62 protein-coding genes and 1 pseudogene (2 of these 63 running past the window's edge) are annotated in these 54,307 nt (G+C 64.3%); 27 read left to right on the top strand and 36 right to left on the bottom strand.

Going from position 1 to position 54,307, the window contains the following annotated elements; all coding sequences use genetic code 11:
- The 5 genes from DFR52_RS20480 to DFR52_RS20500 all read left to right on the top strand — a co-directional run.
- A protein-coding gene (locus tag DFR52_RS20480) for an ABC transporter ATP-binding protein (RefSeq protein ID WP_110034109.1) crosses the window boundary here: on the top strand, positions 1-236 show its 3' end. Its footprint begins 1,633 nt before the window's first position; only the last 236 of its 1,869 coding nucleotides appear in the window; the start codon falls outside the window, past its left edge; its stop codon occupies positions 234-236.
- 182 nt (positions 237-418) lie between these two features.
- Positions 419-997, top strand: coding sequence for a ubiquinol-cytochrome c reductase iron-sulfur subunit (petA, locus tag DFR52_RS20485; protein WP_110033889.1), 579 nt, complete (start codon positions 419-421; stop codon positions 995-997).
- Positions 998-1,011: 14 nt separating this feature from the next.
- Positions 1,012-2,316, top strand: coding sequence for a cytochrome b (locus tag DFR52_RS20490; RefSeq protein ID WP_110033890.1), 1,305 nt, complete (start codon positions 1,012-1,014; stop codon positions 2,314-2,316).
- Positions 2,317-2,344: 28 nt separating this feature from the next.
- The gene (locus DFR52_RS20495) at positions 2,345-3,199 is read left to right on the top strand and encodes a cytochrome c1 (protein ID WP_110033891.1); all 855 of its coding nucleotides are present in this window, start codon (positions 2,345-2,347) and stop codon (positions 3,197-3,199) included.
- A 134-nt stretch (positions 3,200-3,333) separates the two neighbouring features.
- A complete protein-coding gene (locus tag DFR52_RS20500) occupies positions 3,334-3,876 on the top strand; it encodes an adenine phosphoribosyltransferase (protein WP_110033892.1) in 543 nt (180 codons plus the stop codon).
- A gap of 14 nt (positions 3,877-3,890) precedes the next feature.
- Here the strand turns inward: DFR52_RS20500 and DFR52_RS20505 are convergent, their stop codons facing one another.
- Both DFR52_RS20505 and DFR52_RS20510 read right to left on the bottom strand, forming a co-directional pair.
- Complete coding sequence (locus DFR52_RS20505; RefSeq protein ID WP_110033893.1) at positions 3,891-4,376, bottom strand: MaoC family dehydratase; 486 nt, start codon at positions 4,374-4,376, stop codon at positions 3,891-3,893.
- On the bottom strand, positions 4,373-4,846 hold the full coding sequence (locus DFR52_RS20510) for a MaoC family dehydratase (protein WP_110033894.1): 474 nt from the start codon (positions 4,844-4,846) through the stop codon (positions 4,373-4,375). Before DFR52_RS20510 ends, DFR52_RS20505 begins: the two co-directional genes overlap by 4 nt.
- A gap of 217 nt (positions 4,847-5,063) precedes the next feature.
- Between DFR52_RS20510 and DFR52_RS20515 the strand changes: the two genes are divergently transcribed.
- The gene (locus tag DFR52_RS20515) at positions 5,064-5,270 is read left to right on the top strand and encodes a YgaP family membrane protein (RefSeq protein ID WP_110034111.1); all 207 of its coding nucleotides are present in this window, start codon (positions 5,064-5,066) and stop codon (positions 5,268-5,270) included.
- A gap of 84 nt (positions 5,271-5,354) precedes the next feature.
- On the opposite strand, the gene DFR52_RS20520 is transcribed toward DFR52_RS20515, so the two are convergent.
- The 5 genes from DFR52_RS20520 to ychF form a co-directional block, all read right to left on the bottom strand.
- A complete protein-coding gene (locus DFR52_RS20520; RefSeq protein WP_110033895.1) occupies positions 5,355-6,968 on the bottom strand; it encodes a methyl-accepting chemotaxis protein in 1,614 nt (537 codons plus the stop codon).
- Positions 6,965-7,294, bottom strand: coding sequence for a hypothetical protein (locus DFR52_RS20525; RefSeq protein ID WP_110033896.1), 330 nt, complete (start codon positions 7,292-7,294; stop codon positions 6,965-6,967). The genes DFR52_RS20520 and DFR52_RS20525 overlap by 4 nt, the downstream gene beginning before the upstream one ends.
- Before the next feature lie 241 nt (positions 7,295-7,535).
- Positions 7,536-7,913, bottom strand: a complete 378-nt coding sequence (locus DFR52_RS20530) for a hypothetical protein (RefSeq protein WP_146215637.1) — start codon at positions 7,911-7,913, stop codon at positions 7,536-7,538.
- A 157-nt stretch (positions 7,914-8,070) separates the two neighbouring features.
- Positions 8,071-8,403: an SMR family transporter gene (locus DFR52_RS20535; RefSeq protein ID WP_280954202.1), complete on the bottom strand. Its 333-nt coding sequence runs from the start codon at positions 8,401-8,403 to the stop codon at positions 8,071-8,073.
- Between the two features lie 133 nt (positions 8,404-8,536).
- Positions 8,537-9,640 (bottom strand): redox-regulated ATPase YchF, encoded by a 1,104-nt coding sequence (ychF, locus tag DFR52_RS20540; protein ID WP_110033899.1) that lies wholly within the window; start codon positions 9,638-9,640, stop codon positions 8,537-8,539.
- A gap of 287 nt (positions 9,641-9,927) precedes the next feature.
- On the opposite strand from ychF, the gene clpS reads away from it, so the two are divergent.
- A complete protein-coding gene (gene clpS / locus DFR52_RS20545) occupies positions 9,928-10,239 on the top strand; it encodes an ATP-dependent Clp protease adapter ClpS (RefSeq protein WP_110033900.1) in 312 nt (103 codons plus the stop codon).
- A 21-nt stretch (positions 10,240-10,260) separates the two neighbouring features.
- On the opposite strand, the gene DFR52_RS20550 is transcribed toward clpS, so the two are convergent.
- From DFR52_RS20550 to DFR52_RS20565, 4 genes are all read right to left on the bottom strand, one after another.
- Entirely contained in the window at positions 10,261-10,722 is a 462-nt protein-coding gene (locus DFR52_RS20550; RefSeq protein WP_110033901.1) for a GNAT family N-acetyltransferase, read from the bottom strand.
- A gap of 4 nt (positions 10,723-10,726) precedes the next feature.
- Positions 10,727-11,479, bottom strand: a complete 753-nt coding sequence (pth, locus tag DFR52_RS20555) for an aminoacyl-tRNA hydrolase (RefSeq protein WP_110033902.1) — start codon at positions 11,477-11,479, stop codon at positions 10,727-10,729.
- A gap of 36 nt (positions 11,480-11,515) precedes the next feature.
- Positions 11,516-12,133 carry a 50S ribosomal protein L25/general stress protein Ctc gene (locus DFR52_RS20560; RefSeq protein ID WP_110033903.1) on the bottom strand — a complete coding sequence of 206 codons (618 nt, stop codon included), beginning with the start codon at positions 12,131-12,133 and terminating at the stop codon, positions 11,516-11,518.
- A gap of 184 nt (positions 12,134-12,317) precedes the next feature.
- On the bottom strand, positions 12,318-12,575 hold the full coding sequence (locus tag DFR52_RS20565; protein ID WP_110033904.1) for a hypothetical protein: 258 nt from the start codon (positions 12,573-12,575) through the stop codon (positions 12,318-12,320).
- A gap of 70 nt (positions 12,576-12,645) precedes the next feature.
- Between DFR52_RS20565 and DFR52_RS20570 the strand changes: the two genes are divergently transcribed.
- The 3 genes from DFR52_RS20570 (at position 12,646) to DFR52_RS20580 (ending at position 15,621) form a co-directional block, all read left to right on the top strand.
- Positions 12,646-13,539 (top strand): LysR substrate-binding domain-containing protein, encoded by an 894-nt coding sequence (locus tag DFR52_RS20570; RefSeq protein WP_110033905.1) that lies wholly within the window; start codon positions 12,646-12,648, stop codon positions 13,537-13,539.
- Between the two features lie 74 nt (positions 13,540-13,613).
- Positions 13,614-14,921, top strand: a complete 1,308-nt coding sequence (chrA, locus tag DFR52_RS20575) for a chromate efflux transporter (protein WP_245415423.1) — start codon at positions 13,614-13,616, stop codon at positions 14,919-14,921.
- Positions 14,922-15,075: 154 nt separating this feature from the next.
- Positions 15,076-15,621 carry an NADPH-dependent FMN reductase gene (locus DFR52_RS20580; protein WP_110033906.1) on the top strand — a complete coding sequence of 182 codons (546 nt, stop codon included), beginning with the start codon at positions 15,076-15,078 and terminating at the stop codon, positions 15,619-15,621.
- Positions 15,622-15,683: 62 nt separating this feature from the next.
- Here the strand turns inward: DFR52_RS20580 and DFR52_RS20585 are convergent, their stop codons facing one another.
- From DFR52_RS20585 to lgt, 6 genes are all read right to left on the bottom strand, one after another.
- Complete coding sequence (locus DFR52_RS20585; protein WP_110033907.1) at positions 15,684-16,616, bottom strand: ribose-phosphate pyrophosphokinase; 933 nt, start codon at positions 16,614-16,616, stop codon at positions 15,684-15,686.
- Positions 16,617-16,855: 239 nt separating this feature from the next.
- Positions 16,856-17,446 carry a hypothetical protein gene (locus DFR52_RS25130; RefSeq protein WP_110033908.1) on the bottom strand — a complete coding sequence of 197 codons (591 nt, stop codon included), beginning with the start codon at positions 17,444-17,446 and terminating at the stop codon, positions 16,856-16,858.
- A 56-nt stretch (positions 17,447-17,502) separates the two neighbouring features.
- Positions 17,503-18,672, bottom strand: coding sequence for a M24 family metallopeptidase (locus DFR52_RS20595; protein WP_110033909.1), 1,170 nt, complete (start codon positions 18,670-18,672; stop codon positions 17,503-17,505).
- Positions 18,656-19,471, bottom strand: a complete 816-nt coding sequence (gene pgeF, locus DFR52_RS20600; RefSeq protein ID WP_110034113.1) for a peptidoglycan editing factor PgeF — start codon at positions 19,469-19,471, stop codon at positions 18,656-18,658. The genes DFR52_RS20595 and pgeF overlap by 17 nt, the downstream gene beginning before the upstream one ends.
- A 168-nt stretch (positions 19,472-19,639) precedes the next feature.
- Entirely contained in the window at positions 19,640-20,740 is a 1,101-nt protein-coding gene (locus tag DFR52_RS20605) for a class I SAM-dependent methyltransferase (RefSeq protein WP_110033910.1), read from the bottom strand.
- Positions 20,741-20,756: 16 nt separating this feature from the next.
- On the bottom strand, positions 20,757-21,596 hold the full coding sequence (gene lgt, locus DFR52_RS20610; RefSeq protein WP_110033911.1) for a prolipoprotein diacylglyceryl transferase: 840 nt from the start codon (positions 21,594-21,596) through the stop codon (positions 20,757-20,759).
- Positions 21,597-21,936: 340 nt separating this feature from the next.
- Here lgt and DFR52_RS20615 point away from each other — a divergent pair, with 340 nt between their 5' ends.
- From DFR52_RS20615 to DFR52_RS20630, 4 genes and pseudogenes are all read left to right on the top strand, one after another.
- Positions 21,937-22,236: an accessory factor UbiK family protein gene (locus tag DFR52_RS20615; RefSeq protein ID WP_110033912.1), complete on the top strand. Its 300-nt coding sequence runs from the start codon at positions 21,937-21,939 to the stop codon at positions 22,234-22,236.
- A gap of 337 nt (positions 22,237-22,573) precedes the next feature.
- Entirely contained in the window at positions 22,574-23,074 is a 501-nt protein-coding gene (locus DFR52_RS20620) for a type III secretion system chaperone family protein (protein ID WP_110033913.1), read from the top strand.
- A 1-nt stretch (position 23,075) separates the two neighbouring features.
- On the top strand, positions 23,076-23,888 hold the full coding sequence (gene proC / locus DFR52_RS20625; protein WP_110033914.1) for a pyrroline-5-carboxylate reductase: 813 nt from the start codon (positions 23,076-23,078) through the stop codon (positions 23,886-23,888).
- A 172-nt stretch (positions 23,889-24,060) separates the two neighbouring features.
- Positions 24,061-24,401 (top strand): annotated as a pseudogene (locus DFR52_RS20630) (tRNA-binding protein).
- Positions 24,402-24,416: 15 nt separating this feature from the next.
- Here DFR52_RS20630 and DFR52_RS20635 read toward each other — a convergent pair.
- Positions 24,417-25,799, bottom strand: a complete 1,383-nt coding sequence (locus DFR52_RS20635; protein ID WP_110033915.1) for an ATP-binding protein — start codon at positions 25,797-25,799, stop codon at positions 24,417-24,419.
- 313 nt (positions 25,800-26,112) lie between these two features.
- Between DFR52_RS20635 and DFR52_RS20640 the strand changes: the two genes are divergently transcribed.
- The 5 genes from DFR52_RS20640 to DFR52_RS24545 all read left to right on the top strand — a co-directional run bounded on the left by DFR52_RS20640 (position 26,113) and on the right by DFR52_RS24545 (position 30,777).
- Positions 26,113-27,192, top strand: a complete 1,080-nt coding sequence (locus DFR52_RS20640) for a TRAP transporter substrate-binding protein (protein WP_245415424.1) — start codon at positions 26,113-26,115, stop codon at positions 27,190-27,192.
- Between the two features lie 79 nt (positions 27,193-27,271).
- A complete protein-coding gene (locus DFR52_RS20645) occupies positions 27,272-27,856 on the top strand; it encodes a TRAP transporter small permease subunit (RefSeq protein WP_110033917.1) in 585 nt (194 codons plus the stop codon).
- Positions 27,853-29,271 carry a TRAP transporter large permease gene (locus DFR52_RS20650; protein ID WP_110033918.1) on the top strand — a complete coding sequence of 473 codons (1,419 nt, stop codon included), beginning with the start codon at positions 27,853-27,855 and terminating at the stop codon, positions 29,269-29,271. Before DFR52_RS20645 ends, DFR52_RS20650 begins: the two co-directional genes overlap by 4 nt.
- Positions 29,261-30,613, top strand: coding sequence for an amidase (locus tag DFR52_RS20655; protein ID WP_110033919.1), 1,353 nt, complete (start codon positions 29,261-29,263; stop codon positions 30,611-30,613). Before DFR52_RS20650 ends, DFR52_RS20655 begins: the two co-directional genes overlap by 11 nt.
- A gap of 5 nt (positions 30,614-30,618) precedes the next feature.
- On the top strand, positions 30,619-30,777 hold the full coding sequence (locus DFR52_RS24545) for a hypothetical protein (RefSeq protein WP_158285006.1): 159 nt from the start codon (positions 30,619-30,621) through the stop codon (positions 30,775-30,777).
- Between the two features lie 81 nt (positions 30,778-30,858).
- Here the strand turns inward: DFR52_RS24545 and DFR52_RS20660 are convergent, their stop codons facing one another.
- The 3 genes from DFR52_RS20660 to DFR52_RS20670 all read right to left on the bottom strand — a co-directional run bounded on the left by DFR52_RS20660 (position 30,859) and on the right by DFR52_RS20670 (position 34,164).
- A complete protein-coding gene (locus tag DFR52_RS20660; RefSeq protein ID WP_110033920.1) occupies positions 30,859-32,730 on the bottom strand; it encodes a methyl-accepting chemotaxis protein in 1,872 nt (623 codons plus the stop codon).
- Between the two features lie 172 nt (positions 32,731-32,902).
- A complete protein-coding gene (locus DFR52_RS20665) occupies positions 32,903-33,625 on the bottom strand; it encodes a response regulator (protein ID WP_110033921.1) in 723 nt (240 codons plus the stop codon).
- Entirely contained in the window at positions 33,622-34,164 is a 543-nt protein-coding gene (locus tag DFR52_RS20670; protein ID WP_110033922.1) for a MarR family winged helix-turn-helix transcriptional regulator, read from the bottom strand. Before DFR52_RS20670 ends, DFR52_RS20665 begins: the two co-directional genes overlap by 4 nt.
- 187 nt (positions 34,165-34,351) lie before the next feature.
- Here DFR52_RS20670 and DFR52_RS20675 point away from each other — a divergent pair, with 187 nt between their 5' ends.
- Positions 34,352-35,242, top strand: coding sequence for a branched-chain amino acid aminotransferase (locus tag DFR52_RS20675; RefSeq protein ID WP_110033923.1), 891 nt, complete (start codon positions 34,352-34,354; stop codon positions 35,240-35,242).
- A gap of 91 nt (positions 35,243-35,333) precedes the next feature.
- Here the strand turns inward: DFR52_RS20675 and hppD are convergent, their stop codons facing one another.
- Positions 35,334-36,443 carry a 4-hydroxyphenylpyruvate dioxygenase gene (hppD, locus tag DFR52_RS20680; protein WP_110033924.1) on the bottom strand — a complete coding sequence of 370 codons (1,110 nt, stop codon included), beginning with the start codon at positions 36,441-36,443 and terminating at the stop codon, positions 35,334-35,336.
- 97 nt (positions 36,444-36,540) lie between these two features.
- Between hppD and DFR52_RS20685 the strand changes: the two genes are divergently transcribed.
- Together DFR52_RS20685 and DFR52_RS20690 are read left to right on the top strand one after the other, a co-directional pair.
- Positions 36,541-37,041, top strand: coding sequence for an Lrp/AsnC family transcriptional regulator (locus DFR52_RS20685; protein WP_425351234.1), 501 nt, complete (start codon positions 36,541-36,543; stop codon positions 37,039-37,041).
- A gap of 204 nt (positions 37,042-37,245) precedes the next feature.
- The gene (locus DFR52_RS20690) at positions 37,246-37,893 is read left to right on the top strand and encodes an MBL fold metallo-hydrolase (RefSeq protein ID WP_110033925.1); all 648 of its coding nucleotides are present in this window, start codon (positions 37,246-37,248) and stop codon (positions 37,891-37,893) included.
- A 67-nt stretch (positions 37,894-37,960) separates the two neighbouring features.
- Here the strand turns inward: DFR52_RS20690 and DFR52_RS20695 are convergent, their stop codons facing one another.
- Positions 37,961-38,401, bottom strand: a complete 441-nt coding sequence (locus DFR52_RS20695; protein ID WP_245415425.1) for a BA14K family protein — start codon at positions 38,399-38,401, stop codon at positions 37,961-37,963.
- 435 nt (positions 38,402-38,836) lie between these two features.
- On the opposite strand from DFR52_RS20695, the gene DFR52_RS20700 reads away from it, so the two are divergent.
- Both DFR52_RS20700 and DFR52_RS20705 read left to right on the top strand, forming a co-directional pair.
- On the top strand, positions 38,837-39,592 hold the full coding sequence (locus DFR52_RS20700) for a glycosyltransferase family 25 protein (protein WP_110033926.1): 756 nt from the start codon (positions 38,837-38,839) through the stop codon (positions 39,590-39,592).
- 140 nt (positions 39,593-39,732) lie between these two features.
- Positions 39,733-40,956: an O-antigen ligase family protein gene (locus tag DFR52_RS20705; RefSeq protein ID WP_158285007.1), complete on the top strand. Its 1,224-nt coding sequence runs from the start codon at positions 39,733-39,735 to the stop codon at positions 40,954-40,956.
- Positions 40,957-41,047: 91 nt separating this feature from the next.
- Here the strand turns inward: DFR52_RS20705 and DFR52_RS20710 are convergent, their stop codons facing one another.
- From DFR52_RS20710 to DFR52_RS20735, 6 genes are all read right to left on the bottom strand, one after another.
- The gene (locus tag DFR52_RS20710; protein ID WP_110033928.1) at positions 41,048-41,260 is read right to left on the bottom strand and encodes a cold-shock protein; all 213 of its coding nucleotides are present in this window, start codon (positions 41,258-41,260) and stop codon (positions 41,048-41,050) included.
- 343 nt (positions 41,261-41,603) lie between these two features.
- Positions 41,604-41,849 (bottom strand): DUF1344 domain-containing protein, encoded by a 246-nt coding sequence (locus DFR52_RS20715; protein ID WP_110033929.1) that lies wholly within the window; start codon positions 41,847-41,849, stop codon positions 41,604-41,606.
- A gap of 209 nt (positions 41,850-42,058) precedes the next feature.
- Positions 42,059-42,976 (bottom strand): DMT family transporter, encoded by a 918-nt coding sequence (locus DFR52_RS20720; protein ID WP_110033930.1) that lies wholly within the window; start codon positions 42,974-42,976, stop codon positions 42,059-42,061.
- Between the two features lie 226 nt (positions 42,977-43,202).
- Complete coding sequence (locus DFR52_RS20725) at positions 43,203-43,778, bottom strand: hypothetical protein (RefSeq protein WP_110033931.1); 576 nt, start codon at positions 43,776-43,778, stop codon at positions 43,203-43,205.
- A gap of 130 nt (positions 43,779-43,908) precedes the next feature.
- Complete coding sequence (locus DFR52_RS20730; RefSeq protein WP_110033932.1) at positions 43,909-44,397, bottom strand: DUF1499 domain-containing protein; 489 nt, start codon at positions 44,395-44,397, stop codon at positions 43,909-43,911.
- Between the two features lie 46 nt (positions 44,398-44,443).
- The gene (locus tag DFR52_RS20735) at positions 44,444-45,607 is read right to left on the bottom strand and encodes a PQQ-dependent sugar dehydrogenase (RefSeq protein WP_110034117.1); all 1,164 of its coding nucleotides are present in this window, start codon (positions 45,605-45,607) and stop codon (positions 44,444-44,446) included.
- Between the two features lie 137 nt (positions 45,608-45,744).
- On the opposite strand from DFR52_RS20735, the gene DFR52_RS20740 reads away from it, so the two are divergent.
- Positions 45,745-46,275 carry a PH domain-containing protein gene (locus DFR52_RS20740; protein WP_110033933.1) on the top strand — a complete coding sequence of 177 codons (531 nt, stop codon included), beginning with the start codon at positions 45,745-45,747 and terminating at the stop codon, positions 46,273-46,275.
- Here the strand turns inward: DFR52_RS20740 and DFR52_RS20745 are convergent.
- From DFR52_RS20745 to DFR52_RS20755, 3 genes are all read right to left on the bottom strand, one after another.
- Positions 46,188-46,904, bottom strand: a complete 717-nt coding sequence (locus tag DFR52_RS20745) for a class GN sortase (RefSeq protein WP_110033934.1) — start codon at positions 46,902-46,904, stop codon at positions 46,188-46,190. The genes DFR52_RS20740 and DFR52_RS20745 overlap by 88 nt on opposite strands.
- Positions 46,894-49,209, bottom strand: coding sequence for a marine proteobacterial sortase target protein (locus tag DFR52_RS20750; RefSeq protein WP_110033935.1), 2,316 nt, complete (start codon positions 49,207-49,209; stop codon positions 46,894-46,896). The genes DFR52_RS20745 and DFR52_RS20750 overlap by 11 nt, the downstream gene beginning before the upstream one ends.
- Before the next feature lie 143 nt (positions 49,210-49,352).
- Positions 49,353-50,291: an EAL domain-containing protein gene (locus tag DFR52_RS20755; protein ID WP_158285008.1), complete on the bottom strand. Its 939-nt coding sequence runs from the start codon at positions 50,289-50,291 to the stop codon at positions 49,353-49,355.
- Between the two features lie 198 nt (positions 50,292-50,489).
- Between DFR52_RS20755 and DFR52_RS20760 the strand changes: the two genes are divergently transcribed.
- Positions 50,490-51,692: a pyridoxal phosphate-dependent aminotransferase gene (locus DFR52_RS20760; protein ID WP_110033937.1), complete on the top strand. Its 1,203-nt coding sequence runs from the start codon at positions 50,490-50,492 to the stop codon at positions 51,690-51,692.
- An 80-nt stretch (positions 51,693-51,772) separates the two neighbouring features.
- Here the strand turns inward: DFR52_RS20760 and DFR52_RS20765 are convergent, their stop codons facing one another.
- Positions 51,773-52,147, bottom strand: a complete 375-nt coding sequence (locus DFR52_RS20765) for a DUF6768 family protein (RefSeq protein ID WP_110033938.1) — start codon at positions 52,145-52,147, stop codon at positions 51,773-51,775.
- Positions 52,140-52,691 (bottom strand): RNA polymerase sigma factor, encoded by a 552-nt coding sequence (locus DFR52_RS20770; protein WP_110033939.1) that lies wholly within the window; start codon positions 52,689-52,691, stop codon positions 52,140-52,142. Before DFR52_RS20770 ends, DFR52_RS20765 begins: the two co-directional genes overlap by 8 nt.
- Before the next feature lie 133 nt (positions 52,692-52,824).
- On the opposite strand from DFR52_RS20770, the gene DFR52_RS20775 reads away from it, so the two are divergent.
- Entirely contained in the window at positions 52,825-53,157 is a 333-nt protein-coding gene (locus DFR52_RS20775) for a DUF2188 domain-containing protein (RefSeq protein WP_245415441.1), read from the top strand.
- 5 nt (positions 53,158-53,162) lie between these two features.
- Here DFR52_RS20775 and DFR52_RS20780 read toward each other — a convergent pair whose 3' ends face one another.
- Positions 53,163-53,639 (bottom strand): bleomycin resistance protein, encoded by a 477-nt coding sequence (locus DFR52_RS20780; RefSeq protein WP_110033940.1) that lies wholly within the window; start codon positions 53,637-53,639, stop codon positions 53,163-53,165.
- A protein-coding gene (locus tag DFR52_RS20785; protein WP_110033941.1) for a LysR family transcriptional regulator crosses the window boundary here: on the bottom strand, positions 53,632-54,307 show its 3' portion. 239 nt of this gene lie beyond the right edge of the window; the window shows 676 of its 915 coding nt (coding positions 240-915); the start codon falls outside the window, past its right edge — the gene reads right to left on this strand; it ends in the stop codon at positions 53,632-53,634. Before DFR52_RS20785 ends, DFR52_RS20780 begins: the two co-directional genes overlap by 8 nt.

The following is a 54,307-nucleotide window of genomic DNA, read 5'->3' on the forward strand; positions in this document are numbered from 1 at the left end:
AGGTCGAGGCGGCCATCCAGGACAATCTCGACATCCTCATGCAGGGCAAGACCGTGATTGCCATCGCTCACCGGCTGTCGACGATCGCGCGCATGGATCGGCTGGTGGTGATGGATGAGGGCCGCATCATCGAGAGCGGAACCCATGAAGAACTTGTCGCCAATGGCGGCCTTTACGCGGAATTGTGGGCGCGCCAGTCGGGCGGCTTCATCGGCGCCGAACTGGCGGCCGAATAGGCACCTCGCGTTTTCCCGCGACAATGTGACCATCTGCTTCCGTGCGGTCTGGACTTCTCCGCGTAACCCGCTTAGAAACCGCGCGATTGACAGGATTCCGCCACAATGTCGGCATGCGGGTTCTTGCCGGCGGGGCAGGGCGGAATACTGATCCGGACGCAGCTTGAAGAGGATGTTGAGCCGTGAGTGAACACATGACTGCGAATGATGCCTCGGGCGAGCCGACCCGCCGGGATTTTCTCTACATCGCCACCGGCATGGCCGGTGTCGTCGGCGCCGCCACGGCGGTCTGGCCGTTCATCGACCAGATGGCGCCCGATGCGTCGACCCTGGCCGCCTCCTCCATCGAGGTCAATGTCGCCAGCCTTGAGCCGGGCATGTCGCTGACCGTCAAATGGCGTGGCAAGCCGGTGTTCATTCGCAACCGCACGGACAAGGAAATCGAGGAAGCCAAGGCTGTGGCTCTCGACGACCTCAAGGATCCGCTGGCGCGCAATGCAAACCTGCAGGCGGGCGCCGAAGCGACCGACATCGACCGCTCCGCCGGCGAAGGCAACGAGAACTGGCTGGTCATGATCGGCGTCTGCACCCATCTGGGCTGCATTCCGCTTGGCCAGGCCGGCGATTTCGGCGGCTGGTTCTGCCCCTGCCACGGCTCGCACTACGATACGGCGGGCCGCATTCGCAAAGGTCCGGCGCCGGAAAACATGGCTGTGCCGCTGTTTTCCTTCACGTCCGACACTGTCATCAAGATCGGCTAAGGGGGCTATTGACCATGAGTGGCGATCATTCGACTTACAATCCGACGACCGGCTTCGGCAAATGGATGGATTCCCGTCTGCCGTTGATGCGGCTGACCCATGACAGTTTCGTCTCCTACCCGGTCCCGCGCAATCTGAACTATGCCTACACTTTCGGCGCCATCCTCTCCATGATGCTGGTCGTGCAGCTGCTGACCGGCATCGTGCTGGCCATGCACTACGCCGCCTCCACCGGCATTGCGTTCAATTCCGTCGAGCACATCATGCGCGACGTCAATTTCGGCTGGCTGCTGCGCTACATGCACGCCAACGGCGCATCGTTCTTCTTCGTGGCGGTCTACCTCCACATCGCGCGCGGCATGTATTACGGCTCCTACAAGGCTCCGCGCGAAGTGCTGTGGATCCTGGGCGTTGTCATCCTGCTGCTGATGATGGCGACTGCCTTCATGGGCTACGTGCTGCCCTGGGGCCAGATGTCCTTCTGGGGCGCGACCGTGATCACCGGCTTCTTCACCGCCTTCCCCGGCATCGGCGAGACAATCCAGCAGTTCCTGCTCGGCGGCTTCGCGGTGGACAACGCCACGCTCAACCGGTTCTACTCGCTGCACTATCTGCTGCCTTTCATGATCGCCGGCGTCGTGGTGCTCCACGTCTGGGCGCTGCATGTGACCGGCCAGACCAACCCGACCGGCATCGAGATCAAGTCGAAGACCGACACGGTGCAGTTCACGCCCTATGCCACCATCAAGGACGGACTGGCCACCAGCGTGTTCCTGCTGGTGTTCTGCTGGTTCGTCTTCTACATGCCAAATTTCCTTGGTCATGCCGACAACTACATCCAGGCCAACTCGCTCAAGACGCCCGCGCATATCGTGCCGGAATGGTACTTCCTGCCGTTCTACGCCATCCTGCGCGCCATCACCTTCAGCATCGGTCCGATCGACTCCAAGCTCGGCGGCGTTCTGGCCATGTTCGGTTCGATCGCGGTGCTGTTCCTGCTGCCGTGGCTCGATACCTCGAAGGTCCGCTCCGCGGTCTACCGTCCGTGGTACAAGCTGTTCTTCTGGCTCTTCGTCGCCAATGCCATCTTCCTGGGCTGGCTCGGCGCCAAGCCTGCGGAAGGCACCTACACCACGCTGGCGCAGATCTCGACACTGTTCTATTTCGCCTTCTTCCTGGTGATCCTGCCGGTGCTGGGACTGATCGAGACACCGCGGCGTCTGCCCAACTCCATCACCGAGGCCGTGCTGGCAAAGCGCAGCGGTTCGGGTGGCTCGAAGCCCGCTGCGGCTGCGGCCTCACCTGAAACCCGCGGCTAACCGAGAGCGACGGAAAGGAATCGACGACATGAAAACGCTTCTTGCAAGCATCGTTCCGTTCGCGCTGGCTGCCATGATCGGCGCCACGCCTGCCCTGGCAGCGGAGGAGGCAGCCGGCGGTACGCCGCACTACCCGATCCACCATCCCAAGGAAGTCGAGTGGTCCTTTGCCGGACCCTTCGGCACCTTCGAGAAGGCTCAACTGCAGCGCGGGCTGAAAGTCTACAGCGAAGTCTGCGCGGCCTGCCATTCCATGCATCTGGTGCCGTTCCGCACCCTGAGCGCGCTCGGCTACTCGGAAGATCAGGTCAAGTCCTTCGCGGCAACGCACGAGACCGAGGATGGTCCGAACGTCGACGGCGAAATGTTCACTCGCGCCTCGGTGCCGTCGGACTACTTCCCGTCGCCGTTCCCGAACGTGGAAGCCGCCGCGGCCGCTAACAATGGCGCGGCCCCGCCCGACTTCTCGCTGCTGGCCAAGGCCCGCTATGTCGAGCGCGGATTCCCGCAGTTCATCTTCGACATGTTCACCACCTATCAGGAGGCCGGGCCGAACTACATCTACTCGCTGCTGACCGGATATGAAGAAGCTCCCGCCGGCGTCGTCGTGCCGGAAGGCGCGCACTACAATCCCTACTTCATCGCCGGCCCGGCGCTGGCGATGGCGCAGCCGATCAGCGACGGACAGGTCACCTATGACGACGGCGCGCCTGAAACGCTCGACCAGTACGCCAAGGATGTGGCCGCGTTCATGATGTGGGCCGCCGAGCCTCACCTGGAGGCGCGCAAGCACCTCGGCTTCAAGGTGATGATCTTCCTGCTGATCTTCTCGGCGCTGCTGTATCTGACCAAGAAGGCGATCTATTCGCGGATGGACCATTGATGGCCGGCTGCCGCGCCTGACGTCATTCTCAACGCCGCCTTCGGGCGGCGTTTTGATGTGATGGAAGCCGCGGCGGCGAGCTTGTTCGGGGACCCTGAATCCGCCAGAGTGACTCACACACGAGGGACATGCCCATGTCTGACCTTCAATCCGAACTGATGGCGTCGATCCGCACCATCCCGGACTATCCCAAGCCCGGCATCCTGTTCCGCGACATCACCACGCTGCTCGGGGCACCGCGCGCCTTCCGTCGCGCGGTGGACGAACTGGTCCATCCCTATGCGGGTCTGCGCGTGGCCAAGGTCGCCGGCATCGAGGCACGCGGTTTCATACTCGGCGGCGCCATGGCGCACCAACTGTCGGCAGGCTTCGTTCCGATCCGCAAGAAGGGAAAGCTGCCGCACGAGACCGTCAGCGTGGCCTATAGCCTGGAATACGGCGTCGACGAGATGGAGATGCACAAGGACGCCTTCCTGCCCGGCGAGAGCGTGATCCTGGTCGATGACCTGATCGCCACCGGCGGCACAGCGGAGGGCGCGGTCAAGCTGCTCAGGAAGATGGGCGCCGACATCGTCGCCGCCTGCTTCGTCATCGATCTGCCGGATCTCGGCGGCAGGAAGAAGCTCGAGGACCTCGGCGTCAGCGTGCGGACGCTGATCTCCTACGCGGGTCACTGAGCGCCCCGGGACAGCTATTCCGGGTCGTCATCCGCCAACCGCAGCAGAACCGCGCTGCTGAAGCTCATCACCGCTTCGTCGCCTTCGTTCCATGCATCCGCAGTGGTTTCGAGCAGCGACCAGCCCGGCCTTGACGGCAGGGGCCGTATGCCGCTGACCGTGCGTGAGTAGGTGATGGTGGAGCCCGCGAACACCGGTCTGATCCAGCGCAGGTTGCGAATGCCGGGGGAGGGGCCGTATTCGGGCACCGGCTGGTTTTCGCGGGCGGCATTGGCATGGCTGCGCGCGATGGCCGCGACGTTGAGTTTCATCCACACCGCCACCGTGTGCCAGCCGCTGGCGCAGAGGCCGCCGAACATGCTTCGGGCTGCCGCCTCGGCGTCGAGATGGAAGGGCTGCGGATCGAACTTTCGGGCGAAGGCGATGATGTCCTCGGCGGTAAAACGGTGGCTGCCGAGCACGATGCGTTCACCGATGGCGAGAAGCGGATCGTGGTTCAAAGCTCTGCCTCCGGATTGCGCAGCCGCACCATTACCGGATGTTCGACCTCCATCACCACTTCGCCGCGCTGGTTGGTGATCTCGTGGCGGAGGGCGACGATGCCGATGGCGGGCTTGGACTTCGAGCGCCGCCGCTGGACGACGCGGCTGATGCCGGAGAGGACATCGCCCACCAGCACCGGCCGGCGCCATTTGACGAAATCGATCTGCGGCGCGCCCTCGGAAGCGGTGTCGAGCACATAGGAATCGCACATCATCCGCATCATCATGGCGCAGCTGTGCCATCCCGAGGCCGCTAGTCCGCCCAGGATGGACGCCGTTGCGGCCGTCTCGTCGAGATGCATCGGCTGCGGGTCGAATTCCCGGGCGAAGGCAACGACTTCGTCCCGGTCGACCGGCATCGGTCCGAGCGGGAAGGTCACTCCGGGTTCCATGTCTTCGTAGTGGATGATGTCTTGCGGCGCTGCCATCGGTTCATGCTTTTCGGATCGTGGAAAGCCGCGAGCCTACCCTACCCGACCGATTGTGCAACCGTGCTGCACTGCAATGCACCGATCCCCGTGCCGAAGCAAAGGCGGGCGACTGCGGGGGAGGCAGCGGTTGATCGGAATCAATGCCGCCTGGCAGTGCATCGCTAATCTCGACCATGTTGCCGGTCGAGCGCCGGCCGAACAAAGGGAGATTGTGATGTTGAAGACCAATGTCGGAGCCGTAGACCGGGCCGTGCGCATCGTTGCCGGACTGATCCTGCTTGCCCTGTTCTGGCTCTATCCGGCCGCGCCGTGGCGGATGTTCGCCCTCGTCGGCATCATCCCGCTGGTCACGGGACTGATCGGCAGCTGCCCGCTCTATTCGATGCTCGGGCTGTCGACCTGCCCGGCGAAGCGGCGCTGAGGCCACGCTCGGGCGGGATTGAGGGAGACGGGAAGGGCCGGCGGTGCTGGTGGCGAATCCGCCGGCCGGTTCCGGGGACCCGTCTCAGGCCGCGCGGCTGGCGGGCTGTCGCGGGGCCACGGCGGTTGCCCCGTGGCTGCCGCTGAGCGAGAAGACGGACAGGTGGGCGACCAGCGTCTCGGCATCGTCGGCGAGGCTGGCGACCGATCGGGTGGTGTCTCCGGCCATGGCGGCATTCTGCTGCGTCATGCGGTCGATTTCGTTGACCGACGAGTTGATCTCGGACACCGCGCTGGCCTGGTCGCGTGTCGTCTCGACGATGGCGCTGATATGCGCGTTGATGGTGTTGATCTGCTCGCCGATGGTTCGCAGGGCGTCGCCGGTCTGATTGACCAGCGCGACGCCGTTGCTTACCTGGCTCGATGACTTGGCAATGAGGCCATTGATCTCCTTGGCGGCGTTGGCGGAGCGCTGGGCAAGTTCGCGGACCTCCTGGGCGACGACGGCGAAGCCTCGTCCCGCTTCGCCGGCCCGCGCCGCCTCGACACCCGCATTGAGCGCCAGCAGATTGGTCTGGAAGGCAATGCCGTCAATGACCGAGATGATCTGGCTGATCTGGTGCGAGGACCCCTCGATGTCCGTCATGGCGCTGACCGCATTGGACACGATTCCGGCGGATATGCCGGCATCCCTGTTGGCATTGGCCACCAGCCGGCCGGCCTCCCTGGCACGCTCGGCCGAGGACTGAACGGTTTCGGTGATGCGGCCAATGGCGGCAGCGGTTTCCTCCAGCGATGCAGCCTGCTGCTCGGTGCGCTGCGAAAGCCGGTCCGCGCCGAGGCGCAGGCCCTCGGTGCCATTGCGCATGTTGACCGAGGAGGCACCGACGCCGGAAATGACGCCTTCGAGAGTTCCCATCGAGCTGTTGAAATCGGTACGCAGCTTGTCGAGCGATCCGGTAAACGCGGCGTCGAGCCGGTAGCGCAGATCGCCGCGGGCAAGACTCTCGAGCCCCGCACCGAGCGAATCGATGGCAAACTGCAGCTGTTCGTTGTCAAGGCGGCGTTCGGCATCCCGGCGCGCGTCTTCTGCGGCGCTTTCGGCACTGGCGGCTTCGGCACGCTGCGACATCTCAAGGGCGTGAATATTGGCTCTCCTGGCCTCCGCGATGGCCGTATCGTTCTGGCTGAAGGCCCTGGCCAGCAGATGGCCGAGCGCAACCAGAATGCCCGCTTCAAGGATCAGGATGACGGCGTGCAGGACGACGCGGCCGAAATCGGACGTGCCCGGGAACGCTGCGTGCGGCAGAACGACGTAAAGCAGCAGGTGGTGCACCGCGGTGAGAGCAGCGAAGGCCACGATCGGCCGCCAGTCCACCCAGATGGCGCAGATGGCCAGGCTCGCGAAGAAATACATGTGCATGTCGATCTGCAGCGGCGAACCGGTAAACGCGTAGACCAGAAGCGCCACCGTGGCGGCCAGGGCCAGGCCGGTGGAAATGCGCGTTCCCGTTCCCGTCGGGCTGCGCCACCAGGTGAGCGTGGCGGTCAGCGCGACGGCGGCGCCGCCGCCGATCACGACCACCGTATCCGCGTCCATGCCCCACCAGGCGCGGGCCACGAGCAATGCCACGTTGAGCCACAGCAGGGAAATGATCGATTGCCCGGCGCGAATGCGCAGCGATTCCATGAAGGTCATGTTGGGTCCTTGCTCCAGCAGGCGGAGATGAGGCTTCCGTCAAGCACAAGAAACGCTCCGGAGCGAAACAGCCTGAGGGCGAAGCCGGGTTCGGGGGAATGGGCGATGGCGGCAAAGCCGCTTGACGAGGTCGAGACAAACGTACCGCCGGCTCCGGCGACGACCCGGGCCATGGAGTCCGGTGTCGACCATGGCGGAATGAACACCAGGGCCTTGCCGCTGCGCGGGACCATGGCGGCGGCAAGCAGCACCAGGACGATCACCCCCAGATTGGCGGCAACGGCGGTGATTGGCGATCTGTCCTGTCGGGGCTCAGTTGCAGGCATCGGGATGCAGCGTGCTCGGTTCCGGTCACATGCCCGAGGGGCTGGCATCCGAGACCGGCGCATCATGCGGTCAGGTCAATGTTCTCGGAGAGCGCAATGATTGCAAGCAAAGGAGAATATTCGGTTAAGTGCCGCTGCCCAATTCTTGTCGCGGCACATACAGGGTGCAAACAGAGAGGATGCACTTCCTTGGCCGCCGCGGTCCGAATTCACTGCAGGTCAGGGTCTTCGAGCATGGCCGTCACTGCCAGGTGATGGCGCGCCCGGTGACTTCGACCGTGTCGATGGCATCCGTGTAGAGAAACGGGATCGGCGGTGTATAGCGGCAGGCGATCACCACTTCGCTGGTTCGCAAGCCATCGACCCTGTAGCGACGCAGCGTCGGCGACAGGTCTTGCGTGCGAGGACCGATCGCGGCCATGGCGGTTTCGAGGACAGCGTCATCGTCGTCTCCGTCCGACAGCAAGGTGCTCAATGCCAATGTGTCTGCAAGCGCCTGCAGCTTGCCACGGGCTGCGTGAGCAGAGATCCAGTTCAGGGTCAGCGGGGTGAGCAAGGCCAGCGCACAGACAGCCACAGCCACGCCCACAACCAACCCTCTTGCCTTGTCCCTCGACATGCGCATTGCCCCGACCCCTGTTCCAGGCGATCTCCGTCACCTTGAGATCTTAGGATAGCGCAGATACCTCAATCATCCCCCAAACGGGGGACACGCATTTTAGGGGTCGGTGAAAGAAGCCGTTAAGGGGTTGCCGAGGGCAGGCGTCGGCTGCGGATCAATGCAGTGTGGCGTTTGAAAACACGTTGACAATGAACACACCGGCGATGATGAAGCCCAGCCCTATGATTGCGGGCAGGTCGAGCTTCTGGCCGAGAACCAACCAGGCGACGAGCGCAATCAGCACGATGCCCGCACCCGACCAGATGGCATAGACGATGCCGGCGGGCATGACCCTGAGGGTGAACGACAGCAGCCAGAAGGCCACGACATAACCGGTAACGGCAACGAGGCTCGGCACAAGCCGGGTGAAGCTCTCCGTGCGCGCCAATGCAGTCGTGGCGATGACCTCCGCGACGATGGCCGCGGCGAGAATGCTGTAGGCCATCAAACGGGTCATGGCAGGTCCTTGGCGCCGGTTCGGCGCGACTTCGGGAAGGTCCCGGGCCGGCCATCGGGCCGGCCGGCCGTCGTGCATGTGTGCGGTCTGGCCGCGGGCCCGGCCGGTTACTCGCGCCGTGGCCTCAGGTGTTGAAGCGGAAGTGGATGACGTCGCCGTCCTGCACCACGTATTCCTTGCCCTCGTCGCGCGCCTTGCCGGCTTCCTTGGCCGGGACTTCGCCGCCAAGCATTACGTAGTCGTCATAGGCGATGGTGAAGGCGCGGATGAAGCCGCGCTCGAAATCGGTGTGGATGACGCCGGCGGCCGCAGGCGCCTTGGTGCCGCGGACGATGGTCCAGGCCCGCGTCTCCTTGGGGCCGACGGTGAAATAGGTGATGAGATCGAGCAGGTGGTAGCCGGCGCGGATCAGCCGGTCGAGACCGGCTTCCTCGAGACCGAGCGCGGAGAGAAACTCCTTCGACTCCTCGTCGGGCAACTGCGCCACCTCGGATTCGATGGCCGCGGAGATGACGATGCTTTCCGCGCCCTGTTCGGCCGCCATCCTGGCGACAGCGGCGGTGTGGGTGTTGCCGTCGACCGCATCGGCTTCCGAGACGTTGCAGACATAGAGCACGGGGTGCGAGGTCAGCAGATTGAGGCCCTTGAGGATCTCGATCTCGTCGGCGGCCAGCGTCTTCAAGAGCGTGCGTACCGGCTTGCCGTCCTGCAGCAGCTTGAGCGAAGCCTCCATCACCGGCAGCTGCGCCATCGACTCCTTGTCCTTGGACGCGGCGCGCTTGCGGGTCTGCTCGGTGCGGCGCTCGAGGCTCTCGAGATCGGCGATCATCAGCTCGGTCTCGATCGTGTCGGCGTCGCCGACCGGATCGATGCGCCCCTCGACATGGGTGATGTCGTCATCCTCGAAGCAGCGCAGCACGTGGACGATGGCATCGACCTCGCGGATGTTGGCGAGAAACTTGTTGCCGAGGCCTTCTCCCTTGGACGCGCCGCGCACGAGGCCGGCGATGTCGACGAAGGAGATGCGGGTCGGGATGATTTCCTTGGAGCCGGCAACGGATGCTAGCTTCTGCATGCGCGGATCGGGCACGGCGACTTCACCGGTGTTGGGCTCGATGGTGCAGAACGGGTAGTTCGCGGCCTGCGCGGCAGCGGTCCGCGTCAGCGCGTTGAACAGGGTGGACTTGCCGACATTGGGCAGTCCGACGATGCCGCATTTGAAACCCATGGAAACGTCACTCTCTGAAAGCTCGGGGATTGCCGCAGGCTATGCGGGAAAGGGCGGTTCGGGTCAAGGGGAATGGCGGCGGGCCGGCCCCGGCAGGGCAGTTGCGGCGCCCCGGAGCGGGCCCGGCGGAGGCGGCGCATCCGGCACCTCGAGGGTTGACCGCCTGACGTCGTCCGTCCCGGCGAAGCCACCCGGCACGGTCTGCCGCCGGCTGATCCTTGAAAGCGGCCGGGTGTGATGCAATATGGGGACAAGACCACGCTCCATTCCCTCCCGTGAGGATTTCCATGAGCGACAAAGACACCACTCTCGCGCCGAAGCTGAAGACCAGACCGGAGCTGGACAAGCCGAAGCTCTACAAGGTGATCCTGTTCAATGACGATTACACGCCGCGCGAGTTCGTCATCCTGGTTCTCAAGGCGGTCTTCCGATTGAGCGAGGAGACCGGCTACCGGCTGATGCTGACGGCGCACCGCTTCGGCAGCTGCGTGATCGTGGTCTGTGCCAAGGACATCGCCGAGACCAAGGCGAAGGAAGCCATGGACCTCTCCAAGCAGGCCGGGTTTCCGCTGATGTTTGCCACAGAGCCCGAGGAATGAGACCGGATCGGACGGGTTTCGTCAGGCCGCCGCGGGACGTCGGATCTGGAAGCCCGTCTTGTCCTGGATGAAGCCGCAATGGCGGTAGAAATCGAGCGTCTCCGGATCTTTGGAGCCGCTGAGCAGCATCACCTTGTAGCAGCCATCGTCCCAGGCCGTGCGAAAAGCCTGCCGGATCAGCGCGCCGGCGTGGCCGCGCTTGCGGTGAGCGGAATCGGTGACGACATTCTCGATCAATGCGTAGGGCGCGCCACCACGGGTCAGATTCGGGATGACGACAAGCGTGATGGTCGCCACCGCCTCGCCGCGGGACAGACTGACGAGGACCGTCATGCCGGGATGGGCGAGTATCGTCTCGAAACGTTGCCGCGCCAGGCCCGGCGCCAGCACTGCGTCTTCGGGCTGCAGATGCCGGTAGAGGCGAAGCAGATCGGGCAGGTCGGCGGCCATCGCCGCCCGGATCACGAACCCGCCGCTCTTCATGCTGCTACCCGTCCTTCTTGCCGAACATCCGCTTGAGCATGTCGGCCATCGGGCCGGAGGTGGGCAGGATCTTCGGCTGCGCGTTGTTGCGGGCCTGACGGATATGGGATTTTCCGGCCGCGGCCGGCTTGTCCCCGCCCGCGCCCGCATCGGCCTTCGGCGGCTTGCCCGGTTTTGGTGCGACGCTGCCGGTGGCCAGAGCGATGCGGTTCATGAAGGTGGAATCGGCGCCGGCGTCGCCGGCGAGCAGGTCCGCATGATCGGCGATGGCGGACAGCAGCGGGTCGAGCCATTCGGCGTCGGCCTTGGCGAAATCGCCCAGCACATGGTTGTGGACGCGCGCCTTGTCGCCCGGATGGCCGATGCCGATGCGCATGCGTCGATAGTCCTTGCCGATATGGGCGTCGATGGAGCGCAGGCCGTTGTGGCCGCCATGGCCGCCGCCGGCCTTGAGCCGGATCTTGCCGGCCGCCAGGTCGAGCTCGTCATGGATGACGACGATGTCGTTGGGGCCGAGCTTGTAGAAGCGCATCGCCTCGCCGACGCTTTCGCCGGACAGATTCATGAAGGTCGAGGGCTTGATCAGCAGCACCTTCTCGCCGCCGATGGTTCCTTCCGCGATCTCGCCCCTGAACTTGCGGCTCCAGGGCGAAAACGAATGGCGGCGGGCAATTGCGTCCGCCGCCATGTAGCCGACATTGTGCCGGTTCTTCGCGTACTGGGCGCCGGGATTTCCAAGACCTGCAATGAGCAACATGGATTCCGGCTCCCTGAATTCGGTCGAAGCCGAGGACTATTCCTCTTCGGCTTCTTCCGTCGCTGCGTTGTCTTCGCTCTTCAGACCGGCAGGCGCCGCAACCGTCGCGATGGTGAAGTCGCGGTCGGTGATCGTCGGCGTCACGCCCTTGGGCAGGGTCACATGCGAGATGTGAATGCCGTCGCCGATTTCGAGGCCGGTCAGATCGATGGTGAAGGAGTCCGGGATGGCGTTGGCCGAGCAGTGCACCTCAACTTCGTGACGCACGATGTTGAGCACGCCGCCGCGCTTGATGCCGGGGGACTTTTCTTCGTTGATGAAGTGCACGGGCACTTCGACGGTGACCTGGGTGTTCTTCGACACGCGCAGGAAATCGACATGCATCAGGAAGTCGCGGACCGGATCCAGCTGATAGTCCTTCGGCAGCACGTTGTACTTCTTGCCGTCGACGTCGATCGTGACCAGCGTGGTCATGAAGCCGCCTGCATGGACCTTCTTGGTGACTTCATTGCGCGAGAGCGCGATGGACACCGGGGACTGTTTGTCGCCATAAATGACTGACGGAATCTGGCCGTTGCGGCGAAGTTCACGGGCGGACCCCTTACCAACCCGTTCGCGCGCCTCGGCCTTGAGCTCATAAGTTTCGTTGCTCATGGCATTACCTTTCGAGGTTCTAATCTGGGGCTGCTCTCCGGAGAGGCCTTGCGGACCCGCCAAAAAACATCAAGCGCCGTTGCCGGCGCCTCATCCGCGTTGCCTCCAAGGGTGTCTGCACGGACGGGCGTGCTATAACGGAGAGGTCCCGACAATGCAAGGGCGGCCGGGCTTTGCGAGGCTTTCAGCTGCGGTCAGCGTGGGCCGGGGCGCGCGCGTGACGGAGCCGGTCAGGGAAATGCAGGAGGCGGACCGGTGCTCCCGCTGCGCCGATGCCGGGAATGACGGCCGGGTCGAATGGCAGATCGGCGATCTCGCGCTCGGTCATCCGGCTGAGATCGGGATGCGACAGCGGATCGGCTTCCCAATGCGGTCTGCGATCCGGAACATCGAAGGAATGCGGCAGCAGGCGGAGTGCCCTGAGAGCGAGATCGTATAGCATTGGTATAGGTTATCGACCCTGAATGCCATTTTCGATCGACATGTTCTCGATCTGCCTATAGAAAAACTATATGAAGAATCTCAACCAGGTGCCGCTCAACGGGTTGCGCGCCGTCGAGGCGGTCGGGCGGCTCGGCAATTTGCGGACGGCGGCGGACGAACTCGGCGTCACCCCGGGCGCCGTCAGCCAACAGATCCAGAAGGTGGAACAGCAACTCGGCTGCGAACTGTTCATCCGCCATCCGAAGGGCCTGTCCGCCAATGCGGCGGGACATCTGGTGCTGCCGCATCTCACCGCGGGCATGGCGGAACTGTCGATGGCGCTGACCCGGGCCTCCGAATCGCAGGGTGGCACGCTGGTGGTCTCGGTGGCGCCGGTGTTCGCGGCGAAGTGGCTGGTGTGGCGATTGAAGAGATTCTACGACGCCAATCCGTCGATCCGCATTCGCGTCGATGCCACCACGGCGCTGGTCGACCCCAATGCGTCCGACGTTGATGTCTGCATCCGGGTCGGCAACGGGCCCTGGCCCGGACTGCGCGTTTCCAAGCTGCTTGATCAGCGCATCTTTCCGGTCTGCAGCCCCATGGTGGCGGCGGACCTGACGCGGCCGGACGACATCCGCGCCATTCCGGTGATCCGCGACGGCGGCTCCCGCTTCGGCTGGGAGATCTGGCTCGAGCCGTTCGGCCTGGTCGAGGCGGATCTGCGGGAAGGGCCCACCTTTTCCGATGCATCGCTGTGCCTGGACGCGGCGGTTGCGGGGCAGGGGATCTTCCTTGCCTGGGAAACGCTCGCCCATGACGCCCTGGCGGCTGGCCGGGTGGTGGCGCCTTTCCCGGAGCGGTTTTCCACCGGTGCTGCCTACTGGTTCGTCAGCCGCAAACAGAGCTACAAGGCACAGCAGACCGAGGCATTCGAGCGCTGGCTTCGCGCCGAAATGGCCGCCGCCTTCGAGATGGCCTGACCTGCGATGAGTGTCACGCCAGCGCGGTGCGCGACAGGCAGCCGACTTCCACACTTGCCAAACGGGGCGACGCCTTGACCGAGATCGATCCACCCGCAGCGCCGAACTGGCGCGAACTGTTCCAGGTATTCGGCCGCATCGGCCTCCTGTCGTTCGGCGGGCCGGCCGGCCAGATCGCGCTGATGCATCGCGAACTGGTCGAGGAGCGGAATTGGCTCGACGAGGATCGCTTCCTGCACGCGCTGAACTTCTGCATGCTGCTGCCCGGGCCCGAGGCGATGCAACTGGCGACCTATTCCGGCTGGCTGATGCGCGGGATGCGCGGTGGCCTGCTGGCGGGCCTGCTGTTCGTGCTCCCCGGATTTGCCGTCATGCTGGCGCTGGCGGCCGTCTATCTCAGCTATGGCGAAATGCCGGCAGTGGCGGGCGTGCTGTTCGGCCTGAAGGCCGCGGTGCTCGCCATTGTGCTCGAAGCGCTGATGCGGGTGTCGAAGCGGGCGCTGAAGACAAGGATGGCCTGGGCGATCTGTATCGCCGCCTTTGTCGCCATCGCGCTTCTGAAGCTGCCGTTTCCGCTGATCGTTCTCGGCGCCGCCGCCGTCGGCGTCGGGCTTGATCTGGCGACTGGACCCGCTCCCGTTTCAGGGCCGGCGGAGCCGAGAGGTGACAATCTGTGGCCGTCGACATTGCGCGCGCTGATCGTCTGGGGACTGATCTGGCTCGCGCCACTGGCCATGCTGGTCCTTCTGCCGGGCATCCCGGCGGTGCTGCCGGCGATGGCGGAGTTCTTTTCCAAGGCGGCGATCGTCACCTTCGGCGGCGCCTATGCGGTGCTGGCCTATGTCGGACAGCAGGCAGTGGACGTGCAAGGCTGGCTGGTGCCGGGTGACATGCTGGCAGGTCTGGGGCTGGCCGAAACCACGCCGGGGCCGCTGATCCTGGTGCTGGTCTTCGTCGGCTTTCTCGGCGGCGCGCGGCAATCCGGTCTCGATCCGCTGCTGGGCGGTCTGCTCGGGGGAACGGTGGCGCTGGTCTTCACCTTCGTGCCCTGCTTTCTATGGATCTTCGCCGGTGCCCCGCACATCGAGCGGCTGCGTTCGGTGAAATGGCTTGCCGCGGGGTTTGCGGCGATCACCGCGGCGGTGGTCGGCGTGATCGCCAATCTGGCGGTGTGGTTCGCGCTGCACGTGCTGTTTGCCGATGTCGGGGAATGGCGCACCGGGCCGCTGACCTTCCCGCTGCCCGACCCGGCGACGCTCGACTGGAGGGCACTGGCCATTGCGGCGACCGCGGCCATCGCGCTGCTGCGCTGGCACGTCAATCTGTTCGCAGTGCTGGCGGGCGCCACGCTTGCGGGTCTGGCGGTGGCGTTCGCGGGCTGAACCGCGGACGCCACCGACAGGATGCATTGACAGTGTGTCGCCCGGTTTCCCGCAGGTGCCCATCTTTAACCGGGGGTCGAAAGCGGTATCTGGAGGATGCGTGACCGGTTGTCGGCCGCGCGCGCCGCATCTCCATTCGAAATGAAAGCTCCCCATGAAAACTGTAGCCGTCATCGTTGGCTCGCTCAGCCGCGACTCCCTCAACCGCAAATTCGCGCAGAGCCTCGGCAAGCTTGCCTCCGACCGGCTTGCCTTCACCTTGGTCGAGATCGGCGACCTTCCGCTCTACAACAATGACCTCTGGGAAAACCCGCCCGAATCGGTTCTGCGCATGAAGGCCGCTGTCGAAGCCGCCGACGCAGTGCTGTTCGTCACGCCCGAATACAACCGCTCGTTCACGCCGGCGATCAAGAACGCCATCGACTGGGGCAGCCGGCCCTACGGAGCCAGTTCCTGGCAGGACAAGCCGGCCGCCGTTACCGGAACTTCGCCCGGCGCCCACGGCACCGCGTCCGGCCAGAACGCCCTCAAGCAGGTGCTTGTCGTCATCGGAACCATTCTGATGGGCCAGCCGGAGGTGTATTTCCAGTACAAGCCGGAGCTGTTCGATGCCGATGGCAATGTGACCGACGATGCCACCCGCACCTTCCTCAACGGCTGGGTCGACAAGTTCGCGGCCTTCATCAACCGCCTGTCGTGAACGAAAAAGCCGGAGCGCTCATGGCGTTCCGGCTCTTCAGGCGGCTTGAATGATCGCGGACGTCAGTCGAACAGGCTCGACACCGACTGCTCGGCGGCGGTGCGGTTGATCGCCTCGCCCATCAGCATCGCGGTCGAAATGACGCGGATGTTGTGGGCGCTCTGCACGGCGGGCGTCGGCTGGATCGAATCGGTGATCACCAGCTCCTTGAGCTTTGAGGCGGCGACGCGCGCCACCGCTCCGCCAGACAGCACCCCGTGGGTGATGTAGGCGGTGACGCTGTTGGCGCCGCCCGCCAGCAGCGCTTCCGCCGCATTGCACAGTGTGCCGCCGGAATCGACGATGTCGTCGATGAGCAGGCAATCCTTCCCCGAAACGTCGCCGATGATGTTCATCACCTCGGATTCGCCCGGCCTGTCGCGGCGCTTGTCGACGATGGCGAGAAGGGCATCGAGGCGCTTGGCCAGCGCCCGGGCGCGGACCACGCCGCCGACATCAGGCGAAACCACCATCAGGCTGGAGTTGGGGTAGTGTTCCTTGACATCGCGCGACAGCAGCGGAATGGCGAACAGGTTGTCGGTCGGAATGTCGAAGAATCCCTGGATCTGGCCGGCATGCAGGTCAAGCGTGAGGACCCGGTCGGCGCCGGCCTCGGTGATCAGATTGGCCACGAGCTTGGCGGAGATCGGCGCCCGCGGCCCCGGCTTGCGGTCCTGTCGGGCATAGCCGAAATAGGGGATGACCGCGGTGATGCGGCGGGCCGAGGACCGGCGCAGCGCGTCGATCATGATCAGAAGTTCCATCAGGTGATCGTTGGCCGGAAACGAGGTCGACTGAACGACAAAGACGTCCTCGCCGCGCACGTTTTCCTGAATCTCGACAAAAATCTCCTGATCGGCGAAGCGCCTGACGCTGGCCTTGCCCAATGGCAAATTGAGATAGTTGCAGATCGATTCCGCCAAACGCCGATTGGAGTTTCCCGCGAAAACCTTCATCTGGGACCGCCTGTGTTTGTGGCCGCATCCGCACGCCGGAAGAGCCGGGCCGGACGGGGCGCCAACCCGTTGGGTCCGGGTTTTAGCGGCGCTTGCCGCGATTGCAAGCGGCCATGGTCGGCCACGGTGAATTTTCCTGTAAAATTTTGGGTGCAAGGCCGATCTCGGCGGCGCTTTCCCTCTTGGCAATTATGCATGTCGTGATCCCGAAACCGCCGCACACTTTCGGGCGACATGCATCAGCCTGAGGCGGTTTGGCGCCAGCTGTTGTAATCGGCAAGCGTCCGCGCCGCAATCTTCTCCATCAGCGCAGGGGGAACAGTGCTCCAGGCATCCGCGCCGGCCGGCGGCGCGCCGGGGATCTCCTCCTGACCCTGGATGCGATGCAGCCGGTTGCCGGATGGATCGAGAATGTCCCAGACATAGACCACAGTGGTCTTGGTGTCGTCGCTGATGGCGGAGAAATAGCCCTTGAGAATGTGGTCGCCATCCTGATCGTTGGCGCTCTTGATGGTGTAGCCCAGCGTGCGGGCGCTCAGGCCCAGCTGGCGCGACAACGGCGTGACTGCGCTCAGCGGCGCCCCGATCACCGGCGTGAAGCGAATACTGCCGACGACGTTGCCTGCCGCGGGACCGGACCGGCCGGAGGGGGCAGCGGCAGCGAAGGCTGCATCCGTCGCCACGGGCGTGACGGGCGCCACGGTGGCGGCGGAAGAAGAGTCCGATCCGTCACCCGGGATCGGCGCCAGAGTCTGTTCTGTGCTGTTGCAGGCGGCCAAGAGCACGACCAATCCCGTCAGCAAGGCCATGCGCGCAGGAGTCATGTCCATGGTTCCAGTCCGTTTCCAAGGCTTCTGTTATGGAAGCGACCGGACAGAACTGTCAATCACCGGCCGGCCCGGGTCGGGGCGGTCAACAGGTCATGGCCGAGGCTCGACAGCGATTCCGGCGCATCCTCGGTGGTCAGATAGGTCTGGCCGAGCGTCATCGCGGTCGATGTCTCCGAGTCCATGATGATCATGTGGGCAAACAGGGTCATGTCCGGTTCGATGACCAGGGGGTTGCCGGCATGGAACATCTGGTGCTCCATCCAGGACGGTGTGAAGCGGGCACCGAGCGAGTAACCGCAGGCGTTGAGCCGGTGCCGGGTCAGGCCATGGTCTTCCATCACCCGAGAGTGGGTGTCGAACACCTCGCCAAAGGTCTTGCCCGGACGCAGGATGTCGACAATCGCTTCGAGCGCCTCGCGGCTGGCGTCGTAAAGCTCGAGGTGGCGCTTGCTGGGCTTGCCGATGATGACCGTGCGCATCATCGCCGCATGATAGTGGGCATAGCTGCCGGCCCATTCGAGCGTCAGCTGGTCCGACTTGTCTAGCTTGCGGCGGCCGGACTTGTAGCGGCATAGCAGGGCGTCGGCGCCGGAGCCGATGATGAACTCGTTGGCCGGATAATCGCCACCCCCGGAAAACACAGCTCCCTGCATGGCGGCGAGGATGTCTGCCTCGTTGGCGCCGGGCTTGATCAGCGGCAGGGCTGCCTCCAGCGCCAGATCCGCGAGCTTGGCGGCCTTGCGGGCATAGTCGATCTCCGCGGGGCTCTTGATCAGCCGCAACCGGCTGACCAGGTAGGATTCGTCGACCAGTTCGGCGAAGCTCTGGAGCTGGTTGTCGAGCTTGTGGCAATTGGCGCCGGTCAACCCGTGGGTGTCGTACTCGACGCCGATGCGGGCGCCGAGAAGATCGAGATCGGACAGCAGGTTCTTGAGGTCCAGCGCCGGATCGGCCTTGGTCCGGTCGGTCCACACCGTGATATTCTCGATCACCGAGGTGTGGCGGGCCTGGCGCAGGTCCGCCGAGCGCGTCAACAGCGTCATCGATCCGTCGGCCTTGACCACCAGGCACTGGAAGAAGCAGAAGCCGAACGTGTCGTAGCCGGTCAGCCAGTACATGCTTTCCTGGGCAAACAGCAGCATGGCATCGATCTTGTCCTCGCCCATGCGGGCAAGCAGCTTGTCGAGCCGGGCCGCATATTCCTCGCGCTCAAAGTGCAGTGCCATTGTCGTTCTCCCTCAAAGTGATGGCGGATATCTGCCGCCCGTAGTCCGTCTCTCGGCGATGCGTGGTGCGGCGATAGGAAAACCATGCATCCTCGCCGTCATAGGTGCAGGCGTCGATCATCTCGGCCTGGAGGCCGGCTGCCTGCAGCCTGGCCAGCGTCATGCCGCGCAGGTCGAACAGGGCATGGCCGGGCCGCTCGGCACGCGAAAACCATTGTCCGTGATCCGCGTCGCGGGCCAGGAACCGGTCTATGAATTCCGGCCCGACCTCGTAATTGGGCTGGCTGATCGAAGGGCCGAGGCAGGCAACGATCGAGGCGCGCTCGGCGCCGAGGCCGATCATCGCCTCGACGGTGTTTTCAAGCACGCCGTCAAGCGCGCCGCGCCAGCCGGCGTGGGTGGCGCCGATCACGCCGTTGCCGGCATCGGCGAACAGAACGGGGCCACAATCGGCGCTGAGCACGCCGAGCACGAGGCCCCGGTCTCGCGTCACCATCGCGTCGGCCTCCGGGCGTTCGCCGCGATTGTCGTAGGTCACCACATGCACGCGTGGCGAATGGACCTGATGCACGGTGATCAGCCGGTCGGCCGGCAGCGCGAACCAGCGGCTGATCAGCGCGCGGTTTTCCAGCACCCGCTCGCGGTCATCGGCCGAGCCGAGGCCGACATTGAGACTGTCGTAGATGCCCTCGGACACGCCGCCCTGGCGGCTGAAGAAACCGTGCGCGATCGGCGCAGACCGTTCGGCCTCGGTCAGGAGCGTGCTTCTGGTCGGAACTGGTCCGGAGGCAGTTGCCATGATTCGGTTTCTCCCGTCGGGCCTGATGCGCCTGTCCGCCGGCTGGCAGTTGCTTGCCGGCGCCTTGTCGCGCATCCCTGTCGCTCGCGGATTCCCCTGGAGCCTGCGATGGCGGTCTGTTTCACTGCTTCGATCCGCGCGGGATGTTGGCGATCCTGACCTGTCCTGTCAATTCTCCGAATCGAATGGCGCCAGCGGCACCCGGCGGCCACTGACGGCGAGCACCTTGAACAGCGCGCCCATCAATCCCTTGCCCTCGCCGGCGAGCCGGTTGACGGCATCGTGAATGGCAGCCTGCGCCAACTGGTCGCGTCCGGCGCCGAGCTTGCCGGCCCTTTCCAGCAGGCCCAGGCCGACAAGGAATTCCCCCTGCGAGATCGGTCGGTGGACATGGCCGCCCACCGAACTTGCCGCCCGAGCCAGGGCCTCGAAGTCGACGTGGCTGGTCAGGTCGGCCTTGCCCGGGCGGGCGAGCGGCGGGTCATATTCGTGATGATAGATCGCCTGCAGAGTGTCGCCGAAGCCCGTGACGAGGTGACCGTAATCGATCGCCAGCGCCGTTCCGCCGTGCCGGACCAGCCGATCGGCAATCGAAAGCATGACCGCGGAGCGGGCCGGCGCAACCTCGAACACCGTGTTGAGCGGAGCGCTCCCGGCATGGTCGGGCAGCAATGCCTCGTCGATGCCCGCCGGTCCGATGCCGAAGTCCAGCATGCCCAGGCTGTTGACGCGGACGCTGCGTTCGCGGAACCCGGATTCCGTCTTGACGAACTGACGGAAGGGGATGGCGTCGAAGAGCTCATTGGCGACCAGCAGGGTGAAGCCGGGCGGTGTGTCCTCGAACGTGGTGTGCCAGCGGATCCGGTCCTTGTGCCGCACCAGCGTCTGGCGCTGCACGTTCTGCAGTCGCTCGCTGGTCTCGACCATATGGACGGTCATGCGATCGAAGAGCTCGGGGGCCAGACGCTCGATGACGCGAATGGCGTCCGCCATCAGCGTGCCGCGGCCCGGGCCGATCTCGATGAGCCGGACGTCGGCTGGGCTTGCCTGGGTGCTCCAGGCATGGACCAGGAACACGCCGATCATTTCGCCGAAGAGCTGCGAGACTTCCGGCGCGGTGACGAAATCGCCGGCCCGGCCGAACGGTTCCCGCGTCCGGTAGTAGCCGAACTCCGGGTCGGCGAGACAGAGAGCGAAGTAATCAGCCACGCTGATCGGGCCGGTCTGGTGGATGAGATCGATGATCTTCTGCGCGAGAGGTGTGGTCATGGGGCCACTGTGCCGGTCAGGTGCGAGCATGGCGGCGGGTCCTCAGCATGAGCCAGAGGCCCACTGCCAGCATAGGCATCGACAACACCATCCCCATCGTCAGCCAGCCGCCGGCGAGATAGCCGATCTGCGCGTCCGGCTCCCGGTAGAATTCCACAACAATTCGCGCCAGGCCATAGCCGAATGCGAAGGCGCCGGCGACGAAACCGGGCCTGGCCAGAGCGCCGCCGCGATAGATGAGGACTGCGGTGAGCGCCAGCAGGGCAATGCCCTCCAGCCCGGCCTCGTAGAGTTGCGTGGGATGGCGGGGGAAGGGGCCGCCGGTCGGGAAGACGAAGGCCCAAGGCACATTGCCAAGCTTGCCCCAGAGCTCGGAATTGATGAAATTGGCGATCCGTCCAAAGAACAGTCCGATCGGCACCACGGCGGCGATGACATCAAACAGGCTGAAAAGTGGGATGGCGCGGGCGCGCGCAAACAGCACCATGGCGACGATGGTGCCGATGAGGCCGCCATGGAACGACATGCCGCCATTCCAGATCTCGAAGGCGCGCAGCGGATTGGCCGCCACCGCGGCAAAGTCGTAGAACAGAATGTAGCCGATCCGGCCGCCGCAGACGATGCCGACGGCGGCCCAGAGCATGAAGTCATCCATGTCTAGCGCAGCCATCGGCGGCCGGCCGGCGGGCCACAGGCGGGTGTTTTCGACCAGGCGGCGTGCGTAGCGCCAGCCCAGCAGGATGCCTGCAACATAGGCTACTCCGTACCAGCGGATGGCCAGCGGGCCGAGGGAGACGATGACAGGGTCAATCTGCGGAAAGCTCAGCAGCGACAGCGTTGAGGCGACAAATTCCAAGGCACTGCCCTTCACTCATTCCGGGGTGCCCCACATGCGCGGCCTGCGCGATGCGTGCTCCCTTCCATCCAGATTGCGCAGATCCGGCCGCGGTGGCCGCCCGATTGCGCTGGTCGTGCCGATCGAATTGACTCGTCGCCAACCTGGCGATCCATTGCGGCAGGTTCAAGATGACCCGGGTGCGCCATCCATGACCGATTCGGCATGGTTGTGTCAGCCGGGCTTTGCGCCGGGCTTGCCATGTTGCTGCAAGGACCGCTTTTTCTTGCATCGACGGGCGCGAATGCTTACCTGTTCAGGCACCAGACCATGCCCATCAAGCTCGAAAGGCGCGACGACAGTGACCAACGGACCCAACCGAATCCTGGATGAACTTGCCAAGCTGATGACCGATGCCGCCGGCGCCGCCCAGGGCGTGCGCAAGGAGGTCGAAACCGCGGGTCGCGCTCAGATCGAGCGCCTGCTCAACTCGATGGACCTCGTCAAACGCGAGGAGTTCGATGCCGTGCGCGACATGGCGGTCAGGGCGCGCGAGGAAAACGACGCGCTTTCTGCCCGTCTCGCCGCGCTCGAAGCGCGGCTCGGCGAGCCCGAAGCCGCCGCGACGCCAAAGTCGGCGCCCGACGGGCCGTCGATGTAGGTCGAGCAGGCAGGGACCACAACTTTTTTTCCCCACCGTCCCGGCCGCGCCGACGATGCCGAAAATCCTTTTGCCTGAGTCAGTTATGAGTCACGGCGGAATCAGTTTGCCAACATCTGTCCACACCCCAATCGCGAAAATGCGACAGGGGGGGGCTGGCGCGCGGACTCTGCATTTATAGACTGATTCTAAATGATGATTCGGATCACAGTCATGAGGACTGGTGAATGCGGCCCCGAAACCGCCTCGCCAGGCCACGGTCCGACTCATCCTGAATTCAAAGCCCGACGTGACCTCCGCAGTGAGGTCGGGTGCGGGCTTGGCAAGAAGGTGGGGCATGAATCTAGTTGAACTTGACTTCGAACGTCATTCCAATCCGGTCGACATGATTGAGTTTGTGGCGGCGGCGAATGACTGGACCTTCGAACGGTCCGGCGACGACGAAATCGCCATGACGGTGGAAGGTCACTGGACCGATTACCATGTCTCGTTCTCCTGGATGGAGGACTGCGAGGCGCTGCACATCGCCTCCGCTTTCGACATCAAGGTGCCGGAAAACCGGATCACCGAGGTGATGAAGCTGCTGTCGCATGTCAACGGCCAGGTGCTGATGGGCCATTTCGACCTCTGGCAGCAGGAGCATGTGATCATCTTCCGGCAGTCGCTGCTTCTGGCCGGCGGCGCCGAGCCGACCAACCGTCAGGTCGAGGTGCTGCTGTCCAACGCGCTCGATTCCTGCGAGGCCTATTTCCAGGCGTTCCAGTTCGTCGTCTGGTCGGGCATGGAAGCCAAGGCGGCGCTCACGGCGGTGCTGTTTGAAACGGTCGGGGAAGCCTGAGATGGTGTCGCCGGCGGCACCGCTCGTTCTCATCGGCGCGGGCAATATGGGCGGCGCCATGCTCGCCGGCTGGCTTGAAAGCGGCATCGCGCCCGGGGCCATCCTGGTCGTCGATCCGCGTCCCTCCGATGCGATGGCGCGCCGGCTGTCCGACCTCGGCATCCGTCATGAAACGGCGGTCCCCTTGGGCGTGACCGCCGGCGTGCTGCTGCTGGCCGTCAAACCGCAGGTGATGCAGGCGGCGCTGGAGCCGGCCCGGTCGCTGGTCGGTCCGGATACGGTCAGCGTGTCGATCGCCGCCGGCAAGACCATTGCCTTTTTCGAGGAGCATCTCGGTGGCGCCATCGTGCGCTCGATTCCCAACACCCCTGCCATGGTTCGGCGCGGCATCACCGCCTGCGTCGCCAATGCAGCCGTCACCCCTGCCATGCGCGCGGAAGCCGACAGCCTGCTTTCGGTCTGCGGTCCGGTGGAATGGGTTGATGACGAGGCTCTGATCGATGCCGTCACGGCACTTTCGGGCAGCGGCCCGGCCTATGTGTTCTACCTCGTCGAGTGCATGGCGGAGGCGGGCCGGAAATGCGGCCTGCCGGCGGACCTCGCCATGCGCCTGGCGCGCGCGACCGTGTCGGGGGCCGGTGAACTGATGCACCAGTCACCGGACGGAGCCGCGACGCTGCGCCAGAACGTGACTTCGCCCAACGGCACCACCGCGGCGGCGCTCGCCGTGCTGATGGCCGGGGACGGCCTGCAGCCGCTCATGGACCAGGCGATCAACGCCGCATGGCGGCGGTCGCAAGCGCTGGCGGGCTAGGGTACATCGCGCAAATTCAGGTTCACACGCTTTGCTTTGGCTTTTCCCGTCGTGCAGGTCGTCATCCAGAGACCCCTGCCCACTCCCGGGCGACAGCATCAGATCAATGGGCCAGGGGACCTGATCCTCGCCGCGGACGGTGCCGCGGATCCACCACATGAGGACGGATGCGATGAGTGAAATGATCAGTTGGGACGAGTTCGAGAAGGTCGATATCCGCACCGGCACAATCGTCAGCGCCGAACCGTTCCCGGAAGCGCGCAAGCCGTCGATCAAGATGCGCATCGATTTCGGGCCGGCATCGGCGAAAAGAAGTCCTCGGCGCAGATCACCGTCCACTATGCGCCGGCAGATCTTGTCGGTCGCCAGGTGATGGCGGTGGTCAACTTTCCCCCGCGCCAGATCGGGCCGTTCATGTCGGAGGTGCTGACGCTGGGATTTGCCGACGAGTCGGGCGCGATCGTGCTGGCGGCGGTCGACAGGCCGGTGCCCAACGGGCAGCGGCTGATGTAGTCTGCGCTCAGTCAGTCAGGCAGGCAGTCGCACCGTTGCGCGCAATCCGCCCATCGGACTGTCGGACAGGGTCACGTCGCCGCCGTGGCTGCGGGCGATGTCGCGCACGATCGCCAGTCCCAGTCCCGTTCCGCTTTCATCCAGATTGCGGGATACGTCGAGCCGGTAGAACGGCCGGAACACGTCCTCGCGCGCGTCCGGCGGAATCCCGGGGCCATCGTCGTCGATGATGATCGATACCCATCTCCCGCGGTTGTAGGCCTCGATGGCGACATTGTCGGCGTGGCGGCAGGCATTGGCGACCAGATTGGTCAGCAGACGTGAAAAGGCGTTCGGCCGGACATTGATGAGATCCTCGCCATCGACGGAAAAGGTCACCGTGGCGCCACGAAGGCGGCCGTCTGAGGCGACCTTTCCGACAATTTCCGACAGGCTGAGCGAGCCCACATCCTCTTCCGCCTCGCCGCGGGCGAAGGAAAGGTAGCTGTCGAGCATGTTCTGCATGTCGTCGACATCCTTGTTGAGGCTGTCGATTTCCGGGCTATCGCCGACGAGCGCAAGCTGCAGCCTGAACCGTGTGAGAATGGTTCGAAGATCGTGGCTGACGCCCGACAGCATCGCCGTTCGCTGTTCCAGCTGGCGTTCGATGCGCTCGCGCATCTTGATGAAGGCGAGGCCGGCCCGGCGCACTTCGTCGGCGCCGCGGGGGCGGAAGTCGTCGGGCATGCGCTGGCCCTTGCCGAAGCTTTCCGCCGCCTGGGTCAGTTGCAGGATCGGCCGCACCAGGCCGCGCAGAAACAGGATGGCGATGGCCAGCAGCACCAGGGAGGTCCCCACCATCCACAGAAGGAAAATGTGGGTGTTGGAGGCGTAGGCCTGGCTGCGCTTGGCAAAGACGCGCAGGATCTTGTCGTCGAGCTTGATCCGCACCTCGACGATGTTGGAATTGCCCACCGTGTCGATCCAGAACGGCAGCTGGACCTGCCGGGTGATCTCCTCGCTGAGGATCTGGTCGAGGATGGAGAAGAACGGCTTGGGCCTGGGCGCAGGCAACTGGCCCGGCGGCTCGATGGCGATGTTGAGCTCCAGCCGCTCGCGCGCGATCCGGATCAGCTGGTCGTAGTTCTGGTCCTGAGGGTAGGTGTTGATGATGTCGATAATGGCGGCGATGTCGCGGGTGACTGCCATCGACAGACGCTGCGTCACCGTCTGCCAGTGACGCTCCATGAACACGAAGGCGACGACGGACTGCAGCAGCACCATCGGAATGATGATGATCAGCAGCGCGCGGGCATAGAGCCGGGTCGGAATCCGCTTGGTGAACCAGCGCGTGAAGCGGCGCAGTCCGCTCGGCGGATAGCGCTCGTATTCCCGTCGGATGGATTCAATGCTGGTCATGCTCTGCGCCTCACCCCCGGCTTGTCTCGTTGCGGCTGGACCGGCCGCCGATTTGCTTATAGCGTCGATGGAACGCGGACGGCTAGGGTCCGCATCGATCCTGTGCCCGGGAGGTGGAGCTAGACGGGCCTGGACGATCAGGGATCCCGAATTCCTAGTTCTTTAGTCGAAGAGAGGATTGGGTTGTCAGGCAAACCGATTTGCTTGATATTCGACAGGTTGAATTATGAATGCAAACCATCTGGGAGGATTGGCTATGGATACTGGGCAGGATAAATCCGTTTCGCGACGGTCGTTTTTGAAGAAGGGGACGATGCTGGGCGGCGTGGCCGCGGCGGGTGCATTGTCCGCGCCGGCCGTGATGGCGCAGGCGCCTCTGGTGGTGAAGATGCAGTCCTCCTGGCCTGCATCCGACATCTGGATGGATTTTGCCCGCCAGTACATCACGCGCGTCGAGGAAATGTCGAACGGCCGGCTCAAGGTCGACCTCCTGCCCGCGGGCGCCGTCGTCGGCGCGTTCCAGGTGATGGACGCAGTCAATGACGGCGTCATCGATGCATCCCACAGCGTGTCGGTCTACTGGTACGGCAAGTCGAAGGCCGCCTCGTTCTTCGGCACCGGCCCGGTGTTCGGCGGCTCGGCGACGACCATGCTCGGCTGGTTCTATCAGGGCGGCGGACAGGAACTCTATCGCGAACTGACCCAGGATGTCCTAGGTCTCAACGTCGTCGGCTTCTACGGCTTTCCGATGCCGGCGCAGCCCTTCGGCTGGTTCAAGGGCGAAGTCAACACCGTCGCCGACATTCAGGGCTTCAAGTACCGCACCGTCGGCCTCGCCGCCGACCTGCTGCAGTCGATGGGCATGTCGGTGGCGCAGCTGCCCGGCGGCGAAATCGTCCCGGCCATGGAGCGGGGCGTGATCGACGCCTTCGAGTTCAACAATCCGTCGTCCGACAGCCGCTTCGGCGCCCAGGACGTGGCCAAGAACTATTACCTGTCCTCCTACCACCAGGCGTCCGAATCCTTCGAGTTCTGCTTCAACAAGGATTTCTGGGAAGATCTGGATCCGGACCTGCAGGCGATCCTGAAATACTCGGTCGAGGCGGCGTCGACGGCCAACACGGCGCTGGCAATGAAGGAATATTCGTCCGATCTGCAGAAGCTGCAGACCGAATCCGGCGTCACGGTGCACCGCACCTCGAAGGAGATCCTGGCTGCGCAGCTCACTGCCTGGGACGGTCTCATCGAAGAGCTGGGCGCCGACCCGTTCATGAAAAAGATCATGGACAGCCAGCGCGCTTGGGTCGAGCAGGTCTCCTACTACGAACTGATGAACTCGGCCGATCTCGGTCTGGCGTATGAGCATTACTTCCCTGGCAAGCTGAAGCTCTGAACCGGACTGTTCGCATTTTTGCAGTGATCCGGCGGAAATCGCTCCGCCGGATCAGTTGTGCAGGGAAAAGTGGCTGGTCATGATCCAATACATTCGTTTTGCCGACACCCTGTCGGCGGTCTTCGGCAAGGCCTTCGCCTGGCTGATCATCCTCATGGCATTCGGGACCGGCTATGAGGTGGTGTCGCGCTACGTCTTCAACGCCCCCACCCCGTGGGCCCTCGACATATCCTTCATCATGTACGGCTCGCTGTTCATGATGGGCGGCGCCTACACGCTCTCGCGCGGCGGCCATGTCCGGGGCGACTTCATCTACCGGCTCTGGCGGCCGCGGACCCAGGCAAGGCTGGATCTGGTGCTCTATCTCCTGTTCTTCTTTCCCGGCGTGACGGCTCTGATCGTGTCGGGCTGGAAATATGCCTCCCGCTCCTGGGGCTACGGCGAAGTCAGCGTCAACAGCCCGGCCGGCATTCCGATCTACCAGTTCAAGACGGTGATCGTGGCTGCCGGGATTCTGCTGTTCATCCAGGGCATCGCCCAGGTCTTCCGCTGCATCGTCTGCATCCGCACCGATGAGTGGATCGAGGCCGACGAGGATGTGCGCGAGACGGAAGACCTGATGATGAAAAGGGCCGACGAGGCCGAAACCGGCGGACACATATGACCGATCCTCAAATTGCCCTGTTGATGCTGGGCCTGTTCATCTTCATGGTGTTCCTGGGCTTTCCGATCGCGTTCACGCTGATGGCCATGGGCATCGGCTTCGGCTACTACGCCTATTTCGATGCCTCCCGGATGTGGCGGTCCTATTTCCGGCTCGACGAGCTGGCGAGCACCTGGGACAGCATATCGCTGTGGATCGAGGGGTTCTTCAACAACCGGATCTTCGATCTTTTCATCAACCAGACCTACACGGTGATGTCGAACGAGGTTCTGACGGCGGTGCCGCTGTTCCTGTTCATGGGCTACATCGTCGAGCGCGCCAACATCGTCGACAGGCTGTTCTCGACCCTCAACCTGGCCTCCAAGCGCATTCCCGGATCAATGGGCGTGGCCGCACTGATCACATGCGCGCTGTTTGCCACCGCCACCGGCATTGTCGGCGCGGTGGTGACATTGATGGGCCTGCTGGCGCTGCCGGCGATGCTGAAGGCGCGCTACGACCCCTCCTTCGCCTCGGGCATCATCTGCGCCGGCGGCACGCTCGGCATCCTGATCCCGCCCTCGATCATGCTGATCGTCTACGCCGCGGCGTCGGGCGTTTCCATCGTCAAGCTGTATGCCGGCGCGCTTCTGCCCGGCTTCACGCTGGTGGGACTCTATCTGGTCTACATCATCGGCCGCTCGATCCTGCAGCCCTCCGTCGCCCCGCGTCCGACGGAGGAGGAGGTGCCGGATGTGCCGATGGGACGGCTGCTGTTCCTGGTGGCGACATCATTCTTCCCGCTGGCATTCCTTATCCTGTCCGTGCTCGGCTCGATCCTGTTCGGCCTGGCGACACCGACTGAGGCGGCCTCGATCGGTGCGCTGGGCGGCATGCTGCTGGCCGTGGGCTATCGCGCCATGACCTGGCAGCGGCTTCGCGAAAGCGTCTATCTCACCGTGCGGACGACGGCGATGGTGTGCTGGCTGTTTGTCGGTTCCTACACCTTCTCCTCGGTGTTCTCCTATCTCGGCGGCGAACAGATCATCGCCCAGTTCGTCACCGGACTGGACCTGACGCCGTTCCAGTTCCTGCTCTTGGCCCAGTTGATCATCTTCCTGCTCGGATGGCCGCTGGAATGGTCGGAGATCATCATCATCTTCGTGCCCATCTTCCTGCCGCTGCTGGCGATCTTCGACATTGATCCGCTGTTCTTCGGCATTCTCGTCGCGCTCAATCTGCAGACGTCGTTCCTGACGCCGCCGATGGCGATGTCGGCTTACTACCTCAAGGGGATAGCGCCCCCGGAGGTGAGGCTGACGCAGATCTTCACCGGCGTGATGCCATTTTTGCTGATGGTGTTCATCTGCATGGCGCTGATGTATGCGTTCCCGCAGATCGTCTACTACCTGCCGGACCGCTTCTATGGCCATTGACCGGACAGCGGCCGGGCTGAGCGCGGTCGAGGCTCGCGACCGCATGGCAGGCGGGGCGCTGAACGCCAGCGACTACATGAAGGGCTGCCTTGACCGGATCGCCGCCCTGGAGGGCGAGATCCAGGCGTTCGAATGGTTCGATGCGGCCTTCGCCATGCGCCAGGCCGAAGCCGCCGACGCGCACCGCAAGTCCGGCCGGCCGACAGGGCCGCTGCACGGCCTGCCGGTGGCGTTGAAGGACATCATCGACACGCGCGGAATTCCGACCTGCAACGGCACGGCGCTCGACGCCGGCAGGGTGCCGGGACGGGATGCGGCGATCGTGGGGAGGCTCAGGGCCGCGGGCGCCATCATCATCGGCAAGACGGTCACGACCGAACTCGCGCTGGTGACTCCCGGAAAGACCCGCAATCCGGTCAACCCGCTCCACACGCCGGGCGGCTCGTCTTCGGGATCGGCCGCCGCCGTCGCTGCCGGCATGGTGCCGCTGGCCGTCGGCACCCAGACCGGCGGCTCGGTGATCCGGCCCGCTTCCTTCTGCGGCGTCACCGGCTTCCTGCCGTCCGCGGGCAGCATTCCGCGCACGGGAATCCTGGCGCAGTCACCGACGCTGGATCGGGTCGGAGTCTTCGCCCGCTCGGTCGAGGATGCGGCGATGCTGGCGGAGGTGCTGTTCGGGCATGACGATGCCGACCGGCTCACAGCGCCGGCCCCGCATCCGCGGCTGTTGTCGGTCGCCTCGGCCGATGCGCCGGTCAAGCCGACATTCGCCTTCGTGCGTTCGCCTTACTGGGACCAGGCAGAGCCTTCATGCCGGGCGGCGATGGAGGAACTTGCCGAACACCTTGGCGAAAACTGTTTCGAGGCCGAATTGCCGGCTGCCTTCTCGGAGGCGGCTGCCGTCCGGTCGCGCATCCATCTTGCAGAGATGGTGAAGTGTTATCACAGGTTTTCCCGAGACGGCCTCGACCGCCTGTCTGGTGAAACCCGCGAAGCGCTCGAGAAGGGCGGCAAGATTCTGGCGCATGACTACATTGCCGCGCTTGACTGGCCCGACTACCTCTATGCCGCGCTCGGCGAGATCTTCCAGCGCTGCGATGCCATCATCACACCTGCGGCAACCGGTCCGGCGCCAAGGGGTCTGGAAAGCACCGGGAGCCCGATCTTCAACGCCATCTGGACCCTGTGCGGTGCTCCGGCGATAACGTTGCCGCTGTTCGAGACCGGAGACGGGATGCCGATGGGCGTGCAATTGGTCGGTCCGCGCGGCGGCGACGCCCGCCTGCTCAGGACGGCCAGGTGGCTGACGAAACATCTTGAAACCGATGGCGACGGAGACTGACGCGCATGGAACGGATTCTGACACTCATCGCCTTCGTCGTCCTGTGCGGCTTTCTTGGCGTGCTCATCTACAAGCTGCCCAGGCTCGACCTCGGCATTGTCGTCGTGACGACCCTGGTGATGGCCTTCTACGACCTGTTCATCCACAAGCGCCGGGCGCGCTGATCCCAGCCGGACGCAAAAGCCGCGCGAGGTTCGCGCGGCTTGTCTTTCGGCATTTCCCGGTCCTGTGACGGGGTCGGACGTTCAGGAGGCCTTGCGCATCTGCCGATAATCGTGAGCGGCGGGTGCGCCGCCGTGGCCCGAGACGACGAACTGCCCGATCAGGCCCGTCAGGCGCGTGGAGCTTTCCGCCAACCTGTGCATGACGGCCGTGGCTTCCTCGACCATCGCGGCGTTCTGCTGCGTGACCTGGTCCATCTGGTTGACGGCGGCATTGATGCCGCTGAGGCCGGAAGTCTGCTCCCGGGCGGCGGTGGCAATCGAGCTGATATGACCGTTGATAGAGGCGACCTGCTCGGAAATGCCGGTCAGTGCCTCGCCGGTGGCATTGACGAGCTTGACGCCGTCGGAGACTTCCTCGCCGGACTTGGTGATCAGCAGCTTGATGTCCTTGGCCGCGTTGGCCGAGCGTCCCGCCAGTTCGCGCACTTCCTGGGCGACGACGGCAAAGCCGCGGCCCGCTTCGCCGGCGCGCGCCGCCTCGACCCCCGCGTTGAGAGCCAGGAGGTTGGTCTGGAAGGCGATCTCGTCGATCACGTTGATGATCTTGGAGATCTCGCTGGATGCCGATTCGATGCGCGACATGGCGTTGACGGCGTCGGACACCACCTTGCGTGAGTTGACCGTGCTCTGCTGGGCCCTGGACGCCATCTCAGTGGCTTCATCGGCCCGCTTGGAGGAGTGGCTGACGGTGGCCGTGATCTCGTCGAGCGCGGCTGCGGTTTCCTCGAGCGCAGCAGCCTGGTGCTCGGTGCGCCGGGCGAGGTCGGAGGTCGCCGAGCGCATTTCGCTTGAGCCGTTCTGGAATTCCTCGGACTCCGCGCGCACGTCGGTGAGCGTCGCGGAAAGCTTTTCGACTGCGTCATTGAAGTCGAGACGCAGCTTTTCGAACTTGTCGGCGAAGGGCCGGTTGAGCCGCACCGTCAGGTCGCCGTCGCTGAGCTTGCTGAGGCTGGCGCCGAGCTCTTCGACGGTGATGTCGAACTGGCGGTCGTATTCGGCCTTTGCTGCCTCGCGCTGGCCGCGCTCCCGGTCCGAGAGACCGGCCTGCCGGGCCGCTTCGGCTTCCAGCTGCTGCTTCTGGAGGGCCTCGTCCTTGAGCACCGCCAGCGACTTGGCCAGGCCGCCAATCTCGTTGCGGCGGTCGGTGAAGGGGACATCCACAGACAGGTCTCCCGAGGCAAGGGCGGACGAAACCTGGGTCAAGGCCGGAATCGGCGATAGGATGGATCGGGCAAGCCAGGCCATCAGCCCGGTGGCGACTACCAGCACGAGCGCGGCGGCGATGCCGATGGTCCAGAACATCTCGTCGGCCAGTGCATTGATCTCCGCCGAGCGGACGCCGGCATAGAGAATGCCGATGCTCTCGCCGGCGGGCGAGAAAATCGGCTGGTAGATGGTGTAGTAGGGCGTGCCGAGGATGACGGCCTCGCCGCGATAGGTCTCGCCCTTGGTGACGACCGGGTAGACCGCGCCCGCTTGGCCGAGCTGCGTGCCGACGGCGCGTGACCCGTCGGGCTTGATGATGTTGGTGGTCTTGCGCCAGAAGTCCTTGCTCTCGGCGTCCCACGCGAAGATCGTCGCGGTCTGGCCGGTCATCCGGCCCACGGTGTCGATCATCGAATGGTCGGTGAACTCCGTCGGGATCGCGTCCATGACGATGCGTTCGACGTTCCCGTCCTTGCTCCAGGCGACCTTGGTGCCGGCCACATCGCGTTCGACGATGGTCGCTGCGGTACGCAGGCTGGTGTTCTGGCTGGCGATTGCCTGCTGGGCAATACGATCGGAGATGTTGGCCGAGATCGCCCATGAAACGGTTACAAGTGCGATCAGCAGAATGGCAGTGGTGGACGCGGTAACGGTCGGAACCAGCTTGAAACGAGAGAATATGTTCATCTTGACCTCTGAATGATGTGCCTTTCATTGTATCGATCGAGGTTAATAAATGAATGATCCTGCCGGAGAATGTGCAGGTTGGCGCTGTCGTCAGCGCAACGGCCGGAAATCACTGTATAAAAATTCGCACTGGGCGAACGAGGAGCCGTCCGTCGTTTGCGATCCCGGAGCGTCAGCCGCCGCTGACGGCCTCGACGCTGAGACGATAGCCGATGCCGCGAACCGTCTGCAGCCAGATCGGATTCGCCGGATCATCCTCGATCTTGCGGCGGAGCCGGTTGATCTGCACGTCGATCGTCCGCTCGCCGACCTCGATGTCGTTGCCGACGAGCTCATGGCGCGGGATCGTTTCGCCTGCGCGTTCGGCGAACAGGATCATGATCTCGCGCTCGCGGTCGGTGAGCCGGATGGGCTCGCCGGATTTCTTCAGTTCGCGACGGGCGATGACGAAGGTGTAGGGGCCAAAGACCACCTGCTCGACCTTCGGGGTGGCCGGCTGGCCGCCGCGCTTGAGGATGTTGTTGATGCGGAGCACGAGCTCACGCGGATTGAATGGCTTGGCCAGGTAGTCATCGGCGCCCGCCTCGAGCCCGTCGATGCGCGAGTCCGATTCCGACAGCGCCGTCAGCATCAGAATCGGCACGGACTTCACCTCTCGCAGGCTGCGGGTCAGGGACAGACCGCTTTCGCCCGGCATCATCACGTCTATCACCAGCAGGTCGAAATCGATGCCGGCGAGCTTGCGGCGCGCCTCTGCCGCGTCGGCGGCGGTGGTGACGCGGAAGCCGCGTTCGCAAAGGTAACGGTTGAGAAGCTCGCGAATGCGGGTGTCGTCGTCGACGATGAGGAGATGGGCTGCGTCGTCTGCTGGCGAGGATGCGGGTACAGCGGTCATGTGTTGTCTCCTGGGCGCTCCTCGAGCGGGACGCCACTCCCCCCAGGCACCCCGCCGCCATCGCGGTTGATCATGCCGTTGAGGAATTCGGTCACTGCGGCCTGTTCGCCTGGCCCCAGGCCGGTCAATGCCCTGGCGATGCGGCGAGACTGTGGCCTGGCGAGGGCCAGTGCCAACTCGCGGCCCTTGCGTGTCGGATACAGCCGCCGCTGCCGGCGGTCTTCGGGGCCGGCAACCTGATGGATATAGCCGGAATCAATGAGTTGCTTGAGCACCCGCGCAAGGCTCTGCTTGGTGATCATCAGCGTGTCGAGCAGCGCCGCGACGGTCAGTCCCGGCTCCCGGTTGACGAAGTGGACGACCCTGTGGTGGGCGCGACCGAACCCCTTGGTCTCCAGGATGGCGTCGGGATCGGATATGAAGTCGCGATAGGCGAAGAACAGCAGTTCGATGAGCTCGAAATTGATGCCTTCCCCGTCACCGAGGGCGCTTTCGAGTCTGTCGGCGGCCTCGGCCTTTGTTGCGCTATCGCGGCTCATGGCGACTGATCCTTCCAGATATGTCAGTTATGTTGACATAAATTGGCGCAATTGCTAGCCTTGTTCCGCGTTGGCTGCAATTGCCGAGCTCTCCGGTCCGCCGCGTTCCGCATGTGCCCTGGCCCATTCGGTGCCGCCCGCCGGGACAAAATCCAACAGATTGGCGCTTGGCGCCGGAGGAACCTCGATGGCATCCGTACCTTTTGACCAGCTCGACGGCGAGATCTGGTACAACGGCGAATTCGTACCCTGGGCCGATGCGAAGCTGCACGTGCTCACCCACGGGCTGCACTACGCGAGCTCTGTGTTCGAAGGTGAACGCGCCTATGGCGGCGAGATCTTCAAGCTCACCGAACACACCGAGCGGCTGCATGCCTCGGGCAAGATCCTCGGCTTCACCGTCCCCTACAGCGTTGCCGAAATCGACGCCGCCTGCGTGGAACTGCTCAAGCGGCAGGGCTTCGCCGACGCCTATGTCCGCCCGATCGCCTGGCGCGGGTCGGAGATGATGGGCGTTTCGGCGCAGAAGAACCGGATCAATGTCGCCATCGCCATCTGGCAGTGGCCGAGCTACTTCAAGCCGGAAGAGCGCCTCAAGGGCATCCGCCTCGACATCGCAGAATATCTGCGGCCCGATCCGCGCACCGCGCCATCCAAGTCGAAGGCCGCGGGGCTCTACATGATCTGCACCCTGTCCAAGCACCGGGCGGAAGACCGCGGCTATGCGGATGCGCTGATGCTGGACTGGCGCGGCCAGGTCGCGGAAGCCACCGGCGCCAACATCTTCTTCGTCCAGGACGGCAGGATCCACACCCCGACGCCGGATTGCTTTCTCGACGGCATCACCCGGCGCACGGTGATCGGTCTGGCGCGCCAGCGCGGCTACGAGGTGATCGAGCGGGTGATCATGCCCGACGAGATGACCGGTTTCACCGAATGCTTCCTCACCGGCACTGCCGCGGAAGTGACGCCGGTCTCGGAGATCGGCCCTTACCGGTTTACCCCGGGCGAAATCTCCACCAATCTCGTCAACGACTACATGGCGCTGGTGCAGCCGAAGCGGGCGGCGGCCGAATAATCGCCCGCAGCGAAGCTCTCACGACAGAAAAGGCGGCACCGTGCGGATGCCGCCTTTTTCGTTCCGGGTTCGCCAGCCGTGGCTTCGCGGGCTACTCGGCGGCGTCGTTGAACACGCCGCGGCGGATCTGGTCTTCCTCGATGGACTCGAAGAGCGCCCTGAAATTGCCCTCGCCGAAGCCTTCGTCGCCCTTGCGCTGGATGAACTCGAAAAAGATAGGGCCGATCACGGTCTTCGAGAAGACCTGCAGCAGGATCCTGGTCAAGCCGCCATCCACGACCCCTTCGCCGTCGATGAGAATGCCATGGCGCTGCATGCGGTCGATCGGCTCGTCATGGCCGCTCACCCGGCTCTTCGACTGCTCGTAATAGGTCGCCGGCGGGCCCGGCATGAAACGCACGCCCCTGTCGGCGATCAGGTCGGTCGCGGCGTATATGTCATCGGTGCCCACCGCGATGTGCTGGATGCCTTCGCCCTTGTACTTGCGCAGATACTCCTCGATCTGGCTCCGGTCATCGGTGGATTCGTTGAGCGGAATGCGGATGCGGCCGCAGGGTGAGGTGATGGCGCGCGAAACCAGGCCGGTGAGCCTGCCCTCGATGTCGAAGAAATGGATCTGGCGGAAGTTGAACAGGTCACGGTAGAAATCCCACCACTTGTCCATGTTGCCGCGGATCACATTGTGGGTGAGATGGTCGAGATAGTAGAAGCCGGCGCCGGCGGGCCTCGGATCGGTCTCGCCCAGCCATTCGAATTCCGCGTCATAGGGTGAGCCACGCTCCCCCCAGGTGTCGGTGAAATACAGCAGCGACCCGCCAATGCCGAGGATCGCCGGGGCGTCGAGCGTCTTGTCCTCGCCGGTGTATTCGATCGCACCCTTGGAGACCGCATGCGCCAGCGCACGGGCGGCGTCATCCACCCGCCAGGCCATCGACGGCGCGCAGGGGCCGTGCTCGGCGACGAAGCGGTCGGCGAAAGACCCCTTCTCGGCGTTGAGCACGTAGTTGATGTCGCCCTGGCGCCAGACCGTGATGGCCTTGTCGCGGTGTCTGGCAACCGGCTCGTAGCCCATGCGGGCAAACAGGGCCTCGAGGGCGGCCGGATCCGGATGGGCGAATTCGACGAATTCGAAGCCGTTGGTGCCGGCGGGGTTCTCGTCGGAAATCGGGGCGACCGGTGCATCGTGCGGGAAGGGACCCATGGCTGTCTCCGTTCAGTGGCGGGGGACTTGACTGGCGACAATGATGACGCACAATGAGCGCAATGTGCGTGCATATGCAGCGCCGTGAACGCCTTATATGCATGAAATGTGTATCGAGAGGCGATCTGGAGACAACATCGTGCAAGTGGATGACTTTGACCGCAAGCTCATGCGGCTTCTGCAGCAGGATGCCCGGCTGACCAACAACGAACTGGCGCAGGCGATCAACCTCTCGGCATCCCAGTGCTCGCGGCGGCGGATGCGGCTGGAGGAGGCCGGCATCATCCGGGGCTACCGGGCGGAACTCGATCGCGAGAAGCTCGATCTGGGCATCGTCAACATCATCACGGTGACGCTTGCCACCCACAATCGGGACAATGCCCAACGCTTCGCGCGCCTGATCAAGAGTCTGCCCGCGGTGCTGGAAGCCTATTCGCTGACCGGCGAAATGGACTACATCATCAAGGTGGTGACGCCGGATCTCAGGACCCTCTCGGCTTTCGTCAGCGACGTGTTGCTGCCGCACGAATCGGTGCAGCACGTCAAGACGGCGATCGTGCTCGACACCTTGAAGGAAGGCGCTGCGCTGCCGATCTAGAGAATGTGCAGACGGAATGAATTTCATTTCGTCATAGGAAAATGTGACAGATCAAAAGCTTAGAGCGGTCTGCGCTTCAGTGAAAAGCAGAAGCGTTCTGAGGGCGGCAACGCGGGAGCTGCGGTTTCAGGGCAAGGCACGGGGTGACAACCCGTCATCCCGCAGCCAAGCTCGTCCACGCGATTCGAACGAAAGGACGACCTGATGACCAATCTTCGCGCCGGCATCATCCCGGTGACTCCGTTCCAGCAGAACTGCACCGTGCTGTTCGACGAGGGCACCCGCGAAGGCGTCGTCGTCGATCCGGGGGGCGATGTCGAGGTGATCGAACAGACGATCCGCGAGAACGGGCTCAAGATCACCGCCATCTGGCTCACCCACGGCCACATCGACCATGCAGGCGGCGCCGATGAACTGCGCGAAAAGCTCGGCGTCCGCATCATCGGACCGCACGAAGCCGACCTGCCGCTGCTGTCGGGGCTGGAGCAGCAGGCGAAGATGTTCAACATGGATGGCGATGTCCGCAATGTCATCCCCGACACCTGGCTCAAGGACGGCGACACGGTCTCCTTCGGCGACCATCACTTCGAGGTCTATCACACACCGGGGCATGCTCCGGGCCATGTGATCTATTTCAACCGGGTGCAGAATTTCGCCCATCTCGGCGACGTGCTGTTTTCCGGCTCCGTCGGTCGCACCGACCTGCCGGGCGGCGACCACCAGACGCTGATGAACTCCATTCGCGACAAGGTGCTGCCGCTGGGGGACGATGTCGGCTTCATCTGCGGCCACGGGCCGGGCGGCCGGATCGGCGAGGAGCGCCGGACCAATCCCTACCTGAAGGGCCTCTGAACGCAGCCCGCAGACACGAAAATGCCGGCCCTTGCGGGGCCGGCATGTCGTTCAGTCCGAGCGGGTGTCAGTTGGCGACGCAGAAATGGTCGCGTCCGTCATACCCGCGGTAGGTGCCGGTGCGATCGTTGAACGACCGATAGCGGTTGTCGCAGTAGCGGTACCATGCGGGTGTCCAGGGCTCGATGCTGCCGCTGTACTGGACACCGCGCGAATTGTTGTTGATGGCACCGCCGATGATGGCGCCGGCAGCAAGGCCGCCGAGAATGCCGAGCGCCACGCCGCTGTTGTCGTTGTGGCGGTAGTGGCGGCCGTAATGACGTCCGTAATGGCCTGAGCGGTTGCGATACTTCCACTGCTGGTTCTGGTTCTGCCCCATTTCGCGCAGATTGGGGCGACCGTACTTCTCGTTGTTCCAGCTGCCATCGGCATGCGCGCTGGCAAGCGGCGCAATGGCCGTGACGGCGGAGATGACCGCGATTGCAATTGTTCTGGTGATGGTCCTCATGACGACATCCTTTCCTGGCTTTTCGGGCCGCTGAAGCGTTGGCCGGTCTGACCGGTATGTGGTGGACTTTAGGTCACCGCGGCTGAACCGGACCTGAACGAATGCCTTTTTTGAGGGGGCTGACGATCCAGGGGTGTCCGGACAGAATTCGGGTAACTTTTGTCTTGACCACACAACGTTCGGCCAACGACTTGGTTCCGCGGAAACCACGTGTCCGCACACGACGTACAGCGGATTGCAAATCAGCAGCGTGTCAGTGGGAAACCGGAAAGGCGGCGATCCGGACTATCGACTGGACAGCATACGGCCCTTCAAATAAGCCCTTGTCATGCTGTTGCTCGCAGCTTGCAATGGATCTGCACCAGGCCAATGGCAGCATCCGAGCTGCAGCAACCCGACCCGGGTCCACCTTTGTTTCGAGATGGCTGTGCTCTCATGTTGAAAACCTATGTCATCAATCTCGATCGCGCGTCCGAACGCATGGCCTACATGCGGGCGCAGCTCGACGGGCAGTCTTTTGCTTATGAGCGGATAGCTGCCGTTGACGGTTCAAAACTGAAGCCGCCAATTCCCGGTTTTGACGAGCGCGGTTACAATCTTCTGCATGGCCGCCGCTTTCATCCCGGCGAAGTGGGCTGCTATCTCAGCCATATGGAGGCGCTGCGTCGATTTCTCGGCACGGATTGCCTGCATGCGCTCATTCTCGAGGATGATGGTGCACTGCCCGCCGATCTCGCGGCAGTGGTCGAGGAGGCACTGACCGCCGCAGAAGACTGGGACATATTGAGGCTCTCTTCGGTCAGCCATGGCCACAAATTTCCCGTGCGCCGGCTCCCGGGCGGCCACGAGCTGGCGGTCGCACTAACCCGTGAAAAAGGCTCGGGTGCCTATCTTGTGAACCGTCGCTGCGCCGAAGTGTTTTTGCGTCGGCTCGACCCGATGCGCATGGCCTGGGACATCGCCTACGACACGGAATATCTCATGGGTCTCAAAGCGTTGTTGATGATGCCTTTACCTGTCAGCCAGACCGGTGGCCCGGAAAGCCAGATCCAGATTCACAATCATCTCTACAAATTGCCGCGTTGGCGTTATCTGACGGTATTCCCCTGGAGGGCGTGGGTGGAAACCAATCGCGTAATTCATCGCGGATTTCGACTGCTGACGCTCAAGTGGCTATACCGACGATCCTGATGTTGCCCGATGCTCTTGGCTGTGCAAAGGCTGTCGGGTTCCATCAAAGCGGTGAGGCAAAGCAACCCGTGCGGCCACAAACTATCCATTCGTGGACGACTCGCCTGTTTCTACGTCGAAGGCGCTGGGACGGGTTCGCATTGTCGCTGGCCATCGCATTCCTGCCGGTGTTTTCGATTGTCAGTGTGGTGGTGTTCGGTTTCTTTGCTGGAGTGGGTGCATACGTCATTCTTGCAAGGCATCGTGCCGTCAGGCTGATCAACCGGACCTTTCTTGCGGCTTCGGCTGTATTCGCGCTCAGCGCGGTAGCCCTTGCCGGGATCAACGGAAGTCTGATGTCGGATTTCCGCTGGACGTCCTACGCGGCATATTATTTGTGCGGCGCGGTCTTCTTTGCGGGTTGGGTGCATTTCCGCAATCCACTGCGCCAAGCCGTGCTGGGCGCCCGGATCGGCGTCGTGCTGGCAAGCATCGCTTCGGTGGCGGAAGTTCTCGCTGGAGCCGATCGCGTCGGCTTCGGGAGCAATCAGGCAAACGCTGCTTTCGTCATCGCGGCAATCGCCATATTGACCCGGATCCGGGTCCCTGCAGCGCCGCGGCCTTTAGGCAATTCCAGGGCATGGTTCTATCTCGCAGTCATTCCCATGATGCTGACCGGCACGCGCTCCACCTTGCCGCTCATAGGCATTTGCGTGATTCTCGATCTGGCCGCCTGGCTGCGCGCGCGCCAGCCTTCCCGGAGGGTAGTTGTCGCGCTCGCAGCCGCGTTGGCGTTCGTCGTCCTCGTTCCTGCAATTGCGATCATGAGCTACCATCTGCCGTTGCCGGACGCAGTGGAGCGCACTCGCATCGAATACCGGGCAATGATGGAGAATCCGCTCGACCATGACAACGGGCTGTCGATCCGGCTGGTGCTGTGGGATCACGCCTGGCAGGTGATCCGGACCAGGCCCTGGACCGGGTATGGCGGGGTGGCAAGCATGGCGCTGATCAAGGCCGATATCCCCGCCAATGGTGAGCGATTTGAAAGCTTCATCCATGTGCACAACCTGATAATGGATGAACTGCGAATCCGGGGTGTGATCGGCCTTGTGCTGCACCTTGGATTTTTCATTTTCGTCTTCAGCCAGATGTATCGCCGCGGCAATGCGGATATCCGCCAAAATGTCCTTACTTTTGCTTTCTGGATGGTGGTCTACGGTTCATTTCACGGGCTTCTGCAGGCAGATCGCAACATCATGGTGGTAACCATCTATATTACGCTCGTTCTGGCAAGCATCGACCGCAACCGATTTGCCCGCAGGCCCGATGACCGCGATGTCGTGACGGCCACCGGGATCAGGCGTAGCCAGGGTGCTTCCTGACGGCTCGCCGCAGGGCTGGCAACCCGGGCGCGTGAAACCAGAAACCCGGCGTTCTTGCACCGGGTCCCGAAATTCGCGAGGCGTCGCCGGATCAGGCGAGACGCAGATTGACGGCCTTGGGGCCCTTGCCGCGGCGGTCAGGCTCGGTGTCGAAGGAGACAACCTGGTTCTCGTTCAGGCCGGGAAGACCCGATGCCTGCACGGCGGAGATATGGACAAAGATGTCCGGACCGCCATTTTCGGGCTTGATGAAGCCAAAGCCCTTGTCGACATTGAAGAATTTTACGGTGCCAGTTTCGGCCATGCTGTCAGGTCCTCTGATTGCCGACCGGAAACGCCCACGCGTCCGGCAAGCGACATGTCATATCCCGCATTGGCGCGGGGGTTATGGCAGGCAGTTCTTGACGTATTTGGAAAGGTCCTGATTGTGGCGGCGTAACCGAAATGACCTGCCGAAGCATGTCCGGTTTTCCCTGCCGCCCGAAGGTTTTGCGCGACTTCGGCTCGCATTGTTCTGGTCTTCCCGCGTTCGCAAATTGCCCGAACGGCTGAAATCATGCTTTCTTTGTCGAAAATTGGCAAGATTTTTTTTGCACGTATTGCGGTAGCACGGCCGGGCAGGCGAATTCGGCCCGGCCGATACCGGGCTATTGCTTTACGCTGACAGCGGTCGCGTCGGTGCTGTTCTCTTCATGGGTGACGGTCACGTCTGCGCCCGTGCTGAGATCGCCGGGCTCGACGCCTTCGACAAGCACGTAGGTCTCGCCGGTGTCCAGAGTCAGCATCCGCGTGTTGATGTCATAGTTGCTGACCACGCCCTGGGTCTCGGCCGCAAAGGCCGTGCCGGCAAGCAGCAGCGCGGCAAGCGAAGCGGTTGCGAAGATCTTGATCATGGTCGTTTCTCTCCTGTTGATACCCAGTGTTCGGGCTGTCCTGCCACGCCATTTAGGTAGAGGGCAGACATGTTTCCAATCACATTCTGTTAATATACGTAATCAAAACAATGTCATAAAGCAGGCTCACAGGATCGGCCCATTGCCGTCCCCCGAGACCGGCGGATCCGCGCGCCTGTCCGGGGGAGGGCAGGCCGGGTCATCCGGCGCTACGCCGGGCGGTCGTGGGGTTCGATGCCGGGCACGGACGGCTTGCGCCGCATCAGCGTGGGGCCGACCTCGACGAGCAGGATGGCGAGGAAGATCAGCAGTCCGCCAAGATATCCAAGCGGCAATATGGTCTCGCCCAGGACGAGGGCGGCGAACAGGGCCGCAAACAGGGATTCCGTCGACAGGAAGATCGCCGCCTGCGGTGCGCTGGTATAGCGCTGGGCCACCACCTGCAGGGTGAACGCGATGCCGCTGGCGAACACCCCCGCGAACAGGATCTCGGGCAGGGCCGCGGCGATGGCTGCCGGATCGAGCGGTTCGCTGACCGATGCCACGGCAAGTCCGAGGCAGGCGGTTATGGCGAACTGGCTCAGCGACAGCGCGTAGGGCCGGTTGCTCTGGCTTGCAAAGCGGCCGATCAGGATCAACTGGACCGCCCACAGCACGGCGCAGGCGATTGTCAGATAGTCTCCGTGGTTGAGGGGCTCGGCCTGGCCGCCTGCCAGCAGCCAGATCCCCGCGAATGTCGTCAGCACCGCGGGCCAGACCAGAACATGGGGCCGGAGGCGAAGAACCAGCAGGGAAATGACAGGGGTGAAAATCACATAGAGTCCGGTCAGGAACCCGGAATTGGTCACGCTGGTCGACAGCAGGCCAACCTGCTGCAGCCCCATGCCGGCAAACAGCGTCGCGCCGATGGCGACAAAGCCGCGGCGTGACGAGCGCGACAGGGGAGCGGTGGCCGAGCGCATTTCCCGTATCGCCAGCGGCGCAACCACGAAGGAGGCGACGAGAAATCTCAGGCCGATGAACAGGAACGGGCCGATGGCGTCCATGGCCGTCGACTGGGCCACAAAGCCCATGCCCCAGATGGCGCCGGCAAGCAGAAGCAGCAGATTGGCCATCGGACGGGACATGAAACCTCGCGGGGGGACTGGGCGCCCGACGCGGTAGCAGTTGGCATTCCGCCGCGCAAGCCCGGCTCGGGCTGGCGCAGCCGCCGCCGCTGCGGACGGAACGCCAGCAGGCACACGGCATGTCCCGCGAGCTTGTCAGGCTCACGCGCCCGAAATGTCCCGGAACAGAACCTCAAGTTGCCGGCCGGGCGGCCGTTGCGGCGTCCGCCGACCTCGGTTCGTCGGTTCAGGCTGCGTGGTCTGCCCGGACCTGTTCTGCATCGCGCGAATTTGCCATATAGGCCGACACGGCGGCGCCGAGGATGGTTTCGGCCGCGACGGATTTGGTGTGGCTCTGCTCCGCCGGGGCGACGATCGACTTGATCAGCAGATCGGTCGTCATCCAGTTCTGCGCCGCCACCGCCGTGAACCGCTGCGTGTCCGCGTCGCCTTCGACAGTGATTTCGTCGGCCTCCGCCCGGGTCTCGGACGCGTCCGCCGGAGCCAGGTCGGCGGCGGAGTTGCTTCGCGCCGCCCGGGAGGGATCGGCGTGCGGCGAGCCGGAGGGGGAAGCCGCATGGGAGCCGGGGGCGCCGCTCGACCGGGTCATGCCGGTCGCGGTGTCGCCGGTCTGGCTTCCAGCAGCGAAGCTTGCGAGAGCGGGAAACGGGTTTGGCGCAGAGGGCGCAGAAGGAGCAGGAGGCTGGATGTCGCGCGGCGCCGCGGCGATGCTGGCGGGGCCGGAACCGGCGCCGGATTCAACGGCTGCGGGCGGACCGGTCGGCCGGACATAGGGTGAGGTCAGCGTGCTGGTGATGAGCATCGGTTTTCCGCAGATTTCTACTGCGGTACGGCATCGCACGACATCACTTTCGGACAGCTTTCCTTGCGCCCGTGCATTTGACGAAAATTTTAGATTCTCGCCGCCCGGGACGCTTGCCGGGAATGATCGCTCAGGGTTTGAGAAGCTGTTCGAGCCGCGCGCGGTTCTTGCCGAAGTCGTTGTTGCCGAGCTGCGAACGGGAATAAGCCATGATGCCGGTCATTCCGTCGGCAAGGGGCACCGCCTCGAAGTGGATTACATCGGGAAACCGCATCCATCGCGTGTAGGTCACATAGCGGGCCTTGAGCTGATCCTTGTCCGTGTCGAGGCGGCGGGCGTGGGGATCGAGGGTCTTCAGTCTCCGGCCGAGTTCGCTGAGCACGTCAGCAGGCTCGCCGGAACGGGGATCGACGATGATGTCGGGGTTGTCGCAGAGGTCCTGACTGCAGGCCAGCGCGTCGTTGGGGACCGCGGAGCGGCGGCCGGCGCCGAAATCGAACTGCTCGCGGTCGGGCGAGCCGGCCAGCAGCACCCAGGTGCGCTCACGGCCGATGAACAGAACGGCAAGGATCAGCAGGGCGACGATCGCCAGCAGTGCCAGTGCAATGGATTTGAACATGATGCCTCCCTTCAGGCGGTCCCGGTTGATCCGGGTCCTTGCCTCGTCAGTTTTCCGCGACCGGCGAGCGCGAGATCCTCAGCAGGGCCCCGTCTTCTTCGTCGGTCACCACCAATACCGCTCCGTCCGCGTCTACCCCGACATCGCGGATGCGGCCGTAGTGGCCCTTCAATATCCGTTCCTCGCCAAGCACCTCGCGGGTCTCGGCATCGAGGTGCAGGCGAGCCAGCAACTGGAATTTCAACGCGGCCACCAGAAGGTCGCCGTTCCATTCCGGAAACATCCTGCCGCGATAGACCGCCATGCCGCCGGGCGCAATGGAGGGGTCCCAATAATGAATCGGCTGCTCGTAGCCGTCGGCGGCGGTGCCGATGCCGATTTCGGCCCCCGAGTAGTGCCGGCCATAGGATATTGTCGGCCAGCCGTAATTGGCGCCGGCCCTGGGCAGATTGACTTCGTCGCCACCCCGTGCACCGTGCTCGATCTCGAACAACTCCCCAGTTTCGGAATCAAAGGCCAGTCCCTGCGGATTGCGGTGGCCCTTCGACCAGACCTCCGGTGCGTCGCTTCCGACGCGGGGATTGTCGGGAGGAATGGATCCATCCGGGTTTATGCGCAGCACGGCACCCGCATGATCGGACCAGTCCTGCGCCCGCTCATCCTTGCCGCGGTCGCCGATGGAGAAGAACAGCGTGCCATCGGTGGCAACGGCAATGCGCGAGCCGAAATGGCGATGCGTCGCCGAAGGGCGGTTCATGCGGAAGATTTCCGTCACCTGCTGCAGGCTTGTCATGTCCGCCGACAATGTGGCCCGGGCGATGGCCGTGCCGGCGGCGGCCGGAGTGCCGGCGCTGTAGCTCAGGAAGATCACCCGGCTGGAGGCGAAGTCGTTGGCGAGCGCCACGTCCAGAAGGCCGCCCTGGCCCTCGACGAGGACCTCCGGCATGCCTGCGATCGGCTTCGAGAGTTTGCCGTCGCGGAAGAGGTGCATTTCGCCCGACCGTTCAGTGACGAGAATCGATCCGTCCGGAAGCGGCTCCACCGACCAGGGATGGGACAGCCCGCCGGCGAGCTTTTCAACGATCACCTCCACCTCCTGGGTCGGGACCACGTCGGCCGCCGTTGCCGGCGGTCCCGCGGCGCTCGCAACCAGCGCGCCGAGCACTGCCAGACGCGACAGGCAGCACCGGAACAATGGCCCATGGAGCATGATCATAGGGAGTCCTCCTCTTGACCCAGTGCATATGGGTCTTGTTTCGCCACAGAAAACCCGTCGATGGCATGATTGAGACCGCAACCGTGCCCGGTTCTGTGCGGAAACCGCGAATCCGGATAGACTGCGCGGCCATGATCAGCAGCGAATCGCCTCCCGCCATCCAGGATACCGGGCTCTTGATCGTGCCCGGAGCGAAATCCGTCTGGCGGGCGAGCGCGATGGCGCTTTTCCTTCCGACGCTGGTGATCGCCGTCGGCTATGCCGGCCTGTGGGCATATCTGCTTCTGTCCGGTCGGGAGGCCGGCGCCCTGGCGCGGGCAAGCCAGGCGGTCCTGATCCTTGGCGTGCCGCTGCTGCTCGTCCATGCGGGGCTCAGGCTTGCCACCACCGAGATGATTTTGCGCGGGTCGCAACTGGAGATCCATCCCGGCTTTCCGGCGCGCGATCCGGTGCACATCGCCTACCGGGACATCGGCACGATCAGGCTCAGGCGCGGCCTGTCCGGCCGTCTGACCGGTTCCGGCTCGCTGATCCTGGAGGTGCCCGCCGGCAGGCCGGTTGTGGTCTGCGCGCTTCAGGAGCCGGAAGCGGCACTGGCCGCCATCAGGTCGCGGTGCAGCCGAGAAGAACCGCCGGCCAGGGCGGTCGAGGAGAGGCTCTGAGCCAGAACCGGCGGTGCGGGCGTCAGTTCGGTCTCGACGATGTAACGCAGCGGTCCGCGGCTGTTTGAGTCGAACGGCCAGCAGGTGGCGAGATCGAGCCAGGTTCCGGCCCGCTCCGGGTCGATGCCGCTCTCGTCATTGCGGGCGATGCGGGCGTTGCGGACCGTGAAGCGATGCGCCACTCCGGCGCGGTCCGTCACCGTGAGCGCGTCCCCTGGCCTGAGATCGGCGAGCCAGCGGAAATGGGTATCCCGGTGCGCGGCGATCACCGCGGTACCGGGCTGGCCCGCTTCCGGCGTGCCACCGACACGGGCCGGGCCGAAGGCCAGCGCCTCGCCGCTTGCTTCCGACAGCACGATGGCCGATCTGCCGAGCCTGGGCGCGACAATGCGCGCCTCGGTGTTGAAATCCGCCCAGGGCCATGGACGCGGATCGCCGCCCTGGGCAAGCAGCCGCTCGAAGCCGCGGTCAAGCAGTACCTGCGCCGCCGCCGCCTTGACATGGATGTAGATACCCTTGCCGACAAGGACCAGGCCGCTGCCGACGAGCAGCAGGAAGGCCAGCCGTCCGGCCAGGCTCGACGATGTCACCGGTGCGCGCCGCCTGTCCGCCGCCACGTCACGCCTCATCGTCGCGGTTCCATGCGGCGAAGAAGTCGTTCACGCCGGAGTTCCAGATCCGCGTGGTGAACAGGGCCATGAGTGCAAACAGGATCATCATCATGCCGAGAAGGATGTCGCGTTCGGCGCCTGTGGCCGTCTGTGGCAGGGCCACCGTGGTGCTGAGCCCGGCCACAGCCATCGCCGATTCGGCCGTTGGCGCGGCAGCGATCATGCGGGTGTCGGCCATTGCCATCCGGCTCTGTGCCGGAAGCGCGGCGCGGTCCCTGCCGGGCGAGGCGGAGGCCGGTTCGCCCATCACCTGGTCGAAATCCCAGCCCGCCGGAAGGTTGAGCGGCAGCCTGGTCTCGCCCAGCGGCGCTGCGCCGGGACGCGACGGCTGGACTTCCACCGCCACCAGGCTTGTCAGCCGGCTGACGAGATGGTTTTCCAGCGCGACGCGCTCGATCTCGCGATCGACGGTGGCGGGATCGGCGGCCAGGTTGCGCCCGGCCTCCAGACCGGCGATCGAGCGCCTTGCCCAGAGCTTGGCAATGCCGGTCGCGGGCGCCGCCTTCGCGAGGGGCAACTCCACGCGCCAGGGCTGGTCGCCCAGCATACCGGCAAGCGTGATGGGACCCGCGGCCGCATCGCTCCTTAGGCGCGCGGTCAGCACCACGGGCTCACCCTGGTAAAGGTCGGGCAGCGGGTCGGGGGCCAGGCCCGGGATGTCGGTGCCGTTCATGGAGGCCGTCAGTCCGGTCACCGCCGGGTTTTCCAGCTTCTCGAACAATTCGGTCATGCGTTCGCTGATCTGCGCTTCGGACCCGACATGGGTGAAGGTGCCGCGGCCCAGTTCGGCAGCGCGGGTCATGAAGAAGCTGTTGGGTGCCGAGCCGATGCCGACGGTGAAGACGCGGGCTTCGCCGCGGTCGCGGCTGATTTCGTCAAACAGCTGGCTCTCGTTGCCGATGTCGCCGTCGGTGAGGAACACCACCTGGCGCAGAGATCCGGCGCTGATCGGTCCCTGGCGCGTCAGTGCCTCGTGCAGCGCGGGGAGCATTTCGGTGCCGCCCTCGGCCTGGAGGCCGCGCACCCAGGCGATCGCGTCCTCCCGCTTGCCGGGCGATGCCGCCACGGGCGCGTCGAACAGCGTGTCGTAGGTGTCGTCGAAGCGGATGACGTTGAAGCGGTCTTCGGGGCCGAGCCGGCCGATGGCAAGCGCCAGGCTGTCGCGCGCCTGACGGATGGATTCGCCGGCCATCGATCCGGAATTGTCGATGATGAAAATCACCTCGCGTCGCGCCGGCTTGTCGGCCGGCACGCTCGGCGGGGTCACGAAGGCCATCAGATAGGTCTGGCCGTCGAGCGTCTCGCGGAACAGGCCCGCGTCGGGCGTCCTGCCGGACTGCGCCTTCCAGACCATTTCGAAGTCGCGGTCGGCCGGCACACTTTCGGTTGCAAGGCGCAAGGTGCGCGACCCGTCGGCGCCGGTCTCGCTCGTCATCCGGTGGAACGGGGTTTCGACGGTGTCCAGCGGAAAGCCCGCGGCGAGGTTGACGGTCAGACTGACCGGATTGATTCTGGCGTTCTCGCGCGGGTCGAGCACCGGCGCCGTGATCGCGTCGCGGTCAGGGACCGGATCGCTGACGGCGAAGCCGCGATCAGGACCGAAATCGACCGTCTGGACGATGGGGGCCGGGTTGTAGCGCGGCGCCACCACCATGGGAAAACGCAGGGAGAAGGCGCCTCCCGACTGGCGCACGCTCTGCTGATACTCGATCTGGATGACGACGGTCTGCCGCGGACCGATATTGGCGACCTGGTTGGTGAAGATGTTGGGTCTTTGCTGTTCGAGCAGCGCCGCCTTCTGGCCGCTGGCCTTGGCCTGCTCGTAGATGGCGCGGGCTTCGGCGCGGGGCTTGATTCGTCCCTCGATGAGGCGGTCGCCGATCTGCATCTTCAGGGTGTCGACAGCCGAATCCTCCGGCAGCGGAAACACGTAGGTGCCCTCGACCCAGCCGTCGGTCGGGTTCTCGAATCGCTGAGTGACCTTGGCGCGCGCGATGGGGCCGCTGACATCGATGACCACATCGGTCTTGAGCCGGGGTGCCTCGACGAAGAACCCTGGCTCCTTGGAAGGCAGCAGCAGCGCCCCGGAATTCATGTCGTTGGGACGGACCAGGCCGGCAAGGCGCGTCTCCGCCGCTTCGGTCTGGCTCACCAGCAGCACCATCATGATCATGCAGGCGGTCAGCGCCGCCAATGCCAGGCGCCAGGCAAAGGAACGTTCGGCGGCTGCCGCGATCCTCTGGGCGTGGTTGTTGTCGAACATGGTATTCCCCTTGCGCTGGTATTCCCCGCTGCAAGAAGGCGCTCGGAAGCGGACCGCAATCGGACCGGATTGTGGCAAGGCGCGACATTTATCGTGGCGACATTGTGTCGCGCGTTAATACTTTGTGAAGGATGTGGTGGAGGTCAGCGGCTGCGCCGGCCGAACGGCACGCTGCGGCGGCGCGCGGCCACGGCACCCCTTTGCGGATCTGGGAGCAGGGGATTGTCGGTGAGCTGGGGCGCGACAAGGCGGCGGGGCAGGCTCATGACGGGAGGCTCGGCCCGGTCTCCCTGCTCCGGGAAGCGCTCGTGGAAGGTGGTGGGCGCCAGTTCCGGGCGAGCCAGCGCGAAGCCTTGCATCAGCTGGACACCGACCTCGCGACAAAAGTCGATCTGGTCGTCCTCCTCAAGACCTTCGAACAGGACGGTGATGCCCCGGTCGATGAACTGCGACACCATCAGCTCCAGCAGGCTGCGGCCGGGAGACGTCTCGGTGAAGCGCCGCACCCAGGCCGAGTCGAACTTGACCACGTCCGGCTGCAGCTTGTCGACGCGGGCGATGTCGGAGTCCTCGGCGCCGAAATCGTCCACGGCGATCTTGAACATGCTGCGGCGCAACCCGCCGACCAGTTGATCGATGGTGGCCGCGTCGCCGCCCTGCTCGGTGATCTCACAGACGATGCGGCTGGGCCGCAGGCCCGCCTGCAAGGTGACGTCCAGCATGTGCGCGACTTCGGCTTCGATGCTGGCGCCGGCGGTGAACAGGCCCGGATTGAAGTTGATGAACAGTCTGGCATGCCTGCGGTTGAGCCTGCCCATGTTGCGGATGTGCAGTTCCCGGCAGAGCGTGTCGATTGCGAGGGAATCGGCGGGTTCCACCATGGAGAAGAAATGATGCGGGGAAACCGGTTCGCCCCCGCGCTGGGCGCGGATCAGCGCCTCGAAAGCCTCGATGGTGAGATGGCCCTCGGCGTTCTGGCTGAAGATCGGCTGGAAGGCGGAGCGCAGCATGAAGGGACCATAGGAGGATGTGAAGATCCCCCGGTCATCTTCCAGGAAGTGTGGCTGGCTCAGCCTGTCCATCAATCGTCGGGCTCCGTCCAAGCGCATCGAACCGTGTTAACCAATAGCGGTTCAATCCTTTAATCCATGTTAATATTCGGGATGCCGACCAGGCGCGCCCTCCCATCTGTTCTTGCGTTGCCGGTGCTGTTGCGACATACAGCAACCGCGGCATGCGTGCGCATGCCGATCATGTCCTGCCCAGCCGGAGTGCCCGTCATGGCCTTTCTTGCCGATGCCCTTTCCCGCGTAAAGCCGTCCGCCACCATCGCCGTCAGCCAGAAGGCCCGGGAGCTGAAATCCCAGGGCCGCGACGTCATCGGTCTTGGAGCGGGCGAACCCGATTTCGACACACCCGACAACATCAAGAAAGCGGCCATCGACGCCATCAATCGCGGCGAGACCAAGTACACCCCGGTGTCGGGCATTCCCGAACTGAGACAGGCGATCGCCGCCAAGTTCAAGCGCGAGAACGGCCTCGACTACACCCCGGCGCAGACCATCGTCGGAACCGGCGGCAAGCAGATCCTGTTCAACGCCTTCATGGCGACGCTGAACGCTGGCGACGAAGTCATCATCCCCGCGCCCTACTGGGTGAGCTATCCGGAGATGGTCGCCATCTGCGGCGGCACGTCCGTGTTCGTGCCGACGACGATCGACAACGGCTTCAAGCTCGCCGCTGCCGATCTCGAGGCGGCGATCACGCCGAAGACCAAGTGGCTGATGTTCAACTCGCCGTCCAACCCCTCGGGCGCGGCCTATACCGAAGCCGAGCTCAAGGCATTGACCGAGGTGCTGATGCGCCATCCGCATGTCTGGATCCTGTCGGACGACATGTACGAGCATCTGACCTATGGCGATTTCGTCTTCACCACGCCCGCCCAGATCGAGCCGAAGCTCTATGATCGCACGCTGACCATGAACGGCGTTTCGAAGGCCTATGCCATGACCGGCTGGCGCATCGGCTACGCGGCCGGCCCGCTGGAACTGATCAAGGCGATGGACATGATCCAGGGCCAGCAGACATCGGGCGCCTGCTCGATCGCCCAGTGGGCGGCGCTGGAGGCGCTCAACGGCACCCAGGACTTCATTCCGAAGAACAAGGAGATCTTCCGCGGCCGGCGCGACCTGGTGGTGTCGATGCTCAACCAGGCCAAGGGCATCAAGTGCCCGGTGCCGGAAGGCGCGTTCTACGTCTATCCGTCCTGCGCCGAACTGATCGGCAAGACCGCGCCTTCGGGCAAGGTGATCGCCACCGACGAGGACTTCGTTTCCGAACTGCTGGAAGCCGAGGGCGTCGCCGTCGTGCACGGCTCGGCCTTCGGCCTCGGCCCGAACTTCCGCATCTCCTACGCGACGTCGGAGGAACTATTGGAAGAGGCGTGCAACCGCATCCAGCGCTTCTGCGCCTCGCTGCGCTGACCGCATTTGACTTCTGCCGGGACGGGTCATTCCTGTCCCGGCACTTGCCGGGGGCTGCAGGAGCCGGCTTACCAGGCCGTTCAGTGCGTCCGATCGTCCTTCCTGTGGGCAATCATCAGCTCGACCCGCTTGAGTTCACGCAGAATCCGGTCCGCCTGCATCTGCGGCATCAGGCTCGTCTTGAGGATGGTGGCCACGATCATCAGCGTGGCCGAGGGCAATCCCCATTTCAGGGCGGTCAGTCCATCGCCTGCGGCGAAGAAGTGCCAGCCGGTCCAGACCGCCGCAACGAACAAGGCGGTCTGGGTGATCATCAGCACCCATGACACCCAGCCCAGCTTGCCGGTGAACTGGCTGGCGCCGAGTTCAAACCAGCCCAGTTCGCGGGTTTCGCGCAGCAGGGTCTCGTCCTGCTCCGAAAGCGCCTCTTCTATCAGTTGGTCGAGTTTACTCATCATGGTCTCCTTTCAGGGCTTTGGTCAGCTTTGATCGTGCATGCATCAGGCGGGTCTTGACCGTTCCGGGCGGGACATCCAGGGCAATGGCCACCTCGGCCACGCTCATGTCCTCAAGGTAGAACAGCGAGATCGCGGCGGCCTGCGGAGGCGGCAGCGCGCTGATCGCCCGGCGGACCGCATCGGTCTCGGTCGACATCGATGCGGTCCCTGCCCCGGCTGCGTCCTCCAGCGTGGCGGCGTCATCGATGTGGCGGCGCCGCTCGATGTTGGCGGCGACAATCCGGGCGGCGCGGCGGGTGACGATCCGGTAGGCCCAGGCTGCAAACGCCCGGTCGTCGCGCAATGTGCGCAGCCCCCTGATGATCTCGATCCAGGCCTCCTGAACGGCATCGTGCGCATCGTCGCGGTTGCCGAGCAACCGCATCGCATGGCGCAGGAGAGCGGGTCCACGCACGGCTGCCAGCCCGGCGACGGCCTTGCGGTCGCCCAGCCGGGCGCAGGCCACCAGATACTCTTCAACGACATGTTGCTTGCTGCGCATCGGGGCTCCCTTGCCGCGTATGATACAAGGTGCCGTCAGATGAGGGTTTGGTTCAATGCAATCGAGCAAAATGTGCCGGAGCGCCACGCCGCCCTTCGGGGCGGCCTTTCTGTTTGAGCCGAAAAATGCGATGATGCAGGGCTTCTGGAGCCTGGACCAAGGGAGAAGCGCGATGAAGGTCTGCTATGAAATCGTCCCGCATGACGGCGGGTGGGCGTACAGGTATGACGGTGTCTATTCGGAGACGTTCTCCACTCACGATTCGGCGCTGGCGGCGGCGCGTTTCGTCGCGCTGGAACAGCAGGTCGGTGGTGAATCCGCGGGCATCAGCTATCAGGACGAGGACAGCAACTGGCACGAGGAATACGCCGACGGCGGCGACCGGCCGGAAGCCGTGATTCTCGATGCCGGCGGCGAGCCGGACATCCCCGATCCGGGCGACGAGCCGAACCCGCATGCGGCCTGAGGCGATCAGCGTCGGCTTCGCGGTCCCAGGGATTGCGAAAACCGCAGCAGATAGCCGTCGGGATCCTGAACGAGGAATTCAAGCGAACCGGTCTCGACGCCTTCGCCAACATTGTACCAGGACTCCCTGGTTTCGCGGAACAGCGGCCATTTGGCCCGATCCAGCTCCGTCAGCATTGGCTGAAGGTCGTCGGTCTCGATCTGAAAATTCACCCCGCGGCCGAAGGGTCGTGCCAGGTCGCCGGTGAGCCATTCCCCATTGATCTCGCAGAGCATCACCTGTGCGCGCTGCCTTTCAAGATAGGCGAAGCCTGCCTCCGGCCGCTCGTAGGCGATGCGGAAGCCGAGCAGACCGGACCAGAAAGCCAGGCTTTGGGTCAGGCTCGAGACATCGAGTTCCGGCACCAGGGGTGCAAAGCCGCCGGTGGGCCCGCTGCCATTGGCTCCGGCGCTGTTGCGCCCTGCCTGGTCGAGTTCAGCCACGGGATCTTCTCCTTTCCGGTGCGAGATAGGCCAGCAGGCCCTGCACCAGCGCGTCGAAGGTGACGCGGCAGCGCGGGCTCGCCTTCAGGTCCTCATGCATGACCAGATATGTCTCCAGCTTGAGATCGATGAGGCCGGGAAGCACCGGCACCAGGTCGGGATCGGTGGCGGCAAGCGCCGTCTGGCAGACGCCGATCCCGCCGCCGGCGCGGATCATTGCCAGTTGCGCCATGTTGCTATCGGTGCGGAAATCGAAGCGGGCGTCGGCCAGTTCAGGATGGAATGTCAGCATCTGGCGCACATAGGGGAGTTGCCGGTCGAAGCCGATCAGGCGGTGAGACAGCAACTCCACCAGGTTCTCCGGCGTGCCGTGGCGGTCGAGATAGCGGCGATGGGCGTGGAAGCCGAGAGGAATCGCCCCGATACGGCGGCTGACAAGCGCTCCCTGGGTGGGCGGCACCATGCGCACGGCGATGTCGGCTTCCAGCCTGAGCAAGTCCTCGACCGCGTCCGACAGCCACAGTTCGATGGTCAGGCGCGGATGGCGGTCCTGAAGGTCGGCGAGGATCGGCGGCAGAACCGCGAGCCCGATCACCTCACTGGCGCTGATGCGCACCGTGCCTTCCGGAGCCTCGCCGTCGGCGGAGGCTGCGCGCGCCAGCGCCGCC

Source organism: Hoeflea marina (assembly GCF_003182275.1).
Classification (GTDB): Bacteria; Pseudomonadota; Alphaproteobacteria; order Rhizobiales; family Rhizobiaceae; genus Hoeflea; species Hoeflea marina.

Bases quoted from the DNA above. Each gene is read 5' to 3' on its own strand.
- DFR52_RS20490 (WP_110033890.1), top strand. From the start codon at position 1,012: ATGAGTGGCGATCATTCGACTTACAATCCGACGACCGGCTTCGGCAAA.
- DFR52_RS20495 (WP_110033891.1), top strand. From the start codon at position 2,345: ATGAAAACGCTTCTTGCAAGCATCGTTCCGTTCGCGCTGGCTGCCATG.
- DFR52_RS20500 (WP_110033892.1), top strand. From the start codon at position 3,334: ATGTCTGACCTTCAATCCGAACTGATGGCGTCGATCCGCACCATCCCG.
- DFR52_RS20510 (WP_110033894.1), bottom strand. From the start codon at position 4,846: ATGGCAGCGCCGCAAGACATCATCCACTACGAAGACATGGAACCCGGA.
- DFR52_RS20515 (WP_110034111.1), top strand. From the start codon at position 5,064: ATGTTGAAGACCAATGTCGGAGCCGTAGACCGGGCCGTGCGCATCGTT.
- DFR52_RS20520 (WP_110033895.1), bottom strand. From the start codon at position 6,968: ATGACCTTCATGGAATCGCTGCGCATTCGCGCCGGGCAATCGATCATT.
- DFR52_RS20525 (WP_110033896.1), bottom strand. From the start codon at position 7,294: ATGCCTGCAACTGAGCCCCGACAGGACAGATCGCCAATCACCGCCGTT.
- DFR52_RS20530 (WP_146215637.1), bottom strand. From the start codon at position 7,913: ATGTCGAGGGACAAGGCAAGAGGGTTGGTTGTGGGCGTGGCTGTGGCT.
- ychF (WP_110033899.1), bottom strand. From the start codon at position 9,640: ATGGGTTTCAAATGCGGCATCGTCGGACTGCCCAATGTCGGCAAGTCC.
- clpS (WP_110033900.1), top strand. From the start codon at position 9,928: ATGAGCGACAAAGACACCACTCTCGCGCCGAAGCTGAAGACCAGACCG.
- DFR52_RS20550 (WP_110033901.1), bottom strand. From the start codon at position 10,722: ATGAAGAGCGGCGGGTTCGTGATCCGGGCGGCGATGGCCGCCGACCTG.
- pth (WP_110033902.1), bottom strand. From the start codon at position 11,479: ATGTTGCTCATTGCAGGTCTTGGAAATCCCGGCGCCCAGTACGCGAAG.
- DFR52_RS20560 (WP_110033903.1), bottom strand. From the start codon at position 12,133: ATGAGCAACGAAACTTATGAGCTCAAGGCCGAGGCGCGCGAACGGGTT.
- DFR52_RS20565 (WP_110033904.1), bottom strand. From the start codon at position 12,575: ATGCTATACGATCTCGCTCTCAGGGCACTCCGCCTGCTGCCGCATTCC.
- DFR52_RS20570 (WP_110033905.1), top strand. From the start codon at position 12,646: ATGAAGAATCTCAACCAGGTGCCGCTCAACGGGTTGCGCGCCGTCGAG.
- DFR52_RS20580 (WP_110033906.1), top strand. From the start codon at position 15,076: ATGAAAACTGTAGCCGTCATCGTTGGCTCGCTCAGCCGCGACTCCCTC.
- DFR52_RS20585 (WP_110033907.1), bottom strand. From the start codon at position 16,616: ATGAAGGTTTTCGCGGGAAACTCCAATCGGCGTTTGGCGGAATCGATC.
- DFR52_RS25130 (WP_110033908.1), bottom strand. From the start codon at position 17,446: ATGGACATGACTCCTGCGCGCATGGCCTTGCTGACGGGATTGGTCGTG.
- DFR52_RS20595 (WP_110033909.1), bottom strand. From the start codon at position 18,672: ATGGCACTGCACTTTGAGCGCGAGGAATATGCGGCCCGGCTCGACAAG.
- pgeF (WP_110034113.1), bottom strand. From the start codon at position 19,471: ATGGCAACTGCCTCCGGACCAGTTCCGACCAGAAGCACGCTCCTGACC.
- DFR52_RS20605 (WP_110033910.1), bottom strand. From the start codon at position 20,740: ATGACCACACCTCTCGCGCAGAAGATCATCGATCTCATCCACCAGACC.
- DFR52_RS20620 (WP_110033913.1), top strand. From the start codon at position 22,574: ATGAATCTAGTTGAACTTGACTTCGAACGTCATTCCAATCCGGTCGAC.
- proC (WP_110033914.1), top strand. From the start codon at position 23,076: ATGGTGTCGCCGGCGGCACCGCTCGTTCTCATCGGCGCGGGCAATATG.
- DFR52_RS20635 (WP_110033915.1), bottom strand. From the start codon at position 25,799: ATGACCAGCATTGAATCCATCCGACGGGAATACGAGCGCTATCCGCCG.
- DFR52_RS20640 (WP_245415424.1), top strand. From the start codon at position 26,113: ATGCTGGGCGGCGTGGCCGCGGCGGGTGCATTGTCCGCGCCGGCCGTG.
- DFR52_RS20645 (WP_110033917.1), top strand. From the start codon at position 27,272: ATGATCCAATACATTCGTTTTGCCGACACCCTGTCGGCGGTCTTCGGC.
- DFR52_RS20650 (WP_110033918.1), top strand. From the start codon at position 27,853: ATGACCGATCCTCAAATTGCCCTGTTGATGCTGGGCCTGTTCATCTTC.
- DFR52_RS20655 (WP_110033919.1), top strand. From the start codon at position 29,261: ATGGCCATTGACCGGACAGCGGCCGGGCTGAGCGCGGTCGAGGCTCGC.
- DFR52_RS24545 (WP_158285006.1), top strand. From the start codon at position 30,619: ATGGAACGGATTCTGACACTCATCGCCTTCGTCGTCCTGTGCGGCTTT.
- DFR52_RS20660 (WP_110033920.1), bottom strand. From the start codon at position 32,730: ATGAACATATTCTCTCGTTTCAAGCTGGTTCCGACCGTTACCGCGTCC.
- DFR52_RS20665 (WP_110033921.1), bottom strand. From the start codon at position 33,625: ATGACCGCTGTACCCGCATCCTCGCCAGCAGACGACGCAGCCCATCTC.
- DFR52_RS20670 (WP_110033922.1), bottom strand. From the start codon at position 34,164: ATGAGCCGCGATAGCGCAACAAAGGCCGAGGCCGCCGACAGACTCGAA.
- DFR52_RS20675 (WP_110033923.1), top strand. From the start codon at position 34,352: ATGGCATCCGTACCTTTTGACCAGCTCGACGGCGAGATCTGGTACAAC.
- hppD (WP_110033924.1), bottom strand. From the start codon at position 36,443: ATGGGTCCCTTCCCGCACGATGCACCGGTCGCCCCGATTTCCGACGAG.
- DFR52_RS20685 (WP_425351234.1), top strand. From the start codon at position 36,541: ATGCATGAAATGTGTATCGAGAGGCGATCTGGAGACAACATCGTGCAA.
- DFR52_RS20690 (WP_110033925.1), top strand. From the start codon at position 37,246: ATGACCAATCTTCGCGCCGGCATCATCCCGGTGACTCCGTTCCAGCAG.
- DFR52_RS20695 (WP_245415425.1), bottom strand. From the start codon at position 38,401: ATGAGGACCATCACCAGAACAATTGCAATCGCGGTCATCTCCGCCGTC.
- DFR52_RS20700 (WP_110033926.1), top strand. From the start codon at position 38,837: ATGTTGAAAACCTATGTCATCAATCTCGATCGCGCGTCCGAACGCATG.
- DFR52_RS20710 (WP_110033928.1), bottom strand. From the start codon at position 41,260: ATGGCCGAAACTGGCACCGTAAAATTCTTCAATGTCGACAAGGGCTTT.
- DFR52_RS20715 (WP_110033929.1), bottom strand. From the start codon at position 41,849: ATGATCAAGATCTTCGCAACCGCTTCGCTTGCCGCGCTGCTGCTTGCC.
- DFR52_RS20720 (WP_110033930.1), bottom strand. From the start codon at position 42,976: ATGTCCCGTCCGATGGCCAATCTGCTGCTTCTGCTTGCCGGCGCCATC.
- DFR52_RS20725 (WP_110033931.1), bottom strand. From the start codon at position 43,778: ATGCTCATCACCAGCACGCTGACCTCACCCTATGTCCGGCCGACCGGT.
- DFR52_RS20730 (WP_110033932.1), bottom strand. From the start codon at position 44,397: ATGTTCAAATCCATTGCACTGGCACTGCTGGCGATCGTCGCCCTGCTG.
- DFR52_RS20735 (WP_110034117.1), bottom strand. From the start codon at position 45,607: ATGCTCCATGGGCCATTGTTCCGGTGCTGCCTGTCGCGTCTGGCAGTG.
- DFR52_RS20740 (WP_110033933.1), top strand. From the start codon at position 45,745: ATGATCAGCAGCGAATCGCCTCCCGCCATCCAGGATACCGGGCTCTTG.
- DFR52_RS20745 (WP_110033934.1), bottom strand. From the start codon at position 46,904: ATGAGGCGTGACGTGGCGGCGGACAGGCGGCGCGCACCGGTGACATCG.
- DFR52_RS20750 (WP_110033935.1), bottom strand. From the start codon at position 49,209: ATGTTCGACAACAACCACGCCCAGAGGATCGCGGCAGCCGCCGAACGT.
- DFR52_RS20755 (WP_158285008.1), bottom strand. From the start codon at position 50,291: ATGGACAGGCTGAGCCAGCCACACTTCCTGGAAGATGACCGGGGGATC.
- DFR52_RS20760 (WP_110033937.1), top strand. From the start codon at position 50,490: ATGGCCTTTCTTGCCGATGCCCTTTCCCGCGTAAAGCCGTCCGCCACC.
- DFR52_RS20765 (WP_110033938.1), bottom strand. From the start codon at position 52,147: ATGAGTAAACTCGACCAACTGATAGAAGAGGCGCTTTCGGAGCAGGAC.
- DFR52_RS20770 (WP_110033939.1), bottom strand. From the start codon at position 52,691: ATGCGCAGCAAGCAACATGTCGTTGAAGAGTATCTGGTGGCCTGCGCC.
- DFR52_RS20775 (WP_245415441.1), top strand. From the start codon at position 52,825: ATGCAGGGCTTCTGGAGCCTGGACCAAGGGAGAAGCGCGATGAAGGTC.